General features: G+C 71.7%; 52 protein-coding genes (2 of these 52 cut by a window edge). 25 read left to right on the top strand and 27 right to left on the bottom strand.

All coding sequences use genetic code 11. The features are described from left to right. A protein-coding gene (locus tag ACPXB1_RS11770; RefSeq protein WP_355589054.1) for a LacI family DNA-binding transcriptional regulator crosses the window boundary here: on the bottom strand, positions 1-1,035 show its 5' portion. Its footprint begins 9 nt before the window's first position; only the first 1,035 of its 1,044 coding nucleotides appear in the window; the start codon lies at positions 1,033-1,035; its stop codon lies beyond the left edge, outside the window. Positions 1,036-1,312: 277 nt separating this feature from the next. On the opposite strand from ACPXB1_RS11770, the gene ACPXB1_RS11765 reads away from it, so the two are divergent. The 4 genes from ACPXB1_RS11765 (at position 1,313) to ACPXB1_RS11750 (ending at position 8,104) form a co-directional block, all read left to right on the top strand. Next, a complete protein-coding gene (locus tag ACPXB1_RS11765; RefSeq protein WP_355589432.1) occupies positions 1,313-2,416 on the top strand; it encodes a Gfo/Idh/MocA family protein in 1,104 nt (367 codons plus the stop codon). Next, complete coding sequence (locus ACPXB1_RS11760) at positions 2,413-3,567, top strand: dihydrodipicolinate synthase family protein (RefSeq protein WP_425735208.1); 1,155 nt, start codon at positions 2,413-2,415, stop codon at positions 3,565-3,567. The genes ACPXB1_RS11765 and ACPXB1_RS11760 overlap by 4 nt, the downstream gene beginning before the upstream one ends. A gap of 215 nt (positions 3,568-3,782) precedes the next feature. After that, entirely contained in the window at positions 3,783-4,580 is a 798-nt protein-coding gene (locus ACPXB1_RS11755) for a sugar phosphate isomerase/epimerase family protein (RefSeq protein WP_425735297.1), read from the top strand. 737 nt (positions 4,581-5,317) lie between these two features. Continuing rightward, positions 5,318-8,104 carry a S8 family serine peptidase gene (locus tag ACPXB1_RS11750; RefSeq protein WP_425735207.1) on the top strand — a complete coding sequence of 929 codons (2,787 nt, stop codon included), beginning with the start codon at positions 5,318-5,320 and terminating at the stop codon, positions 8,102-8,104. A 128-nt stretch (positions 8,105-8,232) separates the two neighbouring features. Here the strand turns inward: ACPXB1_RS11750 and ACPXB1_RS11745 are convergent, their stop codons facing one another. The 3 genes from ACPXB1_RS11745 to ACPXB1_RS11735 form a co-directional block, all read right to left on the bottom strand. Beyond that, positions 8,233-9,000 (bottom strand): hypothetical protein, encoded by a 768-nt coding sequence (locus ACPXB1_RS11745; RefSeq protein ID WP_355632267.1) that lies wholly within the window; start codon positions 8,998-9,000, stop codon positions 8,233-8,235. A 105-nt stretch (positions 9,001-9,105) separates the two neighbouring features. Next, positions 9,106-10,662 (bottom strand): NAD(P)/FAD-dependent oxidoreductase, encoded by a 1,557-nt coding sequence (locus tag ACPXB1_RS11740; RefSeq protein WP_355632265.1) that lies wholly within the window; start codon positions 10,660-10,662, stop codon positions 9,106-9,108. Between the two features lie 330 nt (positions 10,663-10,992). Continuing rightward, positions 10,993-11,865 carry an NAD(P)-binding protein gene (locus ACPXB1_RS11735; RefSeq protein ID WP_425735206.1) on the bottom strand — a complete coding sequence of 291 codons (873 nt, stop codon included), beginning with the start codon at positions 11,863-11,865 and terminating at the stop codon, positions 10,993-10,995. A 185-nt stretch (positions 11,866-12,050) separates the two neighbouring features. Here ACPXB1_RS11735 and ACPXB1_RS11730 point away from each other — a divergent pair, with 185 nt between their 5' ends. From ACPXB1_RS11730 to ACPXB1_RS11715, 4 genes are all read left to right on the top strand, one after another. After that, positions 12,051-13,286: a hypothetical protein gene (locus ACPXB1_RS11730; protein ID WP_355632262.1), complete on the top strand. Its 1,236-nt coding sequence runs from the start codon at positions 12,051-12,053 to the stop codon at positions 13,284-13,286. Positions 13,287-13,319: 33 nt separating this feature from the next. Further along, a complete protein-coding gene (locus ACPXB1_RS11725; protein ID WP_355589066.1) occupies positions 13,320-13,760 on the top strand; it encodes a hypothetical protein in 441 nt (146 codons plus the stop codon). An 84-nt stretch (positions 13,761-13,844) separates the two neighbouring features. Then, positions 13,845-14,417, top strand: coding sequence for a GNAT family N-acetyltransferase (locus ACPXB1_RS11720; protein WP_355632260.1), 573 nt, complete (start codon positions 13,845-13,847; stop codon positions 14,415-14,417). 42 nt (positions 14,418-14,459) lie between these two features. After that, positions 14,460-14,873, top strand: a complete 414-nt coding sequence (locus ACPXB1_RS11715) for a hypothetical protein (protein WP_053659728.1) — start codon at positions 14,460-14,462, stop codon at positions 14,871-14,873. 132 nt (positions 14,874-15,005) lie between these two features. Here the strand turns inward: ACPXB1_RS11715 and ACPXB1_RS11710 are convergent, their stop codons facing one another. The 6 genes from ACPXB1_RS11710 to ACPXB1_RS11685 all read right to left on the bottom strand — a co-directional run bounded on the left by ACPXB1_RS11710 (position 15,006) and on the right by ACPXB1_RS11685 (position 21,150). Beyond that, complete coding sequence (locus ACPXB1_RS11710; RefSeq protein ID WP_355632257.1) at positions 15,006-16,073, bottom strand: ABC transporter ATP-binding protein; 1,068 nt, start codon at positions 16,071-16,073, stop codon at positions 15,006-15,008. Then, the gene (locus ACPXB1_RS11705; protein ID WP_355589072.1) at positions 16,070-16,885 is read right to left on the bottom strand and encodes an ABC transporter permease; all 816 of its coding nucleotides are present in this window, start codon (positions 16,883-16,885) and stop codon (positions 16,070-16,072) included. Before ACPXB1_RS11705 ends, ACPXB1_RS11710 begins: the two co-directional genes overlap by 4 nt. Further along, entirely contained in the window at positions 16,882-17,676 is a 795-nt protein-coding gene (gene modA / locus ACPXB1_RS11700; protein WP_425735205.1) for a molybdate ABC transporter substrate-binding protein, read from the bottom strand. Before modA ends, ACPXB1_RS11705 begins: the two co-directional genes overlap by 4 nt. Further along, a complete protein-coding gene (locus ACPXB1_RS11695; RefSeq protein ID WP_355589074.1) occupies positions 17,673-18,095 on the bottom strand; it encodes a TOBE domain-containing protein in 423 nt (140 codons plus the stop codon). Before ACPXB1_RS11695 ends, modA begins: the two co-directional genes overlap by 4 nt. A 288-nt stretch (positions 18,096-18,383) precedes the next feature. Beyond that, positions 18,384-18,875 carry an SsrA-binding protein SmpB gene (smpB, locus tag ACPXB1_RS11690; protein WP_053659737.1) on the bottom strand — a complete coding sequence of 164 codons (492 nt, stop codon included), beginning with the start codon at positions 18,873-18,875 and terminating at the stop codon, positions 18,384-18,386. A gap of 52 nt (positions 18,876-18,927) precedes the next feature. Further along, on the bottom strand, positions 18,928-21,150 hold the full coding sequence (locus ACPXB1_RS11685) for a hypothetical protein (RefSeq protein WP_425735204.1): 2,223 nt from the start codon (positions 21,148-21,150) through the stop codon (positions 18,928-18,930). A 242-nt stretch (positions 21,151-21,392) separates the two neighbouring features. On the opposite strand from ACPXB1_RS11685, the gene ACPXB1_RS11680 reads away from it, so the two are divergent. Then, positions 21,393-23,360 (top strand): ABC transporter ATP-binding protein, encoded by a 1,968-nt coding sequence (locus ACPXB1_RS11680; RefSeq protein ID WP_425735296.1) that lies wholly within the window; start codon positions 21,393-21,395, stop codon positions 23,358-23,360. 117 nt (positions 23,361-23,477) lie between these two features. Here the strand turns inward: ACPXB1_RS11680 and ACPXB1_RS11675 are convergent, their stop codons facing one another. From ACPXB1_RS11675 to ACPXB1_RS11655, 5 genes are all read right to left on the bottom strand, one after another. Beyond that, positions 23,478-23,993 carry an NUDIX domain-containing protein gene (locus tag ACPXB1_RS11675; RefSeq protein WP_355589078.1) on the bottom strand — a complete coding sequence of 172 codons (516 nt, stop codon included), beginning with the start codon at positions 23,991-23,993 and terminating at the stop codon, positions 23,478-23,480. Between the two features lie 212 nt (positions 23,994-24,205). Beyond that, positions 24,206-24,844 carry an SRPBCC family protein gene (locus ACPXB1_RS11670; protein ID WP_355589080.1) on the bottom strand — a complete coding sequence of 213 codons (639 nt, stop codon included), beginning with the start codon at positions 24,842-24,844 and terminating at the stop codon, positions 24,206-24,208. Continuing rightward, positions 24,844-25,209 (bottom strand): ArsR/SmtB family transcription factor, encoded by a 366-nt coding sequence (locus ACPXB1_RS11665; protein ID WP_355589082.1) that lies wholly within the window; start codon positions 25,207-25,209, stop codon positions 24,844-24,846. The genes ACPXB1_RS11670 and ACPXB1_RS11665 overlap by 1 nt, the downstream gene beginning before the upstream one ends. A 24-nt stretch (positions 25,210-25,233) precedes the next feature. After that, the gene (locus ACPXB1_RS11660; protein WP_355631609.1) at positions 25,234-25,914 is read right to left on the bottom strand and encodes a TMEM175 family protein; all 681 of its coding nucleotides are present in this window, start codon (positions 25,912-25,914) and stop codon (positions 25,234-25,236) included. 116 nt (positions 25,915-26,030) lie between these two features. Continuing rightward, positions 26,031-26,615: a family 1 glycosylhydrolase gene (locus ACPXB1_RS11655; RefSeq protein WP_355631612.1), complete on the bottom strand. Its 585-nt coding sequence runs from the start codon at positions 26,613-26,615 to the stop codon at positions 26,031-26,033. Between ACPXB1_RS11655 and fxsT the strand changes: the two genes are divergently transcribed. Next, positions 26,514-28,274, top strand: coding sequence for an FxSxx-COOH system tetratricopeptide repeat protein (fxsT, locus tag ACPXB1_RS11650; protein ID WP_355631615.1), 1,761 nt, complete (start codon positions 26,514-26,516; stop codon positions 28,272-28,274). The genes ACPXB1_RS11655 and fxsT overlap by 102 nt on opposite strands. A gap of 435 nt (positions 28,275-28,709) precedes the next feature. Here fxsT and ACPXB1_RS11645 read toward each other — a convergent pair whose 3' ends face one another. The 3 genes from ACPXB1_RS11645 to fxsA are packed head-to-tail and all read right to left on the bottom strand — an operon-like array spanning position 28,710 to position 31,921. Further along, on the bottom strand, positions 28,710-30,473 hold the full coding sequence (locus tag ACPXB1_RS11645) for an aKG-HExxH-type peptide beta-hydroxylase (protein ID WP_425735203.1): 1,764 nt from the start codon (positions 30,471-30,473) through the stop codon (positions 28,710-28,712). A gap of 6 nt (positions 30,474-30,479) precedes the next feature. Further along, positions 30,480-31,682, bottom strand: a complete 1,203-nt coding sequence (locus ACPXB1_RS11640) for an FxsB family cyclophane-forming radical SAM/SPASM peptide maturase (protein ID WP_425735202.1) — start codon at positions 31,680-31,682, stop codon at positions 30,480-30,482. A 47-nt stretch (positions 31,683-31,729) separates the two neighbouring features. After that, positions 31,730-31,921, bottom strand: a complete 192-nt coding sequence (gene fxsA / locus ACPXB1_RS11635) for an FxSxx-COOH cyclophane-containing RiPP peptide (RefSeq protein ID WP_355589089.1) — start codon at positions 31,919-31,921, stop codon at positions 31,730-31,732. 299 nt (positions 31,922-32,220) lie between these two features. On the opposite strand from fxsA, the gene ACPXB1_RS11630 reads away from it, so the two are divergent. Both ACPXB1_RS11630 and ACPXB1_RS11625 read left to right on the top strand, forming a co-directional pair. Continuing rightward, a complete protein-coding gene (locus tag ACPXB1_RS11630) occupies positions 32,221-32,577 on the top strand; it encodes a YciI family protein (RefSeq protein WP_425735201.1) in 357 nt (118 codons plus the stop codon). A 2-nt stretch (positions 32,578-32,579) separates the two neighbouring features. After that, complete coding sequence (locus tag ACPXB1_RS11625) at positions 32,580-33,788, top strand: RNA polymerase sigma factor (protein WP_355631618.1); 1,209 nt, start codon at positions 32,580-32,582, stop codon at positions 33,786-33,788. A gap of 16 nt (positions 33,789-33,804) precedes the next feature. On the opposite strand, the gene ACPXB1_RS11620 is transcribed toward ACPXB1_RS11625, so the two are convergent. After that, on the bottom strand, positions 33,805-34,530 hold the full coding sequence (locus tag ACPXB1_RS11620) for a hypothetical protein (protein WP_425735200.1): 726 nt from the start codon (positions 34,528-34,530) through the stop codon (positions 33,805-33,807). A 158-nt stretch (positions 34,531-34,688) separates the two neighbouring features. On the opposite strand from ACPXB1_RS11620, the gene ACPXB1_RS11615 reads away from it, so the two are divergent. Next, positions 34,689-35,822 (top strand): carboxylate-amine ligase, encoded by a 1,134-nt coding sequence (locus ACPXB1_RS11615; protein ID WP_425735199.1) that lies wholly within the window; start codon positions 34,689-34,691, stop codon positions 35,820-35,822. A 17-nt stretch (positions 35,823-35,839) separates the two neighbouring features. Here the strand turns inward: ACPXB1_RS11615 and ACPXB1_RS11610 are convergent, their stop codons facing one another. Both ACPXB1_RS11610 and ACPXB1_RS11605 read right to left on the bottom strand, forming a co-directional pair. Further along, on the bottom strand, positions 35,840-37,624 hold the full coding sequence (locus tag ACPXB1_RS11610) for an N-acetylglutaminylglutamine amidotransferase (RefSeq protein WP_355631621.1): 1,785 nt from the start codon (positions 37,622-37,624) through the stop codon (positions 35,840-35,842). A 210-nt stretch (positions 37,625-37,834) separates the two neighbouring features. Further along, positions 37,835-38,266, bottom strand: a complete 432-nt coding sequence (locus tag ACPXB1_RS11605) for a MarR family winged helix-turn-helix transcriptional regulator (protein ID WP_355631623.1) — start codon at positions 38,264-38,266, stop codon at positions 37,835-37,837. 96 nt (positions 38,267-38,362) lie between these two features. On the opposite strand from ACPXB1_RS11605, the gene ACPXB1_RS11600 reads away from it, so the two are divergent. Beyond that, a complete protein-coding gene (locus tag ACPXB1_RS11600) occupies positions 38,363-40,141 on the top strand; it encodes an ABC transporter ATP-binding protein (protein ID WP_355631629.1) in 1,779 nt (592 codons plus the stop codon). A gap of 30 nt (positions 40,142-40,171) precedes the next feature. On the opposite strand, the gene ACPXB1_RS11595 is transcribed toward ACPXB1_RS11600, so the two are convergent. Next, entirely contained in the window at positions 40,172-40,957 is a 786-nt protein-coding gene (locus ACPXB1_RS11595; RefSeq protein ID WP_425735198.1) for a TetR family transcriptional regulator, read from the bottom strand. A 145-nt stretch (positions 40,958-41,102) separates the two neighbouring features. Here ACPXB1_RS11595 and ACPXB1_RS11590 point away from each other — a divergent pair, with 145 nt between their 5' ends. The 3 genes from ACPXB1_RS11590 to ACPXB1_RS11580 all read left to right on the top strand — a co-directional run bounded on the left by ACPXB1_RS11590 (position 41,103) and on the right by ACPXB1_RS11580 (position 45,317). Then, positions 41,103-42,047 (top strand): ATP-binding cassette domain-containing protein, encoded by a 945-nt coding sequence (locus tag ACPXB1_RS11590; RefSeq protein ID WP_425735197.1) that lies wholly within the window; start codon positions 41,103-41,105, stop codon positions 42,045-42,047. Then, positions 42,044-43,669 (top strand): ABC transporter permease, encoded by a 1,626-nt coding sequence (locus tag ACPXB1_RS11585; protein WP_425735196.1) that lies wholly within the window; start codon positions 42,044-42,046, stop codon positions 43,667-43,669. Before ACPXB1_RS11590 ends, ACPXB1_RS11585 begins: the two co-directional genes overlap by 4 nt. 103 nt (positions 43,670-43,772) lie before the next feature. Continuing rightward, positions 43,773-45,317: an NAD(P)-binding domain-containing protein gene (locus ACPXB1_RS11580; RefSeq protein ID WP_425735195.1), complete on the top strand. Its 1,545-nt coding sequence runs from the start codon at positions 43,773-43,775 to the stop codon at positions 45,315-45,317. On the opposite strand, the gene ACPXB1_RS11575 is transcribed toward ACPXB1_RS11580, so the two are convergent. From ACPXB1_RS11575 to ACPXB1_RS11565, 3 genes are all read right to left on the bottom strand, one after another. Then, positions 45,301-45,900, bottom strand: coding sequence for a nitroreductase family protein (locus ACPXB1_RS11575; RefSeq protein WP_157552942.1), 600 nt, complete (start codon positions 45,898-45,900; stop codon positions 45,301-45,303). The genes ACPXB1_RS11580 and ACPXB1_RS11575 overlap by 17 nt on opposite strands. A 161-nt stretch (positions 45,901-46,061) precedes the next feature. Further along, positions 46,062-47,213: a carboxylate-amine ligase gene (locus tag ACPXB1_RS11570; RefSeq protein ID WP_355589110.1), complete on the bottom strand. Its 1,152-nt coding sequence runs from the start codon at positions 47,211-47,213 to the stop codon at positions 46,062-46,064. Positions 47,214-47,260: 47 nt separating this feature from the next. Further along, positions 47,261-48,424: a M20 family metallopeptidase gene (locus tag ACPXB1_RS11565; RefSeq protein ID WP_425735193.1), complete on the bottom strand. Its 1,164-nt coding sequence runs from the start codon at positions 48,422-48,424 to the stop codon at positions 47,261-47,263. Between the two features lie 206 nt (positions 48,425-48,630). Between ACPXB1_RS11565 and ACPXB1_RS11560 the strand changes: the two genes are divergently transcribed. After that, on the top strand, positions 48,631-49,200 hold the full coding sequence (locus tag ACPXB1_RS11560; RefSeq protein WP_355589114.1) for a peroxidase: 570 nt from the start codon (positions 48,631-48,633) through the stop codon (positions 49,198-49,200). 67 nt (positions 49,201-49,267) lie between these two features. Here ACPXB1_RS11560 and ACPXB1_RS11555 read toward each other — a convergent pair whose 3' ends face one another. After that, positions 49,268-50,059 (bottom strand): alpha/beta fold hydrolase, encoded by a 792-nt coding sequence (locus ACPXB1_RS11555; RefSeq protein ID WP_425735192.1) that lies wholly within the window; start codon positions 50,057-50,059, stop codon positions 49,268-49,270. A 40-nt stretch (positions 50,060-50,099) separates the two neighbouring features. Then, entirely contained in the window at positions 50,100-50,873 is a 774-nt protein-coding gene (locus tag ACPXB1_RS11550; protein ID WP_425735191.1) for a hypothetical protein, read from the bottom strand. 197 nt (positions 50,874-51,070) lie between these two features. On the opposite strand from ACPXB1_RS11550, the gene ACPXB1_RS11545 reads away from it, so the two are divergent. The 7 genes from ACPXB1_RS11545 to ACPXB1_RS11515 form a co-directional block, all read left to right on the top strand. After that, the gene (locus ACPXB1_RS11545) at positions 51,071-51,520 is read left to right on the top strand and encodes a ribonuclease domain-containing protein (RefSeq protein WP_355589127.1); all 450 of its coding nucleotides are present in this window, start codon (positions 51,071-51,073) and stop codon (positions 51,518-51,520) included. A gap of 64 nt (positions 51,521-51,584) precedes the next feature. Beyond that, on the top strand, positions 51,585-51,947 hold the full coding sequence (locus ACPXB1_RS11540) for a barstar family protein (protein ID WP_425735190.1): 363 nt from the start codon (positions 51,585-51,587) through the stop codon (positions 51,945-51,947). A gap of 838 nt (positions 51,948-52,785) precedes the next feature. Continuing rightward, positions 52,786-53,727 carry a hypothetical protein gene (locus tag ACPXB1_RS11535; protein ID WP_425735189.1) on the top strand — a complete coding sequence of 314 codons (942 nt, stop codon included), beginning with the start codon at positions 52,786-52,788 and terminating at the stop codon, positions 53,725-53,727. A 127-nt stretch (positions 53,728-53,854) separates the two neighbouring features. Beyond that, the gene (locus tag ACPXB1_RS11530) at positions 53,855-55,024 is read left to right on the top strand and encodes a hypothetical protein (protein ID WP_425735188.1); all 1,170 of its coding nucleotides are present in this window, start codon (positions 53,855-53,857) and stop codon (positions 55,022-55,024) included. 17 nt (positions 55,025-55,041) lie between these two features. Next, positions 55,042-55,470 carry a hypothetical protein gene (locus ACPXB1_RS11525; protein ID WP_334549664.1) on the top strand — a complete coding sequence of 143 codons (429 nt, stop codon included), beginning with the start codon at positions 55,042-55,044 and terminating at the stop codon, positions 55,468-55,470. 56 nt (positions 55,471-55,526) lie between these two features. Continuing rightward, on the top strand, positions 55,527-55,781 hold the full coding sequence (locus ACPXB1_RS11520; RefSeq protein ID WP_355589135.1) for a hypothetical protein: 255 nt from the start codon (positions 55,527-55,529) through the stop codon (positions 55,779-55,781). Between the two features lie 2 nt (positions 55,782-55,783). After that, positions 55,784-56,284, top strand: the start of a protein-coding gene (locus ACPXB1_RS11515; protein WP_425735187.1) for a hypothetical protein. 2,703 nt of this gene lie beyond the right edge of the window; only the first 501 of its 3,204 coding nucleotides appear in the window; it begins with the start codon at positions 55,784-55,786; its stop codon lies beyond the right edge, outside the window.

The following is a 56,284-nucleotide window of genomic DNA, read 5'->3' as shown; positions in this document are numbered from 1 at the left end:
GCCTGCGGTGTCCCGACCGTGCTGCGGGGCGGGGCCGGCGGTGCCCCGGCGAACCAGTTCGGCGGGGAGCACCTCGACCCGGGGCGTCGGCGTCTGCGCGCCGAGCACCATGGACATCGTCCGGACCCCCATGTCGACGAGCGGCAGCCGCACTGTGGTCAGTGCCGGAGTCACATCCCGGGCGATCGGCATGTCGTCGAAGCCGACCACGGAGACCTGCCGGGGCACGTCCAACGAGCGGGACCGAAGGGTGGCGAGCGTGCCGATCGCCATCGAGTCGTTGAGCGCCACGATCGCGGTCAGGTCCGGGTCGGCGTCGAGCAGCCGGGCGGTTGCCTCGGCGCCGCCGTCGCGGTCGAATTCGGCGTACCGGATGCGTCGTTCGGGAAGCTCGCGGCCCTGCTCGTCGAGGGCCTGCCGGAGCCCGGCGAGCCGGTCGGTGGTGGTGGTGAGGATGCGTGGGCCGGCGACCACGCCGATCGCCCGGTGGCCCAGCTCGCACAGCTCCCGGCCGGCGAGGTAGCCGCCCGTCCGGTTGTCGGGCATCACCGCGTCGCCGAAGTGCTCGTGCCGGCCGATCACCGCGACCCGCCCGCCGGTCGCCTCGTACGCGGCGAGTTTCTCGTTGAGCTGTCGGGTGAACGCGTCGTCGTGATAGCCGGAGCCGGCCAGGATCAGTGCCGCCACCTGGTGGCCGCGCAGCAGCTCGACATACTCCAGCTCGCGCTCCGGGTCGCGGTAGCTGTTGCAGATCATCAGCAGCCGGCCCCGGTCGGTGGCGACGCGTTGCAGTCCACGGGTGATCTCGGCGAAGTACGGGTCGGAGACGTCGTGCACGATCACGCCGACCGCGCTGCGGTGTGAGCGGGCCAGCAGTTGGGCGTGGGCGTTCGGCACGTACTGCAACTCGGCGACGGCGGCGAGCACCCGTTCGCGCAGTTCGTCGGTGACCGGCTTGCTGCTGCCGTTGATCACGCGGGAGGCGGTGGCGGGCGAGACGCCTGCTCGTCGTGCCACATCGGACAGCGTCGCCATGGCCGCCCCTTCGTTCTGTTGCCGGCGTTTCGCCGTGCCGGCCGAAACGCCACGGTACCGCAGTGAAAGCCCTTTCCCGCAGCCAGGCCCGAGGGGTGTGACGTGGACCAAGGAAAGGCCTTGCCTGGCGTGTGCGGCCCGCCTACGCTTCCGGGAAAGCGTTTGCCTGACCGCCGCCCGGCAGGCTCCCCTGCTGCTGCGCCGGGCTCAGAGGAGGTTCCGCGTGACCACGACCCGTAGGTCGATCGGCATCATCGTCAACGGTGTGACCGGCAGGATGGGCTACCGGCAGCACCTGGTCCGGTCGCTGCTTGCCATCCGTGAAGCCGGGGGCGTGGCGTTGGCCGACGGCACGACCATCTGGCCGGAACCCGTGCTTGTCGGGCGCAACGAGACCAAGCTGCGGGAACTCGCGCAGCGGCACGGCCTGACCGAGTGGAGCACCGACCTCACCTCAGCGCTGGCCCGCGACGACGTCGAGATCTACTTCGACTCCCAGGTCACCCAACAGCGGGAAAAGGCGATCCGGCAGGCCATCGAGGCCGGCAAGCACATCTACACGGAGAAGCCCCTCGCCGAGGACACCGCCGCCGCACTGGACCTCGCGCGGGCCGCCGACGCGGCCGGCGTACGCACCGGCGTCGTCCAGGACAAACTCTTCCTGCCCGGCCTGCGCAAACTCAAGCGGCTCATCGACGGCGGCTTCTTCGGCCGCATCCTGTCGGTGCGCGGCGAGTTCGGCTACTGGGTCTTCGAGGGCGACTGGCAGCCCGCCCAACGTCCGTCGTGGAACTACCGGGCCGAGGACGGCGGTGGCATCGTCGTCGACATGTTCCCGCACTGGCACTACGTGCTTGAGGAGCTGTTCGGGCGGGTGAACGCCGTCTCCTGCGTCACCGCCACCCACGTGCCGGAGCGCGTCGACGAGGACGGCCGCACCTACGCGGCAACCGCCGACGACTCGGCGTACGGCACCTTCGAACTCGACGGCGGGGTGATCGCGCAGATCAACTCGTCCTGGGCGGTGCGGGTGTTCCGCGACGAACTCGTGGAGTTCCAGGTCGACGGCACCGAGGGCAGCGCTGTGGCAGGGCTGCGCCGTTGCCGGGCACAGCACCGGGCGGTGACGCCGAAGCCGGTGTGGAACCCGGACCTGCCGGTCACCGAGAACTTCCGGGCACAGTGGACCGAGGTGCCCGACAACGAGGAGTTCGACAACGGTTTCAAGGTGCAGTGGGAGGCGTTCCTGCGGCACGTCGTGGCCGGTGAGCCGTTCCGGTGGGACTTCCTGGCCGGGGCGCGCGGCGTCCAGCTCGCCGAACTGGGGCTGCGCTCCGCCCGCGAGGGCGTTCGTGTCGAGGTGCCGGAGCTGCGCTCATGACCGCACCCGAGGTGGTGCTGCCCGGTGGGCGACGGCACCGACTGGCCGCCGGGGCGGGCTTCGACCGTCCGGCCACGCCGGCCGCCAGCCGCATCGCGTACGCCGCGGCCCACGTCGTCGCCGACCCGGGCGCGGAAAACGTGCCGGGCACCCCGGCGGCGGTGGACTGGGACACCACGCTGGCCTTCCGCCGGCACCTGTGGTCGTACGGGCTCGGGGTCGCCGAGGCGATGGACACCGCCCAGCGGGGGATGGGGCTCGACTATCCGGCGACCCGGGAGCTGATTCGACGCAGCGCCGCCGAAGCGCGCGCGGTCGGTGGGCGGATCGTCGCCGGGGTCGGCACGGATCAGCTTCCCGCCGGTCCGGCCACCCTTGCCGCCGTGACCTCCGCGTACATCGAGCAGCTCGGCGACGTCCGCGCGGCCGGCGCCCGGCCGGTGCTGATGTGCAGCCGGCACCTGGCCGCCGCCGCGCGCGGCCCGGAAGATTACCTGCGGGTGTACGACGAGCTGCTCACCGCCGCCGACGAGCCGGTGGTGTTGCACTGGCTGGGCCCGATGTTCGATCCGGCGCTGACCGGCTACTGGGGTGCCGATGATCTGGACCTGGCAGCCGACACGGTGGTCGAGCTGATCAAGGCGCACCAGTCCAGAGTGGACGGCATCAAGGTGTCGCTGCTCGACGCCGGCCGGGAGATCGCACTCCGTCGCCGGCTGCCTGCCGGGGTGCGCCTCTACACCGGCGACGACTTCCACTACCCGGAGCTGATCCGGGGCGACGATGTCGGCCACTCCGACGCGCTGCTCGGGGTGTTCGCGGCCATCGCACCGGCCGCCGCCGCCGCGCTGGCCGCGCTGGATCGCGGCGACCTGGCGGCGTACGACGAGATCTTCGCGCCGACAGTACCGCTGGCGCGGCACCTGTTCGCGGCGCCGACCTGGCACTACAAGACGGGCATCGTGTTCCTGGCCTGGCTGGCCGGGCATCAGGACCATTTCACGATGGTCGGCGGCGCGCAGTCCGGCCGGTCACCCGCGCACCTGGCCACCCTGCTCACCCTGGCCGACGCGGCGGGCCTGCTGCCCGACGCCGACCTGGCCGCAGCGCGGGCCCGAGCGTTCTTCACCGTGGCGGGGGTGGCCCAGTGAGCGCGAGGAGTGAGCCGGTTTTGCGAGCCCCGCAGTCGCGAACGGAGGCTGGCTCGGTGAGCGCGAGGAGTGAGCCGGTTTTGCGAGCCCCGCAGTCGCGAGCGGAGGCTGGCTCGGTGAGCGCGAGGAGTGAGCCGGTTTTGCGAGCCCCGCAGTCGCGAGCGGAGGCTGGCTCGGTGAGCGGGGCGGCGGACTCACCACCGGTCGCCGGCGGGCTGGAGCGCTTTTCGTTCAACCAGGCGACCGCCCAGCGCTGGCCGCTGCCGGACGTGGTGGCCGGCTGCGTGGCGGCCGGTGTGCCCGGCATCGGGTTGTGGCGTGAGCCGGTGGCGGAGTACGGCCTGGCCCGGTCGGCGAAGCTGGTCCGCGACGCCGGCCTCACCGTCACGTCGCTGTGCCGGGGTGGCTTCTTCTCCGCCGACGACTGGCGCTCGGAGAACCTGCGGGCCATCGAGGAGGCCGCCACGCTCGGCGCTCCGGAGCTGGTGCTCGTCTCCGGCGGTCTGCCGCTGGGCAGTCGGGACGTCGACGGGGCACGGCGTCGGGTCGCCGATGCGATCGGCGAGTTGGTTCCGCACGCGGCGGCGGCCGGCGTGCGCCTGGCGATCGAGCCGCTGCACCCGATGTTCGCCGCCGACCGGTGCGTGATCTCGACTCTCGGCCAGGCACTGGACATCGCCGAGCGGTTCGACCCGGCGGTGGTCGGCGTCGTCGTGGACGCGTACCACGTGTGGTGGGACGACACGGTGTACACGCAGATCGCGCGTGCCGGCGCGCGGATCGCCGCGTTCCAGGTCTGCGACTGGGTGACGCCGCTGCCGGAGGGGGTGCTGCTCGGACGGGCGCTGCCCGGTGCGGGCTGCATCGAGCTCCGTCGGCTGCGGGAGGCGGTGGACGGGGCAGGTTATGTCGGTCCGATCGAGGTGGAGGTCTTCTCCGCCGAGGTCTGGGCGCGTCCGGGCGCGGAGGTGTTGGACGCGGCCATCGACGGTTATCTGCGTCACGTCGTCTGAGCCGCACGAACGGCTGTGCCCGGAGAGCGTGCCGAAGACGGAGAGCCATGCCCGAATTGCCGTTTCTGGGCTCGTTGATCGTGCGAGGTGACCCGGTGGCCCACCTGCGAGCTGGTCAGCGGCCGCTCGCAGGAGGTGCGACTGGCGGCGATCCAGGAGCTGGCCCGGTATTGGAGGACCGACTGCGGCGTCGGGGTCGCTTCCTGCTCTGAGGGTGTACCAGGGCAACCGCACCCGTAGGCGTTGATGATCGGCTCCGTTGAGGGCTCGATCGGGGAGGTCCGGAACGGCCTGGTCACACGCATGGTGATCTTTCCGGTACCGGCGTTCCGTAACGCCGCGCAAACCGTCCTTTAACCGGGGCTGCCTTAGGTGAGGGGATCACTTCCAACGCGGAAGTTGTGCAAGATGATCTTCGCTCCACAGGGGAGCACGCGAAAGGAGTCTCGTGGCTAACAGCACGAGCAGAGCCATGCTGCGAAGATTGGCGACATCGACGATGGTCGTCGCCATGATCACCGGCACAACCGGTATCGCGGCATCGGCAGCCCCCGGAGGACAGCCGGCCACCAACGGCCCGGGTTACTTCTCCACCGGGTCGGACCGGAAGGTCACCCTCACCGACGGCGTCGACCGTCGACCCGACGGCAGCCACGCGGCCAGCCCTGGACGCCACCGGAGCAGGCCTGTACGTCGTCGAACTGGCCGAGGAGCCGTTGACCCGGTACGCCGGTGGCGTGTCCGGGCTGACGCGGACCCGTCCGGAGCCGGGCACCCGACTGGACGTGACGTCGACGCCGGCGCAGGCGTATCGCCGACACCTCGACGCGCAGCGGGCCGCCGTCGCCGGCGCGGCCGGCATCGAGGTCAGAACGGCCTACACCGCGGCCTTCAACGGATTCTCGGCGCGGCTGACCGCCCAGCAGGCCACCGCGTTGCGGGCCGACAAGCGCGTCCGTGCCGTCACCGCGGCGCAGGCGCTCGGAACCCGGACGACGTCGCCCGATCCGAGCGCTGCCACCTCGACCGCTGCCACCCCGACCGGGGCCGCAGGGGTCGAGCCGCCTTCGCCGACCACGGGTGCGGACCGCCCCGAGCCGGGTAAGCCTGGCAAGCCGGCCAAGCCGGGGCCCGGGACGGGTGCGGGCATGGTGATCGGTGTCCTGGACACCGGCATCTGGCCGGAGAGCGCGTCGTTCGCCAAGAAGATGCCCGCACCGGCGGGCTGGCACGGTACCTGCCAGACCGGTGTCGCCTTCGTGGCCGAGCACTGCAACGGCAAGATCGTGGGCGCCCGGTACTTCGCCGACTCGTGGCTCGCCTACGGCGGCTCGGTGCCCGCGGGTGAGCTGCTGTCCCCCCGCGACGTGGTCGGGCACGGCACCCATACCGCCTCCACCGCGGCGGGTCTGCCACTGCAGAACGTCACGATCGACGGCCGCCGCTTCGGTCCCGTCTCCGGGGTTGCCCCGGACGCCCAGATCGCCGTCTACAAGGTGCTCTGGGGCGGCACCGGCTACGACGCCGACATCATCGCCGGCATCGACGCCGCGGTCGCCGACGGGGTGAACGTCCTCAACTTCTCGATCGGTAGCGAACTCGGTGACTGGGAGGCCAACACCCCCATCGGCATCGCGTTCCTCAACGCCTCGCTGGCCGGGGTCTTCGTGGCCGCGTCGGCGGGCAACACCGGCATCGTGAGCGGGGCGATCAGCAACGCGGCGCCGTGGGTGACAACTGTCGGCGCTGCGGTGACGAAGCCCGACGAGGCGACGCTCAAGCTGGGCGACGGCACGAAGCTCGTCGGCGGTTCGCTGGACCTTCTGCCCGACGGCGTCTCCCGCCCGCTCGTCTTCGGCGAGCAGGCCGGGTCGTTGGAGCAGTGGGCTGCGTACTGCGAACCGGGGAGCCTCGACCCTGCCAAGATCAAGGGCAAGGTGGTCGCCTGTGCGCTGTCCGATCTGTTCGGATCGGTCGCCGAGATCAAGGCCAAGGGCGGCGTGGGGATGGTGGTGTTCGACCCGGCCGGCAACTACCGGATCAACTCCATCTTCAACTTCCCGGTGGTCTACCTGCCGACCAAGAAGCAGGCCGGCACGTTGTTCACCTACCTGATGCGCCACCCCACCGACGCGACGGTCTCTCTGCGAAGCGGCGGTGACGGCTCCAGCATCCCGGGCATTCCCAGCGTCGCGGACTTCTCCTCGACCGGCCCGGACAAGGTGACGCTCGGCGTCTTCAAGCCGGACCTGGTCGCGCCGGGGTCGAACGTCATCGCCGCAGTCTCCCCGGCGGGCAACTTCGGGCGAAACTACGACGCGTACTCCGGCACCTCGATGGCCTCGCCGTACGTGGCCGGCGCGGCGGCGATCCTGCGCGCCACGCACCCGGACTGGTCACCGGGTGCGGTCGCCTCGGCGTTGCGGACCACCGCCACCGACACCGTCGGCACCAGCAACCCCCTGGACCAGGGCAGTGGGTTCATCAACCTGGCCAAGGCCACCGACCCCGGTCTGGTCATCCAGCCGACGGCCGCGGACCTGGTCAGGTTCAGCGAGACCGCCCAGCCCGACGGCAAGGAACTCAACCTGCCGGCCATCTCGTTGCGCGAGTACGACGGCACCCGCCCGGTGACGATCACCCGCACCCTGACCAACGTGGGCAAGGCGCGGGAAACGTACCGCTCGTCGGTGTCCGGCCTGGACGGCATGAAGGTAAGCGCGACTCCGGCATCGGTGACGCTGGAGCCGGGCAAGTCCGCCACGGTGACCATCGCCGTGCGCCGGGGCAACGCGCCCTGGGACCGGTACGTGACCGGGTCGATCACCTGGCGCGGCAAGGCCCACAGTGCCCGCATCCCGGTCGCCGCCCGACCGTGGGGAATCACCCCCCGGCCCTACGCCGACGACGGTGAGGAGTTCGGCCGGATGGTCAACGGCGCGTTCGGCGCGCTCCAGCCGGGCTTCACGGGGCCACTCGCCGGCCGCAGCACCGGCTACACGCCGATGGTGCGGAAGGCGTACTCGATGCCGGCCGGCGTCGACGGCGGGGTGTTCGACCCGAACGCCACCGGAGTGAAGAAGGTCGACTTCACAGTGCCGGCGAACACCGCCGGCATCGTCGTCGAGGTCCACACCGACAACCCGAACGCGAACCTGGATCTCTACCTGTACAAGGGTGGCACCCTGATCCACCGCAGTGACAGATCCTGGACCAGCGAGGAGCAGGCGTACAAGTTCCTGCCCGAGCCGGGGCGCTACAGCGCGTACGTGTTCGCCCAGGTCCCCGGCGGCCCGGTCGTCAACTTCGAACTGAGCCACGCCATCGTCGGTCGTAACGCCACGTACTCGGCCACCACGCTGACCGTCCCTCGCACGGCGGAGCGCGGCATGACGACCAACTTCACGCTGAAGCCGAACGAGTCGCTGCCCGAGGGCGACGTCTGGGCCTACACCGAGTGGAGCACCAACGGCACGGTCATCCCCGGAAACCTCGTCTACACGCGGCGAGACTCCTGGGAGTAACAGACACCGACCGGTGGGGTGGTGCGTTCCAAACGCGCCACCCCACCGCTGTGTCATCCGCGTCAGACCAGCGGCTGCGCCGAGCGGCCGCCGTCGACGGCCACGCCCGTGGGCGGTAGTGCGAGCGCCTAGCGCTGCCAGTCGTCGAGAGCCTGCACGCCGTTGCGTACGGCCTGGTCCAGGACGGCCGGGTTGCCGCTGGTGCCTTCCCAACCCTGGTCGTTGAACACGGTGACCGCGCTGTCTACGCGCGCCACAGCGATCTGGCTGGTGGCGGTGCCGCCGGTGCGTTCTCCGTTCAGGCTCGTCTCGGCCCACGTCCGGGTCACCAGCAGGGCCTCGTCGCCGGCCCCGGGCAGCGCGCGGCTCTCGACTTTCACCGGGTTGTCGCCCTGCTTGTAGGTGGGGCACGCCTGCACGGCGCTGCGAACGCGCTTCAGGTAGTCAGCGGCGCCGTCGCCGTCGAAGGTGAAGATGGTCTGGTGGATCATGCCCTGCGGAACGTTCGAGGGTGGTTCGTTGGCCTTCTTGTAGGTGGCGGTCATGGCGGCGCTGGCGGTCACCTGCCGGCCGCCGGTGCCGAACTCGTTGGCGCACAACTTCGGTAGGGCGTTGGAGACCGGCGTTGTCTGTCGGGGCGACTTGCGCAGCTCGGGAGGCAGCTCGAAGAAGGCCGACGTGGGAATCGTCGTCGGTCGGGCGCTGGCCGTCGGTGACGGCTGGTCGACCGGGTTCGTCGCGGTCACCACGGCGCTCGGTGCCGGCGTCGCCGACCCCGAAGCGGTCGGCGGCGCGCCGTTGGTGCAGGCCGCGCCCATCGTGGCGGTGCCGAGCAGCGGCAGGATCAGCGCCAGTGCCCTCGTCGTCCGGGTGGTCGGTGGTGCGGACCGGCTCATGGTTACCCCCATCTCCACACCAGCAGTTTCCGCCGACCGGTACGCCGAAACGCGCACTGTCGCATCGACACGCCGCACGACGGAGCGTTCGCGGCCCCGGTTCCCTCAGGCCAGCGGCAGCTCCGGGGTCCGCTCACCGTCACCTGCCGCGCGTACCCCGACCGGCGCCGTGATCGGTGCCGTGGTGATGCGACTCGGCAGCACCGGGGCGTCCCGGCCCGTGCCCCGGCCGCCGCCGTCGGAGGACTGCTCGTGGTAGTCCTGCTCCACGTTCACCGACCAGACGTCGTGCGTACTGCCGGTGGCGATGTTCTCGGCGGCGAGCATGGCGGTCAGCATCGAGTGGTCCTGGTTGTTGTAGCGGTGCATGCCGTTGCGGCCTACCGGGTGCACGTTCGGCACCTCCTCGGCCAGCCACGCCCGGATCACGTCCACGTTGTGCTGGTAGCGCTCGTCGTACACCGGGTAGGCCTTCGGCATCCGCACGACGTAGCCGGCCTCCACCACGCCGGGCCGGACCAACCCCAACCGCTCCAGCTCCGCGGTCGCCAACGCCACGAGGTCGGCGTCCGGGGTACGCCACATCTCGTCGTCCTCGAAGACGAAATACTCCAGGCCCAGGCAGGTGCGGCCGTCCTTGACGAGGTACGGCGACCAGGAGCCGAAGTTCTGGATCCGGCCGACCCGCACCGCCGGGTCGTGCACGTAGATCCAGTTGTCAGGGAACGAGAACTCCGCGGGCACCACCAGTGCGACAGTCAGGAAGTCCCGGTAGCGCAGGTCGGTGGCGCAGGCCAGCACCTCCGGCGGCGCGGCCGGGCGCAGCGCCGCCACCAGCTCCGAGATCGGCATTGACGAGATCACGTCGTCGGCGGGCACTGTGCGCTGCCCGCCCGCGCCGTTCACCGTCACGCTTATCGCCCGCCGCAGCCGCGGGTCGCGGTGCACGGCTGTCACCCAGGTGCCGGTGGACAACTGCCCGCCGCGCTGGCGTACCTGCTCGGCGCAGCGTTCCCACATCATCCCCGGGCCGTACTTCGGGTACTGGAACTCCTCGATCAGGCTTGTCACGTCGGTGCGCCGCCGCCGGGGCAGCAGCGCGTTGCGGATCGCCGTGGCCAGCGACAGGTTCTTGATCCGCTGCGCGGCCCAGTCGGCCTGCAACCGGTCCGCGGGCATACCCCAGACCTTCTCGGTGTACGTCTTGAAGAAGATCGAGTACAGCCGCCAGCCGAACCGGGCCGACACCCAGCCCTCGAAGTGTGACTGGTCGCGAGGCGGGCGCAGCCGAGCGCGGGCGTACGAGCCGAGGCAGCGTACGGCCTCCGGCAGCCCCAGGTTGCGCAGCGCGTTCGTGGCGCTGAGCGGGTAGTTGAACAGGGCGCCCCGGTAGAAGATCCGACTCATCCGGGGCCGGGTCAGGAAGTCCTCGTCCGGCAGGATCTCGTGCCAGAACGCCTCCACCCGGGGGACCTTCGTGAAGAACCGGTGCCCGCCGATGTCGAACCGCCAACCGTCGCGCTCCACGGTCCGGCTGATCCCGCCGACCACCTCGTCGGCCTCGAACACCTGGACCGGCCGACCGTGCCGGAGCAGCTCGTAGGCGGCCGTGAGCCCCGCCGGCCCCGCACCGATGACCACTGTGCCGTGCTGCTCGCTCATGTCGCCGTACTCCCTGCTCACTGCCGTTGTCGAGGCGCGGCGCGTACCCGTTCTGCGGCAGTTGTCACCTTCGCGACTCAGTGGTGCTGAGTTTCCGCTCCGCCCGAGCGTGATGGGGCGTACAACAGAAAAGGGGCGAACCCCCGCGCGGCGGGTGGGCCGGTCGGACCGGGGAAGCGGGGCGGATGCACCGGTGGCGAAGCGGCCGGCGGCCGGCGGCGCTGGCCGCGCGGGTGGCCGGCGCGGCCGACGCCGCCACGCGCCTGGCCCGCCGGGTTCCGGCGCCCTGGCCGTACGTGATCGCGCTGTTCCTCGGCGCGAAGCTGCTGCTCACGCTCGTCGGGCTGCTGACCCTGCACGCCTGGGACGGCATCCCCGCAGCGCCGCCGCCGGACGAGGCGCTGATGTGGGCGCAGCAGCGGGAGATCTCCGGGCACCGCTGGATCTCGTTACGCTTATCGCCCGCCGCAGCCGCGGGTCGCGGTGCACGGCTGTCACCCAGGTGCCGGTGGACAACTGCCCGCCGCGCTGGCGTACCTGCTCGGCGCAGCGTTCCCACATCATCCCCGGGCCGTACTTCGGGTACTGGAACTCCTCGATCAGGCTTGTCACGTCGGTGCGCCGCCGCCGGGGCAGCAGCGCGTTGCGGATCGCCGTGGCCAGCGACAGGTTCTTGATCCGCTGCGCGGCCCAGTCGGCCTGCAACCGGTCCGCGGGCATACCCCAGACCTTCTCGGTGTACGTCTTGAAGAAGATCGAGTACAGCCGCCAGCCGAACCGGGCCGACACCCAGCCCTCGAAGTGTGACTGGTCGCGAGGCGGGCGCAGCCGAGCGCGGGCGTACGAGCCGAGGCAGCGTACGGCCTCCGGCAGCCCCCGGTTGCGCAGCGCGTTCGTGGCGCTGAGCGGGTAGTTGAACAGGGCGCCCCGGTAGAAGATCCGACTCATCCGGGGCCGGGTCAGGAAGTCCTCGTCCGGCAGGATCTCGTGCCAGAACGCCTCCACCCGGGGGACCTTCGTGAAGAACCGGTGCCCGCCGATGTCGAACCGCCAACCGTCGCGCTCCACGGTCCGGCTGATCCCGCCGACCACCTCGTCGGCCTCGAACACCTGGACCGGCCGACCGTGCAGGAGCAGCTCGTAGGCGGCCGTGAGCCCCGCCGGCCCCGCACCGATGACCACTGTGCCGTGCTGCTCGCTCATGTCGCCGTACTCCCTGCTCACTGCCGTTGTCGAGGCGCGGCGCGTACCCGTTCTGCGGCAGTTGTCACCTTCGCGACTCAGTGGTGCTGAGTTTCCGCTCCGCCCGAGCGTGATGGGGCGTACAACAGAAAAGGGGCGAACCCCCGCGCGGCGGGTGGGCCGGTCGGACCGGGGAAGCGGGGCGGATGCACCGGTGGCGAAGCGGCCGGCGGCCGGCGGCGCTGGCCGCGCGGGTGGCCGGCGCGGCCGACGCCGCCACGCGCCTGGCCCGCCGGGTTCCGGCGCCCTGGCCGTACGTGATCGCGCTGTTCCTCGGCGCGAAGCTGCTGCTCACGCTCGTCGGGCTGCTGACCCTGCACGCCTGGGACGGCATCCCCGCAGCGCCGCCGCCGGACGAGGCGCTGATGTGGGCGCAGCAGCGGGAGATCTCCGGGCACCGCTGGATCTCGTTCTGGTTCGCCTGGGACGCGCTGCTCTACCTGCGGCTCAGCGAACTGCCGCTTACCGGAGCGCCGTGGAACGACTTCGGGTTTCCGCTGCTGTATCCGTTCCTGGCCCGGCCGGTCGGCGCGCTGCTCGGCGGCGACAACGCGCTGGCCCTGCTCTTGATCAGCAACGTGGCGTTCCTGCTGGCCCTCTGGTACGGCTACCGGCTTGCCGAGGTGCTGCTCGGCGACGCGGACGCGGCCCGCCGGTTCACCAGGTACCTCGTGCTGCTGCCGACCGCGTTCCTGTTCCAGGCGGCGCTCACCGAGTCGCTCTTCGTCTGCCTCGCGTTGGCAGCGTTCTACCACGCCGAGCGGGGCCAGTGGCTGCTCGTCGGCGTGATCGGCTACTTCCTGGCGATGAGCCGGTCGGTCGGCCTGCTCGTCGCGCTGCCGCTGGCACTGGTGCTGCTGCGCCAGCACGACTGGAGACTCGGCCCTCGCCAACTGCTCGGATACCTGCGGATCGGCTGGCCGCTGTTGCTGCTGCCCGCCGGCTGGTTCACCTTCATGGCGTTCTGCCGGTGGCGTGGCGGGGACTGGTTCGCCTACCAGCACGCCCAGCAGACCGGCTGGGGGATCGAGGTGCAGAACCCGGTGCCGGTGCTGCTCGACGGGTTGACCGGGGAACCGCGCGACGCCGTCCGGGTCGCCTTCGCCGTTGTCGTCCTGGCGATCCTGGCCGCCGGGTTCCGCCGCCGCGACGTGGCCTACGTGGTCTACGGAGTGCTCATGGTGCTGGTGCCGCTGTCGATGGGGCCGCCGGTCTACAAGAGCCTGCTGCGTTACCTGCTCGCGGTGTTCCCGGTCGCACTGGTGCTGGCCCGCTGGGCGCGCCGGGCCACCGTCGACGTGTGGTTGACCGCCGTGCTCGCCGTGGTGCAGGGCGCGCTGTTCGTGCTCTGGCTCAGCTACTGGACCCACATGATCATCTGATTGGACCGCCCTCGGCCGGGGCAGGTTGAGGCGATGACCGAGCCACTGGTGAGCCTCGACGATCTGGGCGCCTGGCTGATCAAGGGCAACGCCGACCGGGTCGACCTGACCAGCCGGTTCGCCAGGGATCCCCGGGTGGCCAACTGGTGCGTACGCCCCGGCTACCGGGCGCGGCTGATGCGCGCCGGGCAGCCTGTGGTGTTCTGGGCCAGCGGCAGCCGCGCCCGCCTGCCGTACGGGGTGTGGGGGATCGGCCGGCTCACCGGGGCAGCCGAGCCGGACCCGCCGGGGCAGACCTGGTCGGTGCCCCTGGACCTTACGATCCTCGACGAGGCGGACCGGGTGCCCCGGCAGCGGCTGCGCGCCGACGACCGGCTCGCCGCGCTGGAGGTCTTCCGCCAGCCGCAGGCCGCCAACCCGTCGTACCTCACCGTCGCCCAGTTCGCAGCCCTGCGGACCCACCTGCCGGCCTGAGCGCGGGGGCCGACGCTGCTGTGGCGTACCGGCCTGTGCGAGTCTGCTACCCGTCGTCCGACGCGTACCTGTGTGGAGGCACCCATGTTCGCCCTGCCGCTTACCGACGAGGTCGAACTGCGCCCGCTGGAACCCTGGCGGGCCGAGGAGTTCCTCGCCAACCTCGACAGGTCGCGGGAGCACATCCTGCCCTGGGTGTCGTCGACATTCGTCGCCACCGACCTGCCGTCGGCCCGCGCGGTCTTGCAGCGCTACGCCGACCGCTGGGCCAGCGACAGCGGCGGCATCTGGGGACTGTGGCGGCAGGGGAGGTTGATCGGCGGGGTCATGTTCGTGTCGTTCGACGTCACGATCGGCGTCTGCGAGGTCGGCTGCTGGCTGGAGCCGGCCGCGCAGGGGCGGGGCTTGATGGCCCCCGCGATCCGCCGGATAATCGACTGGGCGGTACGCGAGCGCGGCATCCACCGGGTCGAGTGGCGGACCAACGCCGACAACGTCCGCAGCATCGCCCTGGCCCGCCGGCTCGGCCTGCGCCACGACGGCACCCTGCGGCAGGTCTATCCGGGCCCTGGCGGCCGCATCGACCTGCAGATCTGGTCGGTGCTGGCGCCCGAGTGGCTGGCCCGGCAGGCGGATCCGGAGTCGACCGTCCACTGACGACTGCTGATTTCTGTCGTACCCGGGCGGCACCATGCATCCATGGCCGTTCCCGCGCTCACCCCTCATTCCGACCCGCCGCGTTCCGTGCCGCTGCGTGAGGCGCGCACCCGGTTCAGTCAGCTCGTCGCATTGGCCGAGCTGACCGACGCGGTCACAGTCGTCACCCGCGACGGCGATCCCCGCCCGGTCGCCGCGATCGTCCCCGCCGCAGCCGCCCGCAGCGGCGCCCAGGCCCGCGCCGACGCCGACCGGCTCGCCGCGGTCACCGCCGGTTGGGCCCGCCGCCTCGACGAGCAGCATCGCCGCAGCAGCCAACGGCACGCCGCCGAGCTGGGCGCGGTCCGTGCGGCGCTGGCCGAGGTGTGGGCCGAGTTGGATCGTCGAGTCGTCCCGGGCAGCGATCCGTCGTTGGCCCGGCTGCGCGCAGCCCACGCCGACCTGCTTGCCGGCTGATTCGCGTCCGAAGCCCGAATGGGCCGCGCTCGCGCGCAGCTGAGCAGGTCCGCGCGTGCCGGGCGTGTGGGTATGCGCGCGTGCCGGGCGTGCGCGCGTGCCGGGCGTGCGCGCGTGCCGGGCGTTCGGGTGTCAGCCGGTGGCCGGGTAGGCGTTCGTTTCGGCAGCCTTGACCGCCACCCAGACCGGCTGGCCTGGAAGCAGCCGCAGGTGGGCGGCGGCGGCCGGCGTGACGTCGGCGGCCACCCCGATCGGCCCGTCGACCTGCACCCGCACGTTGTCGCCGTGGCGCTGGACGCCGGCCACGGTACCGGCCCAGATGTTGCGCGGGCTACCTTCCGGGCGGGTCGGGTGCAGGGCCACCGCGGCCGGCCGGAACGCGACGAACGCCTCGCCGTCCAGCCGGTCGGCGACGGTGAGGGTCAGCTCCGGTGCAACCCGCACGCCGTGCCCGTCGGCCCGACCCCGATAGAGGTTCAGCCCGACCAGCCGGGCCACGTAGTCGGTGCGCGGGCGGGCCGTGACGCTCGGCCCGTCCCCTTCCTGCACCACCCGGCCACCCTCCACGATGACCAGACGGTCGGCAAGCGCCAACGCGTCCAGCGGATCGTGGGTGACAAGCACCGTCGCGCCCGGGTGCGCGGCCAGGTGCCGATGCAACTCCGCGCGGGTGTCCAGTCGGGTACGAGCGTCCAGCGCGGCGAGCGGTTCGTCAAGCAGCAGCAGTGAAGGTTCCACTGCCAGCGCGCGGGCCAGCGCGACCCGCTGTGCCTGACCGCCGGAGAGCTGCCGGGGCCTGCGGTGCTCCTGCCCGGTCAGACCCACCCGGTCGAGCCAGCCCTTGGCCCTGGCACGCGCGGCCCGCCGGTCGACGCCGTGCCGGCGCGGCCCGAACGCCACATTGTCCAGCGCGCTGAGGTGGGGAAAGAGCAGGTAGTCCTGGAAGACCACGCCGACTGACCGGCGTTCGGTGGGCACCCAGCCGCGCGTCGCCGGGCGGTCCAGGTCGACGCCGTCGAGGGTGACGTGCCCGTCGGTGAGCGGATGCAGCCCGGCCAGCGCGCGCAGCGCAGTGGTTTTGCCTGCGCCGTTCGGGCCGAGCAGCGCGACCACCTCGCCGGGCGCGACCCGCAGCGGCACGTTGAGACGGAAGGTGGCCCGGTCGACGACGAGCCGGGCATCGAGCAGCGGCCCGCTCATGCGCTTGTCAACCAGCGGTCCCGCAGCGCCGCCAGGATTCCCACCGAGACGACGAGCAGCACCAGACTGAGCACGATGGCGGCCTCCAGGTCGGTCTCCAACGCCAGGTAAACGGCGAGCGGCATGGTCTGCGTGCGGCCCGGATAGTTGCCGGCGAAGGTGATGGTGGCCCCGAACTCGCCGAGCGCCCGCGCCCAGCACAACACCGCACCGGCGGCCAGCCCGGGTGCCACAAGCGGCAGCGTGACGTGGGTGAATGTCGTCCAACGGCTGGCGCCCAGCGTCGCGGCGGCCTCCTCGTAGCGGTGGTCGGCGGCGCGCAGCGCACCCTCCACGGCGATGACCAGGAACGGCATGGCCACGAACGACTCGGCCAACACGACACCGGCGGTGGTGAACGGCAGGGTGATGCCGAACGTGGCGTCGAGCCAGCCGCCGAGCAGCCCACGCCTGCCGAAGACCAGCAGCAGCGCCACGCCACCCACCACCGGCGGCAGCACCAGCGGTACGGTGACCAGCGCACGGACCAGCCTGCGGCCGGGAAACTCGACCCGGGCGAGCAGCCAGGCCAGCGGCACCCCGAGCAGCAGGCAGAGCAGTGTGGCGAGGGTGGCGGTCTGCACCGACAGCCGTAGCGCGGTCAGCGCACCCGGCTCGGTGAGCCGCTGCGGCAGGGTCGTCCACGGTGCCCGGATCACCAGCCCGGCCAGCGGCAGGACGAGAAAGAGCAGACCCAGCCCGGCCGGGATCAGCAGCGCCGCCGGCACCCGACCGCGTCGGTGCGGCCCGGCGACCGTGTGGACCCGGCTCACGGCGACTGGAAACCGGCCTCGGCGAGGATCGCCTGGGCCGGCGCCGAGCGGACGTACGCGACGAAGGCCCGCCCGCCGGCCGGATTCGGCGCGTCAGTCAGCGCGACGATCGGGTATTCGTTGACCGCCCGCGCCGACTCGGGAAACTCGACGCCTGTCACGTCCGCGCTCGCCGCCCGCGCATCCGTGCGGTAGACCAGGGCGGCGTCGACCTCGCCCAGCTTCACCTTGGCCAACGCGCCCCTGACGTCCTGCTCAAGGGTCACCGGGGTCAACGCGACGCCGGCCGCGTCGAGGGCCGACCGGGCCGCCGCGCCGCACGGCACCTGGTCGGCGCAGAGCGCCACCTTCACGCCCCGGCGAGTCAGGTCGGCAAGCCCGGTCACCGCCTTCGGATTGCCGGCGGGTACCGCGATCACCAGTTGGTTGCGGGCGAAGGTGACGGGTGTGCCGTCGGCGTTGCCGGCCTCGGTCACCGTCGTCATGTTCCGTGGCGCGGCCGAGGCGAAGACGTCCGCCGGCGCGCCCTGGTTGACCTGATTGGCCAGTGCGGAGCTGCCGGCGAAGTTGAAGGTCACGGTGCTGCCCGGGTTGGCGGCCTCGAAATCCGCACCGAGCCTGGTGAACGACTCGGTGAGCGAGGCCGCCGCGAACACCGTCACCGTTCCGGTGACCCGGCCATCCGCGTTGCCGCCCGGCGCGGGGTCGCCGCTGTCGCCGCATCCGGTCATCGCCAGCCCGGCCACCGTCACCAGGACTGCCACCACGCCGCGTGTCGCCCGCGTTCTCATCCGCCTGACCTTCCCCTGGTCGGTGTGGGCGCGGCCCGCTCCACCACCACAGTCGTCGACTTGATCACCGCGACGGCCACCGACCCGACCCGCAGGTCAAGCTCATCGACGGCTTCTCGGCTCAGGAGCGACACGATCCGGAACGGCCCGGCCTGGATGTCGACCTGGGCCATCACCGTGTCCTTGCGGACGTCGACGACGATGCCGCGCAACCGGTTACGGGCAGAGGAGAACTCGGCGCCCGCCTCCGGGTCCGCGGCCTGGGCGCGGGCGAAGGCGGCAAGGTCGACGCCGTCGATGACCCGGTGGCCGTGCTCGTCGCGCCCGGCGGGCAGCCGTCCGGCGTCCACCCAGCGCCGGATGGTGTCGGCGCTGACGCCGAGCAGGTCGGCCGCCTCACCGATCCGGAACATCGTCACCGGCTCACCCTAGCGCCCGCACCTGCAAGCACGTAAGGCCGAAATTGGCCGCACCCGCGTGGGCAATCGGGCCCGAGAGGCGGCACTTGCGCGGCCGTGCCTCGCCGCCGCATTCCTCGTGATGCCGTCCCGTCCCGACCCCTTCGCGCCTGCATGTTCCGGCAACATCGTGGATGTAGTGGCATCCCGCGAGGTCGAGGCCACTACAACCAGGATCGAGCACCATCTTCGGCGTGCGGGCGTGCGGGCGTGCGGGCGTGCGGGCGTGCGGGCGTGCGGGCGTGCGGGTCAGGGGCGGCGCGGGTGGCCCTTGAGGTGCCGGCCCAGCTCGCGGGCGATCTCCCGGTTGGCGTCCCGTTCGGCAAGCGTCTGCCGCTTGTCGTACGAGCGCTTGCCCTTGGCCAGCGCCAGCTCGACCTTGGCGTAGCCGTTCTCGAAGTACATCGACAGCGGCACCAGGGTCACCCCGCCCTCGCGGACCTTGTCCAGGATCCGGTCGATCTCGGCCCGGTGCAGCAGCAGCTTGCGGTTGCGGCGGGGGGCGTGGTTGGTCCACGTGCCGTAGGCGTACTCGGCGATGTGCAGGCCGTACAGCACGATTTCGCCGTCGCGTTCGTGGGCGAACGCGTCCACCAGTGAGGCCCGGCCCTCGCGCAGCGACTTCACCTCGGTGCCGACGAGCACGATTCCCGCCTCGTACGTGCGCAGCACCGTGTATTCGTGCCGGGCCTTCTTGTTGGAGGCGATCAGTCGGCGTTGCGGCTGTTGGGACCTGCTCACCCGGTGACGATATCCGGCCGCCGGGCCAACCGGCGCGCAGGCGGGCAGCGGATCAGCCGGCGCGCAGCCGGCCGGCCAGGTCCCGTACGGCCACCGCGAACTCCTCCTGCGACTCGCAGGGCAGGTGCGCGAGGATCGGCGGGGGCACACTGTCGCTCGGCGGCGGCACGACGTCCTGCGGATCCTTCAACCGGCGATCCACTGTCGCTGGCGGGCCGGTAAGCGTCTCGGTGGTGCCCGGCCGGTGCGCGGCGAAGATCCAGCCGCCGATCGGGTCGGTGTCGCGCCACAGGTTGAGCCAGCGCCAGCCGACCCGCTGACCGATCTCCTGCAGCACCTCCTCGTCGACGTACGCGGGAAACAGCCGCGAGTACAGCCGTTGCAGCGGGGACCCGTACGTCAACAGGGCGACCCGGTCACTGACCCGAGGGGGTAGTTGCAGCACCGTGGCGGCGAGCAGCACCGAGCCGTGGCTGTGCCCGGCCAGCAACACACCGTTGCCCTGGTCCACGAGGTAGGTGATCCGTTTGGTCAGCTCCGGCACGGCCCGCTCGGCGTAGCAGGGTGGGGCGAACGGATGCGCTGCCCGGGGCCAGAAGGTCCCCAGGTCCCACAGCACGCCCACGTACCGGCGGAACGGCGCCGTGCGGTAGGCGAAGATGCCGCCGATGACCAACCCGGCGATGATGAAGGCGATCGCGTAGCTGCCCAGCCCGATCATGAAGTTGACCAGGCCGAGGGGCACCCCGATGAAGCGTTGCAGTAGGTCGCCGGGTTTCAACTGCATCATGCCCAGCGCGCTTGTCGCCAGGCCCAGCGCGATCAGGCAGGCGTACACCACAGTCAGTGGCTCCAGCCGCTCGGTGAACCGGGCCCGGGCCACCGCCTGCTCGACCTGCCGCAGTCGCCGGGCCGCCTCCGGCGACGCGTCCGGGAAGTCGGCGGCCACGATCGTGGCCGCCGCCCGCATCCGTTGGCGTCGGGTCAGCATGGTGACGACCCCGGCGACCAGCAACGCTGTCGTCACCGCAAGGAAAAACCCGAAGATCGCCCATTTGTACGCCAGCGGTGGGCTGGTCACCAGGGCGTCGGCGGTGTCCCCGTCGCGGTCCAGCAGGTCCGACACCCGGTAGACCATCTCGGCGGAGAACGCCACGCCGAGCCCGGCGGCGATCGTGAGGAAGACGGGCGTACCCAGTGCGCGCAACGCCCCACCCCGTTGCCCGGCGCCGCGACCCCAGAGGACGACAGCGGCGAGGATGAGCACCAGCACGGTCTGGCTGACGAACAGCCATGCCATGATCGCGCTGTATCCGGGGAGCGGGCCCTCCTGCGGCCAGGGTGCCGGACTTCTGATGATGTGCACGATCACCAGGATCGTCAGACCGCAGGTGACAGTGCGCAGTGCGCGGATGAGTCCGTCCACCCGGCGTTCCCGGCCGAGCCGGTCGATGACCTGCACGGAGCTGAGCAGCCCCAGACAGGTGAGCAGCACCGCCCCGCAGGCCACCAGCAGCACCACCATCACCGCCGAGGAGGGCTGGCTCGCCCGGGCGACCAGCAGGCTGCCGTCCAGGGTGGCGAACGCGGCCGCCACGTGCACCGAACGCAGCCGCCCGACCAGCGGCGCGGCGTCCCACTGGCCGATGCCGCTCAGCCGGTGCGCCGATGTCTGCTGCACCGGGGTCCGGAAGGCGTCGAACGACTGGCCCTGGCGCGAGCTCAGCCGCCAGACGAGTCCGATGGCGGCGATCGGAATCACCGACAGCACCCCCAGGCGCACCCCCGGCGACCGCCCGGAGAGCCACGACAGCCAGCTCCGCCCGTTCGTGCACGACGGGGTGCCCATGCAGCGCCAGGCGACGAGGTCCAGCGCGCCTCCGACGATGGCCAGGACGTAGAGCATCGTGAGGGTCAACGCGAGCACCCGGCACAGCGCGAGGACGGCATGCTTCGAGGCGGGGTTCCCCGGGCGCATCCACAACGCCACGTTGCAGAGCATGAAGGGCAGCAGGAACACCAGCGACAGGGTCCGCATGGCCGTGCCGGACGGTAGGTCACTCCACCGGTACGCCTCCAGCCACACCCCGCCCGGCCCTGTGGCGCCCGGATGGCCGGCGCGCGGGCGGTAGAAGCCGCCGTTGCGGTCCCCGGCGACCTGCTCGAGGTGCGGATGGTTGAGCACCTGGTCGGCGTCCGCTCTGGAGACACCGTGTACACGCAGCTCCACGACCTGGCCCGACGTCGTCGGTTCGGTCGGCGACGCGTCCGCCATGGGCCCCCCGAGGTGTGCGCGGCAGTCGGGCGGGTCGGCGGTGTACGCCCGCCCGCGCGGCCCACCGTCTTACCCGTCCAGGGCCCGGTCAACCGTGCCCGCATCGGGCGACGGTGTGGCTCGATGCCGTGTTCCTGACACGCTCGTACGACGCGCCGGTTACGTGCTGACATCGAATGGTTGCCGGCAGTAGTCTCGGCCGGCGTCCGTGCCCCCGCCCCCGAGGAGCGCCCGTGGAGTCGATGGCCCGCCAGCGCACCGCTGGCCCGGACGACGATCCGCCGGGCGCTTCGTCGGGCGACCCGCAGTCCGGCGGCACCATGCTCCCGGAGCTGGAGGACCGCGACTGGTTGCACCACGCGCAGGAGTTCGCCCACACCAGCTTCTGGGCCGTGGCCCGTCGACTGCCCCGGCTCGTACGGGAGGCGGTCGGGCTGGCCTGGTCCACCAACCGTGGCGACACCGTAGCCTCCATCGGCCTCAACATCGCCGCCGGCGTGATGACCACGTTCGGCCTGCTCGCCACCACCAGCGTGTTGCGTGAACTGTTCGCCGCCGGCCCCACGCCCGACCGGGTCCGCTCCGCCCTGCCGGCGCTGATCGTGGCCGCTGCGGCGGTGTCGGCCCGTGGCGGCCTGACGATAGCGGCCGGCTGGGCCCAGGCCCGACTGATCCCGCAGATCAACTACCAGGTGGAGCTGCGGCTGTTCGAGGCCACCACGGCGGTGGACCTGGCGGCGTTCGACGACGCCGGCTTCGCCGAGGAGATGGACCGTGCGCGCGACCGGGGGATGGCCGAGGCGGCGTTCATCGTCGACCACACCGTCAACCTGGTGACCGGTGTGGTCGGGATGCTCGCCACCGCCGTCGCGGTGACAGTCATCCAGCCACTGCTGCTGCCCTGTCTGCTGCTGGCGGCTGTGCCCCAGGCGATCACGGCGGTGCGGATGGCCCGCCGGGAGTACCTGGCGATGCTGGCCCGGATCACCCGTCGGCGGCGGATGTGGATGCTGGCCCACCTGATGGCCAACCGGCGCACCGCCGCCGAGGTGCGCGCGTACCAGATGCGTGACTTCCTGCTCGCCGAATACCGCAGTGTGATGACCGTGGAGACCCGTGCCCACCTGCGGTTGGTTCGCGCGCAGACCGGCACGCGGGTCGTCGGCGCCGCCGTGGCGGGGCTTGCCACCTTCGGGGTGTACGCGGTCCTGGGCGGCCTGCTGCTCAACGGGATGGTCGCCCTCGCCGCCGCGGCCACAGCCCTGTTGGCCCTGCAGTCCGCACGGACCAGCCTCGGCGTCGCGGTCGTCGCCACCAACTCGCTCTACGAGGACGCCCTCTACTACCAGGACTATCGCGATTTCCTGGCCCGCGCCCACGCCCGGGTGCCGATCGGCGGCGACCGACTGACCGACGGGGTCGACGTCATCGAGTTGGACGAGGTGAGCCTGACCTACCCGGACACCGACGCCTCAGCGGTCGACCGGGTCAGTCTGACCGTCCGCCGAGGTGAGGTGATCGCGCTGGTCGGTGAGAACGGCTCCGGCAAGACCACACTGGCCAAGCTGATCGCGGGGCTCTATCGACCGACCGGCGGGGTGATCCGCTGGGACGGCGTCGACGCTGCCGAACTGGACCCGCGCACCCTCGGCGCGCAGGTGGCCGTGATGACCCAGGAATGGTGGAAGTTCCCGTTCACCGCTGGGCAGAACATCCGTGTCGGTCGGCACGACCGCCCGCCGGACCGACCCGGCCCGAGCGTGCAGGAGGCGGCCGCCTCGGCCGCGGCCCACGACATGATCGTCGGCCTGCCGCACGGCTACGACACCCTGCTGGACCGGGAGTTCAAGGACGGCCAGGAGCTGTCCGGCGGGCAGTGGCAGCGGCTGGTCGCCGCCCGTGGCCTCTACCGCGACGCAGCCCTACTCATCTGTGACGAGCCGTCCGCTGCCCTGGACGCCCGCGCCGAACACGCCCTGTTCCAGCACCTGCGCCGTCGACCCGACCGGGCGGTCGTGCTGATCACCCATCGGCTGGCAAACGTCCGACACGCCGATCGGATCTTCGTGATGGAGCGGGGCCGCCTCGTGCAGCACGGTAACCACGACGAGCTGATAGCGGCCGACGGCCTCTACCGTGAGCTGTTCGACCTACAGGCCGCCGGCTACCTGGCCGACGCCGACCCGAACCACCCCGCCGACACCCGATAGCCCGCCGTCCCCGAGGCCCGACCCTCAGCATCGGACGCAGTTTCCTGGATGTAGTGGCATCCGTGATGCGAAAGGCCACCACATCCAGGGTCGAGCACGATCATGGGCGCGGGGCGGTCAGGCGGTGCGGTTGGGCGTGAGGAAGTCGGCGAGTACCCGGGTGTGGGTGGAGAACGCCAGCTCAACCGGGTCGGTGAGCACCAACCATCCGGTAGCCTCCTCGGTCGGCGCCGACGGCGGTAGTTCCTCGGCCGCCCGCTCGGGCAGCACGCCGAAGATCATCATCGTGCCGCCCGCGGGGGCGCTGTGCACAGCGAAGAGCCGCGCGTCCTGGGCGGCCGCGATCAGCCCGGTCTCTTCCCCCAACTCCCGGACCAGCGCTTCGGACCACTCCTCGCCGTACTCGATGAAGCCGCCGGGCAGCGCGAGCAGCCCGCGGGCCGGCTCGATGTCCCGGCGGACCACCACCACGCCCAGGCCGTCGGCGGTGCGGACCGGCAACACCGCGACCGCGACGGGCAGCGGATTGCGCCAGACCGTCTCGCCGCAGACGGTGCAGATCCTCGGCCACCCGGCGTCCGGCCGGTAGGCGGCGCCGCAGTAGGAGCAGTGCGAGTACGGCGTACCGGTCATGCCGCAGCACGTTACCCGGGCGGCCGCCCGCGCACCCGGTCGTGCGAACGGCGGAAGCCCGCCACCCGCACGACCGGAAGCTGATAGCCCGCACGTCCGGAAGCTGATCGCCCGCACGCCCGGAACCCTGCCGCCCGCATGACCGGATGCGCCGTTCACGGGAACGGCTGGGTCGGAAACCGCGATGTCGGCGGACCGTCGGGTCGGGCGGCTCAGCTCGCCGGGGCGCCGGTGTAGAAGGAGGTGGTGCGCTCGGCGGCGGCCTTCGCCTCGTCGGCGTCGGTGCCGGCGGCGATGCTTGCCTCGCCCCACAGTTGGCTGCTCAGCTCCATGAACCGGCGTCCCTCGGCGGAGGCGGTCCACTCGGCGCTGTCCTCCGGGCGGACGCCGCTGCCGTCGCCGGCCAGGTACGAGGCGAGACCGAGCAGGCCCAGGTCCCAGCCAACGCCGACGGCACCCGGCCCGAACTGGGCCCACCGGTCCTGGTCGACGTGCGCGATGTGGTCGAGTTCGAAGCGGGTGCGCTCGGTGTCGACGGGGGTGAGGCGTACCTCGATCCAGCTGACCTCGCCGCCGTACTCCCAGGTTGCGGTGAAGCGGTGCGGCGGGTCGCAGCTCTCGATGGTGCCGCCGGCGTTGTCCTTGAGCTGGTACGTGCCGTGCAACCGCAGGTCACCGGTGATCGGCAGGAACCAGCGGGGGATGCGTTCGGCGTTGGTGCAGGCGTCCCAGAGGTCCTCGACGGTTGTCTGGTACGTCTGGCTGACGGTGCTGACCCGGGCCTCGCCGGCCTGCAGGGTGCGGCTGCCGACAGTGCGCTGAACGGCGTTGATCTGCTCGATGGCGTCCATCATTCGTTCCTCTCGTCGGGTGGGTCGGAGGCTTCGCGTAGCCGGCGTTCGCGTCGGCCCCGGGCCAGTTCGGTGGCGAGCGCGGCCAGAGGTGGGGCCCAGAACCGGCGGAAGTGCTCCAGCCAGCCGTCCACCTCGCGCAGTGGGCGCGGGTCGACGGCATAGAGCCGCCGGGTGCCGTCCGGCCGTACGGTGGCGAAGCCGTTGTCCCGCAGCACCTTGAGGTGCTGGGACACGGCGGGTTGGGAGATGCCGAACTCGTCGCGGATGACCGCGCTGACCGCGCCGGCGGTCTGCTCGCCCTCGGCGAGCAGCTCCAGGATGCGGCGCCGGACCGGATCGCCCAGCACGTCGAAGGCGTGCACGGCGACAGTTATATCAGGCCTGGCTTATTTAAGCGAGGGCTGATGATTGGCGTGTCGGTGGACTCCCTGGCTGGTCACGGCGTGATACACGATCATCACGATGAGGCCGATCAGGCCCAGCAGCGGGTTGGCGAACCAGCCGAGCAGACCGCTGAGCCCGTACAGGACCAGGCCGGTGACAGGTCGCAGCCGCTGCATCCGGACGTGCTCCGCGCTCACCCTGCGCCCCAGAAGCTCCGGATGACGGCGAAGGTAGGCGAAGAACACCAGCCACGGCGCCGACATCAGCGCGGCGGACGCCGCGTACAGGGCTACGGCCGCGCGCTGGTCGTCGACGTCGCCGTGCGTGAACGCCGCCGCCAGCACCGCCGTGGGAAACGGGATGATCACTGCCCCGAAGAGGATGCCGAGGTTGATCCAGCTCAGGGCGAGGGTGGTCCCACGGATCAGTTTGAGCAGCGCGTGGTGGTTGAGCCAGAGCACCCCGATGTAGACGAACGACACGATGAAGGCCAGGTAGGAGGCACCCTCGCCGAGCAGCCCGGTGAGCAACTCACCCTCGTGGTATTCCGGCACCCGCAACTCGATCACCAGCAGGGTGATGACGATGGCGAAGACACCGTCGCTGAAGGCCGTCATCCGGTCGGTGCCGGACACTCGCGGCATGCCGCCGGTGTGCTCGACCTCGTCGGGTGCTGTGGCCATGGCCGCAGGCTAGCCAGCCGGGGCGGCCGTCGGTGACGGTTTCGCCGGACCGTGACCGGAACGGCCGCCCGGGGCGCCCATGAGGCACCCCGGGCGGCCGGTCTCGCCGACCCCGTTCAGGCCACCGGCGTCACGGCGCCGGCCGCCCCGGCGAGACGCCGGTGGGCGCGGATCAGCTCCGCGTAGCGCCTGCCGCTCGCCTTGACCGTCCGACGCTGGGTCGTGTAGTCCACGTGCACGAGCCCGAAGCGCTTGTCGTAGCCGTACGCCCACTCGAAGTTGTCAAGCAGGGACCAGACGAAGTAGCCGTCCAGCGGCACGCCCCGGGCCACCGCCGCCGCACACGCCGCCAGGTGCTGCTCCAGGTGGTCGGTGCGCTCCTTGTCCTCGACCGTGCCGTCCGCGGTGACCTCGTCCGGCCACGCCGAGCCACTCTCGGTAACGATGATCTTCCCCGGTCGGTACTCCTCGTGGACCTCGACAAGCAGTCGCTCCAGCCCTGCCGGGTACGTCTCCCAACCCATCGCGGTCTCCACCGCGCCGGGCACCGGCACCTGCCGGGCGTACGGCGGCGGTCCGGCCGGGTCGTCGACAACCAGTTGCCGGAAGTAGTAGTTCACCCCGAGGAAGTCGGTGGGCGTGGCGATGACCGCCAGGTCGTCGCCACGTACCGGGGGCTCGACACCGTAGGTGGCGATCATGTCGGCGGGGTAGCCGCGCCCGACCGCTTCGCCAGTTTCATGGCCCCGATCGACCCCACGCTTACCGACCCGATCCTGCAGGGCCTGGTGACCGCCGAGCTGGGCCGCTACGGGCTGGCCCAGGTCGACGCGGAGAACAACTCGGTGCGGATCCACCGGCTGGTCCAGCTGGTCATCCAGGACCAGCTCGGCGATCCGGAGGAGGCCCGCCGCCAGGCGCAGCTGCTGCTGGCCGCCGCGAGCCCCCGCGACCCCGACAAGCCTGTCAACTGGCCCCGGTACGCCGAGCTGTGGCCACACGTACGCCCCAGTGAGCTGCACCTGTCCACGATGGACGAGGCGCGGCAGTTGGTGGTGGACATCGTGCGCTACCTCTACCGGCGCGGTGACTACGACACCAGCCGGGCCCTCGCCGAGGAGTCGCTGGCCGGATGGCGGGACACCGACGAGGACGACCCGACCAAACTGCGGATGCGCTTCCACCTCGCCAACGTGCTGCGCGCGCAGAGCCACTTCGACCGGGCGTACGACATCGACCGGGACGTCTACGATCGCCAGCGGCGGATCTTCGGCGAGGAGCACCTCTACACGCTGATGACCGCCCGCAGCCTCGGCGCGGACCTGCGCGCCCAGGGGCTGTACCACGAGGCCGAGGCGCAGGACCGCCGCACCCTGGAGCTGAGCGTGCGCAGCTTCGGCGACGACAGCGGCCGGACGCTCACCGCTGAGAACAACCTCGCCGTGTCGTTGCGGCTGGTCGGCGACTTCCGTGGCGCCGCCGCACTGGACCAGCACATCCACGAGCGACGGCGGGACCGCTTCGGCGAGGAGGATCCGTCCACCCTCGCCTCGGCCAGCAACTACGGGCGCGGGCTGCGCGACGTCGGCGAGCTGTGGCGGTCGCACAGCGTGCTGCAACGCACGTACGGCATCCAGCAGAAGGTCATCGGCGCGGACCACCCGGAGACCCTGCGGACGGCCAAGGAGTTGGCGCTCACACTGCGCCAACTGGGCCGGTTCGCCGACGCGCACCGGCTGATCGAGCGGACGGTCGTCAGGTATCAGCGCACCCTCGGCGGCGACCACGCCGACACCCTGTCCGCCGAGATGGCCCTGGCGACGACCTGGTCCGCGGTGGGCGACAACCAGACGGCGCTTCGGGTGGCCCGCCGGCTGCGCGACGGCTACAACGAGGTGCTCGGCGAGACGCACGCCATCACCCTTGCCTGCCTCAACAACCTCGGTGTGCTGCTGCGCAAGCAGGGCGACCACACGCAGGCTCGGGAGCTGTCCCAGCGGGTCCGCGACCAGTTGCTCGCCAACCTCGGCGAGCGGCACCCGCACACCCTGCTGGCCACCCTCAACCTGGCCAACGACCTGTTCGCCCTCGGCGACCGGGACACCGCGCTGCTGCTGGACACCACCGCCTACGTGGAGTTGACCCGGGCGCTTGGCGCCGACCACCCGGACACCCTCTCGGCCTCGGTCAACCTGGCGTTGAGCCGCCTGGGCACCGAGAGCGAGGCGGATGCCGGCCAGGCCCTCTACGACGAGGCGTTCGGGCAGTTGGTGCAGCTCTTCGGCGGTGACAATCCGCGGGTCGTACAGGCCCGCCAGCAGGAACGCGCCAACGCCTACATCGAACCAGCCCTCCTCTGACCCGCGCCCCTCTTCACCGCTCGCCGTCTGGACGCCGCTCGCCGTCTGGACGCCGCTCGCCGTCTGGACGCCGCTCGCCGTCTGGATGCCGCTGGTCGCCCCTCGCCCGTCGGCAGGCCCTCGGAGATCAGCCGTTCAGGACGAACCACCTTTGCCTCCCCGCCATCTCCCCTGCACGTCCTTTGCTCTGCTTCAACCCACGCAACGCTTTTGGTCGAAAAGTGTTGCGCCTGTTGAAGCAGAGCAAAGGACGCAACCCGACCCCTCCGGGCGTCGGCAGTTGTTCGCACCTCGGTGGTCGCGCCCGCAGGTCTGCCGCTTCCGATCAAGCTGATCACCGTGGCGCCCCGCTGCTGACGTGCTGATCGCCGTGGCACCCAGGTTCTGGCGTGCTGTCTCGCCAGGACGCGGGGGTGCCGGGCGTCGGGTCGGGGCCTATCGTCCTGGTTCGGGGTGGCGTTCGGCGGCGGGAACGGCCTGCCCCAGCCACTCTGCGAGGGCGAGCGGGTCGGCGTCAGGCAGTGTCTGGTCGAGCGCCCGCACCAGCTCGGGCCGGCCGGCCAGCGCCCCGGCCGCGGCTGGCTGGCCGGTGTGGCGGGCGGTGAGCGCCAGCCCTACCCAGGCGTCGACGTCGCCGGGGTCGGCGGTCAGACGGCGGCGGTACCCGGCCAGCGCGTCCTCCAGCTTGCCCGCCGCGTAGGCCTGGTCGCTCGGGTTCGACACGGGTGGTCCGCTGGCGTCCAGGAGTTGCCGTCGCACCGCGGCCTCCGGGCCGGAGTCGGCGCGTAGGGCCGGGCTGGCCGGGGCCGGCGCGACAGTCGGCGTCGGCATGCCGGCGTCGGGTGCCACGCCCTGCCGCCAGGCCCGCGCCAGCCGGTCCACGCCCTCCGGGTCGGGCGTCAGGTTGGCCAGGCCCCACCGCACCGCGCCGGCGTCAGCCACATCGCGGACCACCGCCTCGACCCGGCCGTCGACCGGGTCCCGCCAGTCGCGCAGAGCCCGGGTCATGCCCGCCACGAAGGACCGGCCGGCAGCTGTCAACTCGGCCGCCCCGGCGAGCTGCCGGGCCGCGCGGCTGGTCTGCTCCCGCCAGTACGCGTACTCGAAAGCGGCAGTGATCCCCTCGTGCTGCCGGCAGCGCCACACCTCGGCCACCCCCAGGTGCGCGTACGCGCCCTGCAACAGGGCGCCAACCGGGCGGGGGTCGAGCCGCCACGGCGCCCGGTACCGGGCCGCCCCTCCCGGCCGGTACAGCGGCACCAGGTCCAGCAGCGCGCCGAGTTTGGTGTGTTGCAGCTCGTGCACGAGCAGCAGCGCGAGGGTCTGGGCGTCGGCCGGCACCGACAGCGCGATGGCACCCAGGGCATCCCGGCTGGTGGCGCTCACCGCGTTGCCGGACGGCGGGGGGAGCAGCGGCACCAGCGAGCGCAGCAGAACGGTCAACGCGTCGGCGTGCGCCGGCAGGTGCGCCAGCAGCCACTGCCACCCGTCGGCCGTGAGCCGGCTGAGCCGGGCCGCCGCCGCGTCGTCCAGCCGGTCTGCCGAGGGCCGGTGGTAGCAGCGCCGCCACGGGTCCTGGTCGTCCACAGTCACCACGAAACCCTCGACGAGGCTGATCCGGCGCAGCGGCCACCAGCTCACCCCGCCGCCGTCGGTGCCAACCCGGCCGCCGCCCGCCGCGCCGCCGATCCGCACCCCGCCGCCCGCCACGCTGCCGATCCGTAGCCCGGCGCCCGCCGCGCCCTCAGCGTCGATCCGCAGCGTGTCGGCCTCGCCGCACAGCAGCACCGGGCCGGCGGGCAGTCCCGTCGCGGTGCCGACGGTCGGCAACGGCAGCACGCCGTCGGCGGGGCCGGGCAACGTCAGCGTGTACGTCAGCCCGGCGCGGGTCGCGGCCACCGCCGCGAGCGCCGCCAGGTAGGCGGGACCTGTGGTGCCGTCCAGCATGGCGCGGGCCCAACCGGTGACCGGGGGATGGGCCAGCACATCGGCCACGGCGGCCGGGTCAGCCCGCTCGGCCCGGGTCAGCAGGGCCAGGCTCTGCCCCACGAGTGGCTGGTCGGCGGCGGCACGCGCGGCGGCGACGGTCAGCAGCCGGCGGCGACCGAGTTGCCCGCCGCGAAGCACCGCGAACGTGTCGGCGTCGCCGCGCCCGCCAGCCAGCCCGGCGAGCTGTGGTGCGGACAACGGCTCCGACACCACAGCTCACCGCCCGACCGGTGTGCTGAGGTCGGGCCGGGAGGTGATGCGGTGGCGCAGCGCGTCCAGGTCGGCGGCCACTGTGGACCGCACGTGCCCGATCAGCCGGAACAGGTCGCCGCAGTAGACCGACGGGTTGGCGAAGCCGGCGCCGTCGCGGAAACGGTGTGCGTACAGGCCACCGCCGCAGACGCCCACGACCGGGCAGGCCCGGCAGGCCGCCGCCAGGGAGTCGAAACCTGTCGGGCGTCCCGCCAACGAGGGGTGCCGCAGCGCCTCGTCGAGGCTGTGCCGGAACACGTCGAATCCGGTACGCATGGCCGAGGTAGTTGTCGTCTTGAGGGTGTCGGTGCCTTCGATGGTGCCGTCGGTCTCGATCGTCATCACGTCCGGTTCGGCGGTCCCGAGCGCCCGGGTGCCACTGCGACCGCCCAGCAGCAACGCGATGAGCGACTCGAACAGCCGGATGCCGGTACGCCGTGGCGTCTCGGCGTACCAGCGGTCGAAGACGGCGATGAGCCAGTCCGCGTACGGGGTGGCCGGGTCGTCGGGCTGCCGGCCAGGTGGCGGGCTGCTCCAGTTGCCGTGCGGCAGCAGCAGATCCAGCCGGGGCGGGTCGAACTCGCGCAGACCCTCGTAGACGGCGATCGGATCGTTCGCCAGGTCCACAGTGCAGAGCAGGCCGGCGTAGCGCTCCCGATGCTCGGGCCGGGCCAGCAGGCGCAGCGCGGCGGCCACCTCGGCGAAACTGCCCCGCCCGTCGGCGTGCCGGCGGTTACGGTCGTTGGACACCCGGTCACCGTCGAGGCTCACGCCGACGTCGATGCCGTGGGTGTGGCACAGGCCGAGCGCCGCCTCGTCGAGGAGCAACCCGTTCGTCTGCATCGCCACGTCGAGGGTGGTGCCCGTGGGCATGGCGGCGCGCAGGGTGCGTACCGTCCGGTCGAGTGCGGGCAGGCCGGCGAGCAGCGGCTCCCCGCCGTGCAGCACCACCCGCACCCGGTCGGTGCCGTGCCGGGCCACGTGCGCGGCCAGCCGGTCGGCGACCCGGGCCACGGTGCCCGGCGCCATGACTCGGGGGCGGTCGCGCCAACCCTGGTCGGCGTTGCGGTAGACGTAGCAGTAGTCGCATGCCAGGTTGCACCGCGAGTGGACCTTCAACACCAGTTGGCGGACGCGGGGCACCGACGCGACGCCCGTCGTGTCCACGGCAGGGCGGTGTCGGGTGGCCGACGGCGAGGCGTCGGCCGGCACTGTCAGAAGCTCGATTCGAAAGCCGACACGTCGCCGGGCCGACCCGGCTCACCCTCGGCGGCCAGCGTGCCCAACACGTGGGCAAGGACGCCGTCACCGGCACCGGCCAGCAGATCCGCCAACGGTACGTCGCCGAGCTGCACCAGAGCGGTGCCTGCGGTGCGGGAAAGGGGCGACTGGTCGTGGTCAGCCACCGTGGACCGTCCCGCCGTCGAAGACCCGCACCTGCGTCACCGCTGCGCTCACTCCGCCTTTCTACACCATCGCACCCGGCCCACGACGGCGCGACACCGCAGCCGTACACGCTGGTCATCGGGCCGTCACCGGGCGTACCACCGAAGCCGTCCGGCGGCCCCGGCCGGCGCCCTCGGCCCGGACCGGCGCGGACCGGCGCGAAAAGTTCCTGCCGGCGGCCTGTCGTGGTGGGCGGCGGCCGTTCGTGTAGAGGATGGGACATCGGCATCGGGCCGGGTCGCCGCCGCGAGGAGGAACGATGACGCTGTACCTGCTCAGCATCCAGCAGCCGCAGGGTGAACGGCCGCCGGAGCCGGAGTTCCTGGCCGCTGTGATGCGGCAGGTCGGCGAGCTGCACGACGAGTTGTCCGCCGCCGGTTCGTGGGTCTTCGGGCAGGGCCTGCACGGCCCGGAGACCGCAACAGTGCTGCGCGCCCGCGACGGCGACGTGCTGATCACCGACGGGCCGTTCGTCGAGGGCAAGGAGTACCTCGGTGGCATCGTCGTCATCGACGTGCCGGACCTGGACGTCGCCCTGGAGTGGGGTCGCCGCTACGCGCTTGCCACCACCCTGCCGATCGAGGTCCGTCCGTTCCAGGGTGGATCCGGGGTCTGAGCGTGCCCGACATCGAGGCGGTGTTCCGGGCCGAGTACGGCCGCGCGGTCGCCGTGCTGGTCCGGCTGCTGGGCGACATCGACCTCGCCGAGGAGGCCGTCCAGGAGGCGTTCACCGTAGCGGTACGGCGTTGGCCGAGCAGCGGCGTACCGCCCAGCCCGGCCGGCTGGATCATCACCACCGCCCGTAACCGGGCCATCGACCGGCTGCGCCGGGAGGCGACCCGGGCCGACCGGCACGCCGAGGCGGCCCTGCTGCACGCCGCCGATCCACCCGTCGAGGAGGGCCCGGTGCGCGACGACCGGCTACGCCTGATCTTCACCTGCTGTCATCCGGCGCTGGCCCCGGCTACCCGCGTCGCGCTCACCCTGCGCCTGCTCGGTGGCCTGAGCACCGCCGAGATCGCCCGCGCTTTCCTGGTCCCCGAGCCGACGATGGCGCAGCGGCTGGTCCGCGCCAAGTCGAAGATCCGCAACGCCCGCATCCCGTACCGGGTGCCCCGCGAGGCCGACCTGCCCGACCGGCTGCACGCCGTCCTCGCGGTGCTTTACCTGATCTTCAACGAGGGGTACACGGCCAGCGCCGGCCCGAGCCTGGTCCGCGCCGAGCTGTGCGCGGAGGCGACGCGCCTGGCCCGGCTGCTCGTGGAGTTGATGCCCGACGAACCGGAGGCGCTCGGCCTGCTCGCGTTGATGCTGCTCACCGAGTCACGCCGGCCGGCACGGACCACGGCCGACGGTGAGCTGGTGCCGCTGCCCCGCCAGGATCGCAGCCTGTGGGACGCCGCGCTGATCGCCGAAGGGCAGGCGCTGGTCCGCCGCTGTCTGCGCCGTGACCGGCCGGGGCCGTACCAGATCCAGGCCGCGATCGCCGCCGTGCACAGCGCCGCGCCGCGCGTCGCCGACACCGACTGGGGGCAGATCCTTCAGCTGTACGACCAGCTGACGGTCCTCGCTCCCGGCCCGGTGGTGGCGCTGAACCGGGCGGTGGCACTGGCCGAGGTGGCCGGGCCGGCGGCGGCGCTGGCCGAGGTGGACCGCCTCGACCTGCCCGGCTACCACGTGCGGGACGTCGTCCGCGCCGACCTGCTGGCCCGCCTCGGCCGACGCGGGGAGGCGGTTGAGGCGTACCGGATGGCCGCCGCCGGCACTGACAACGCGGCTGAACGGGCCTTCCTCACCGCCCGCGCCGCGACGCTGGCGTCGGGTTGACAGTCGGCGGCCGTGCCTACTTGTCGGCCACCGAGTCGCGGGTCGGCTGGCCGGGAACTGATGCCGGCTCGGCGAGGATGCCGTGCATGACGTCCTCGACGTTCGGCACCTGGGCGAGTTCGCCAAGCCCTTCGACGTAGCGCAGCAGCCGGCGCTGCATGGCCGCAAGCTCCGCGCGGCACCGCTCGTCGTCCGGCCAGGCGGACTCCGGCCCGTCCGGGTTGGCCTGCTCCCACGCCCGCAGGCGCGGATGCCACGCCGAGAGGAAGGGCCGAAGCTCGTTGTTGAGCATGGCGATTGCGAGGTGTTCGACTGTCGGGCGGCCGGTGGTACGGATGGAGGGCGTCACCTGACCCAGGATCTCCCTGCTGATCGCGAACAGCTGGTACAGCGACGTCAACGCCTCCCGGATGTGCCCCGTGCCGGTCGCCAGCGGTTGACCGGACACCCGCGTGACAGCCTCGACGAACAGCCGCCACGCGGTTTGCTTGTTGTCCCGGGTGACGGCGAACTTCAGCTCACTGAACTGCGGGACAGAGACCGTGACCTCCGTCAACTGGAACTTCCGGGAGTAGGCGGACGCGACCACCGCCGCGACGCCACCGGCAGTCGTTCCGCAGAGCGCGAAGAGGGCGGGCCCTGTCAGTCGACTGGCCAGATACACCGCCAGGCCCACAGCGGCACCGACGACAAGACCCAGGGCGATGTTGAACCACCGAGAACCGCGCCAACGCATCAGCATCCGTGCATCGTCCCAGACCGCCGCACACCGGCGCGCCCTGCGACACGACGGACCCGGGCGTGGCGTCCGCACGCGCGTTTGCCGCCTGCCTTACGCGGGAAACCGAGGCGCCCCGGCCACGGGTCCACCCGTGGCCGCGAAACCGTATGGAGGCGGCCATGGCGTACCGTCCAACGACCGTCGACACCGTGCCCGACCTGGGCATCCTCACGCTCGGCGTGGAGGAGGAATACCTGATGCTGGACCCGGAGAGCGGGCGGAACCTGCCGGTGGCCGACAAGGTGCTCACCGCGCTGCGCGGACCCGCCCGGGACCAGAGCCGCCAGGAGTTCCGGCACAGCATGGTGGAGATGGTCACCCCGGTCTGCGCCGACCTCTCCGAGCTGCGCGGCCACCTGGTGGCGCTGCGCCGATCCGCCGGGGAGGCCGCCGCCGCGGCAGGGGCACGGCTGGTGGCGGTCGGTGCCACGCCGGTGGCCGAGCCGCACCGGACGGTGCCGGACAAGCCGCGCTACCACGCGATGTCGCGCCGGTACGGGCCTGTGGCGCACGATCCGGCGGTCTGCGGCTGCCACGTGCACGTCGGGCTGCCGGACCGGGAGTTGGCCGTGCAGGTCTGCAACCACCTGCGGGGATGGTTGCCTGTGGTGCAGGCCATCACCACCAACTCGCCGCTGCACGACGGGCAGGACACCGGCCACGCGAGCTGGCGGTCGATGCAGCTGGAACGGTGGCCGAGCATCGGACCGACGCCGTACTTCGAGTCCGCCGCCGACTACGACCGCACCGTCGACGAGCTGATCGCCGCCGGCGTCATGCTGGACGCGGCGATGGTCTACTGGTACGCCCGGCCGTCGTCGGCGTACCCGACAGTGGAGGTGCGCGTCGGTGACGTCTGCTCCGACGTGGATGACGCGGTGCTCGTCGCCGCGCTGGTACGCGCACTTGTCGCCTCCCTCGCCGACGACGTACGCGCCGGTGTGACCGCCCCGCGTACCCGCGACTGTCTGGTGGCGGCGGCGCACTGGCGTGCCGCCCACGACGGCCTGGACGGCGAGCTCATCGACCTGCGGGCCGGCGGCACCCGACCGGCGTGGACGATTGTCGACGACCTGATGGCCAAGGTGGCCCCGGCGCTGCTGCGCCACGGCGACCTCGGGTACGTGCTGGCGCAACTGGCCCGGCTACGCCGTGACGGCACCGGCGCGACCCGCCAGCGTGAGGTGTTGGCGCGTACCGGTGACCTGCGTGCCGTCATCGACGACCTGGCGGCCCGCACGGCCGCCGACTGACCCGACCTGGCGCCGTCTCAGCGGATGTCGTGGGTCTGCAACCAGAGTTCCAGCAGGCCGAGCTGCCACAGCTTGTTGCTGCCGGCCGCCGCCTCGGCGCGGTCCGGCTCGGCGAGCAACCGCGCCACGTACTCCGCGCGGAACAGCCCCCGCTCGCGCGCGACAGGCGCCTGCAACGCCTCGGCGACCAGCTCGCGGACCGGCCCGTCCACATTGCGCAGCGCCGGCACCGGGAAGTAGCCCTTCGGGCGGTCGATCACCTCGGCCGGAACCACCTCCCGGGCGACCTCCTTGAGCACACCCTTGCCGCCCTGGGCCACCTTGTGCTCCGGCGGGCAGTGCGCGGCAAGGGTGACCAGGTCCTGGTCGAGGAACGGGGTACGCACCTCCAGACCCCATGCCATGCTCATGTTGTCCACCCGCTTGACCGGGTCGTCGGGGAGCATCAGGTGGGTGTCCAGGCGCAGCACCGCGTCCAGCGCCGACTGCGCGCCGGGTGCGGCGAGATGCCCGGCGAGCAGGTCCCGGCTGGCGTCGTGGTCCAGCGCGTACTCCGGACCGACGACCTGGCGCAGCTCGTCGTGGTCGCGGTCGAAGAACGCGGCGGCGAACGTCTCCTCGGCGCCGTGCCGGTGCGCCTCGACAAGCGGCTGGTGGTAGCCGTACCCGGCGAACACCTCGTCGGCGCCCTGCCCGGACTGCGCCACCTTCACGTGCCGCGCGACCTGCTCGGACAGCAGATGGAAGGCGACCACGTCGTGGCTGCCCATCGGCTCGCTCATTGCCAGCACGGCCCGGCGTACGGCAGGAACCAGATCGTCGTTGGCCAGTCGGATCCGGTGGTGGTCGGTGTCGTAGGCGCGGGCCACCAGGTCGGAGTAGTGGAACTCGTCGCCGGACTCGTCGCCACGGCTGTCGAAGCCGATGCTGAACGTCCGCAGGTGCTGCTGGCCCGCCTCGGCGAGCAGCGCCACGATGAGGCTTGAGTCCAGACCGCCGGAGAGCAGCACACCCACCGGGACGTCGGCGACAAGCCGTCGACGTACGGCGGTGCGCAGCGCGTCACCGATGGCGGCCCGCCAGTCGGCGGCGTCCATCCCGGCGTCGGCGGGTTCGCGTACGTAGTCGGGCTGCCAGTACACCTCCTCCCGGCTGCGCCCGTCTGCCTCGATCACCCGCAGGGTGGCCGGCGGCAGCTTGCGCACACCGCGCAGCACGGTTCGGGGCGCGGGCACGATGGAGTGCCACGACAGGTAGTGGTGCAACGCCACCGGATCGATGCTGGTGTCCACGTCACCGGCGCTCAGCAGCGCGGGCAGGGTGGAGGCGAACCGGAGCCGCCCAGGGGTCTCGGCGAGGTAGAGCGGTTTGATGCCGAGCCGGTCCCGGGCCAGGATCAGCCGCCGTCGGGGCCTGTCGACAAGCCCGATCGCGAACATGCCCACGAGGTGGTCGACGAAGCGCTCACCCCAGTGCGCGTACGCCACGAGGATGACCTCGGTGTCGCTTGTCGAGTGGAACGCGTACCCGGCGTTGCGCAGCTCCTCGCGCAGCTCCGGGTAGTTGTAGATGCAGCCGTTGAAGACCAGCGCGAGGCCCAGGTCGTCGCGCACCATCGGCTGGCCGCCGGCCTCGGACAGGTCGATGATCGTCAGCCGGCGGTGCCCGAGGGTGACCCAGTCGGCGTCGTACAGTCCCTCGTCGTCCGGGCCGCGGGAGCGCATGGCCTCGGTCATCCGGGTGACCGCCTTCGCGTCGGGCGTCCGGCCGTCGAAGCGGGCCTCCCCGCTGATCCCGCACATCAGGCGGCGCGGTGGTGGTTCGGGCGGGACAGCAGCGGCACGAGAGTCCTCCTGTCACGTCGTCCCGGCAGGCGGTAGCCGGTCCCGTCGACCGGACGGGGGCGGCTGGCTACCCGGATACCGGGTGGCCAAACCGTGCGGCAGTGCCCCCCAGCGTTAGGAAGGGCCCCTTCCTATACACCAGGCGTTAACAAGGTGCCCTTCCTTGCATCAGGCGCGCAGGGTGCGCAGGATGCGGGCCAGTTCGGCGCGGTCGGCGTCGTCGAGGTGGCCGAAGAAGCGGTCCGCCTCGGCGCGGCGGGCGGCCCGGATGGCGGTGCTGACCCGCTCGCCCTCCGCGGTGAGGACGACGAGCGTCGCCCTCCGGTCGGCAGGGTCACGGCGGCGTTCGACGAGTCCTCTGGCCTGTAGGTCGTCGATGACCTCGGTCGCCGAGCGGGGAGCGATGCGCAGGTGCTCGGCGAGGGTGCCGGGGCGTACCTCGCCCTGCCGGGCGAGCACACCCAGCGCCCGGGACTGGCTGGGGGTGATGTCCCAGGGCGCCAGTGCTTCACGGGTCTGCCGGCGCAGACGGGACGCGACGCCCCAGAACGCCTCCGCGAGGCTCTCGTCCTCGCCGCTGTCGGCGGTGTCCGCGATCACCGGAATACCGTAGCAGGCAATGCTGTTGTTCCCTCATGTTGAGGTAACCTCAGCATATCCCGACCGAGAGGTGATACCCCCTTGGAACCCACCCCCATGGGCCGCGACCGCGGCCACCGCACCGTCAGCGCCGAGGAGAAGTCGCAGGCCCGTCAGGTGTCCCTGCGCCGCATCGGCCGCCTGTTCACCCCACACCGGCCCGCGCTTGCCATCGTCACCGCGATCATCGTGCTCTCCTCGATCATCGCGATGGCCACCCCGTTCCTCCTGCGCGCCGTGATCGACAGGGCCCTTCCGCAGGGCGACCTGACCCTGCTCGTCTGGCTGGTCCTCGGCATGGTCGCCGTCGCCGCTGTGACCGCCGTCCTCGGCGTCGTGCAGACCTGGATCTCCACCCAGGTCGGGCAGCGGGTCATGCACCGGCTGCGCACCGACGTCTTCAGCCACCTCCAGCGCCAGTCGCTGGGCTTCTTCACCCGCACCCGCACCGGCGAGGTGCAGTCCCGCATCACAAACGACATCGGCGGCATGCAGTCGGTGGTCACCTCGACCGCCACCGCCGTCGCCTCCAACCTCACCACAGTGGTGGCCACCGCCGTCGCCATGATCGCGCTCTCCTGGCAGCTCTCCCTCGTCTCCCTCGTCGTGCTGCCGCCGGCCATCTGGCTGACCCGCCGCGTCGCCCGCATGCGCCGCGAGATCACCGCCCAGCGGCAGCGTGAACTGGCCGACCTCAACGTCACTGTCGAGGAAGGGCTCTCGATCAGCGGCGTGCAGCTCGCCAAGACCCTCGGCACCGGCCCGGCGCTCATCGACCGGTTCACCGCCTCCTCGGCCCGACTCGTCGACCTTGAGCTGCGCAGCGAGCTTGCCGGTCGCTGGCGGATGGCTTCGATGAGCATCATCTTCGCCGCCGTACCTGCTGTCATCTACCTCGCCGCCGGCCTGCCCGGCACCGCCGGCACCCTGAGCATCGGCACCCTGGTCGCCTTCACCGCGCTGCAGGGCGGCCTGTTCCGGCCACTGATGGGGCTGCTCAACGTGGGCGTGTCGCTGACCGCCTCGCTGGCGCTGTTCGCCCGCATCTTCGAATACCTGGACCTCCCCGTCGACGTGGCCGACCCCACCGAGCCGGTCGCTGTCGACCCCGACCGGGTACGCGGACACCTGCGCCTGGACGACGTCACCTTCGGCTACCCCGGCAGCGACACCGCAGCCCTCGCCGGGATCACCCTCGACGTGCCCGCCGGCACCAGCCTCGCCCTCGTCGGCGAGACCGGCTCCGGCAAGAGCACGCTCGCCGGGCTGATCAGCCGCCTGCACGACCCCACCGCCGGCCGGATCACCATCGACGGCGTCGATCTGCGCGACATGCGTCTTGCCGACCTGGCCGCCATCGTCGGCGTGGTAAGCCAGGAGACGTACCTGCTGCACACCACGGTCCGGGAGAACCTGCGCTACGCCCGGCCGGACGCCACCGACGCCGAGATCGAGGACGCGGCCCGCGCCGCCCAGATCCACGACCTGATCGCCGACCTTCCCGACGGGTACGACACAATGGTCGGCTCGCGCGGGCACCGGTTCTCCGGCGGCGAGAAGCAGCGGTTGGCCATCGCCCGTACGCTGCTGCGCGACCCACGCATCCTGGTCCTCGACGAGGCCACCAGCGCGCTGGACACCGAGACCGAGCGGGCCGTGCAGCGGGCCTTCGACGTGCTCGCCGAGGGCCGCACCACGATCACCATCGCGCACCGGCTCTCCACAGTCCGCGACGCCGACCAGATCGCGGTGCTCGACCACGGTCGGATCGTCGAGTCCGGCGACCACGACAGCCTGCTGCACCGCAACGGCCGCTACGCCACGCTTGCGGCCTGACCTCTGCTCACAACGATCTCGAAACCGTCGCTAAACCGTCTCATTATTGTCGGTCAGGTGCCGGTAGACGGTGGCCCGCGAGACCCCCAGCGTCGCGGCGATCGCGTCCACCGAGTGGGTGCCCGCCGCGTGCATCCGCCGCGCCGCCTCGACCTGCTCCTGGGCCAGCGCCGGGGGCCGCCCCGGCCGGCGCCGACCAGCGCCCGACTGCGGGGCCGGCGACCCCACGGCAGCGCCCGCCGTGGCCAGGTCCCGTCGAGGTGGGGGTGCGGCGTCCGGGGTCAGCAGTCGGCGTACGCCGTCGAGCATGTCGGCCCGCAGCACCTCGTCGGGCACGTCGGTGAAGAAGACGACCGGATCGCTGCACGTGGCCACCGCCTGGACCGCCCGGACCCGGTCCCGGCGACCGCCGTCCGGCCCCGCGATGACGTCGTTGGCACGCATCGCGATCGTCATGAGTCGGTGGTACGTGTCGCCCCGGCCGACGAGCGCGATGTCGTGGAAGAGCATGCCGAGCGGCCGGCGGTGGGCGAGCATGATGTCGACCCAGCCCTCCAGCACCGTCCACCGTGCCTGCTCGGTCGGCTGCCCCTGCGCGGAGTCGAGCAGTGCCTCCAGATCGGCCACCAACGGTTCGACAAGGGCGCCGAGCAGGTGCTCCTTGGCCGGGAAGTGGTATAGGACGGCGGCCTTTGTCAGCCGCAGCCGTTCGCCGATCTGGCGCAGGGAGGTGCGCTGGTAGCCGTGTTCGGCGAAGAGGTCGAGCGCGGCACGCAGGATCCGGGTACGGGTGTCGTCCGCGGGATCGGCGGTCATTGCGCCAGCCTAGATGAGCGCCTCCGGGTCGCTCGCCGACACCGAGTGGCGGTCGCGCTCGTTCGTGTCCGTGGTCACCGTTGATTCGTCTGACCGTCGGTCAGTACAGTGAGGGTGATCGACGCAGCCAACGGCAGGAGGGGCGATGCCCGTCATCTCGATCGGCAACCTGGTCAAGACGTTCGGTGCCATCCGGGCACTCGACGGGCTCGACCTTCAGGTCGAGCGGGGGGAGGTGCACGGCTTCCTCGGCCCCAACGGCGCCGGCAAGTCGACAGCCATCCGGATCCTGCTCGGCCTGCTGCGTCGCGACTCCGGCGAGGCGCTGGTGCTCGACGCCGACCCGTGGCGCGATGCCGTCCGCCTGCACCGCAGGCTGGCGTACGTGCCCGGCGACGTCAACCTCTGGCCCAACCTCACCGGGGGAGAGGCGATCGACCTGCTCGGTGAGCTGCGCGGCGGCCTCGACAAGCACCGCCGCGACGAGCTGCTGCAGCGCTTCGACCTGGACCCCACCCGCAGGTGCCGCACCTACTCCAAGGGCAACCGGCAGAAGGTCGCCATCGTCGCCGCGTTCGCGTCGAACGTGGAGCTGTACGTGCTCGACGAGCCGACCTCCGGCCTCGACCCCCTCATGGAGGCGGTGTTCCAGGACGAGGTCCGGCGGATCAAGCGGGCCGGCGCGACAGTGCTGCTCTCCAGCCACGTGCTCGCCGAGGTCGAGGCCCTCTGCGACCGGGTCAGCATTATCCGCGAGGGGCGGACCGTCGAGTCCGGCACCCTCACCGAGCTGCGCCACCTCACCCGTACGGCAGTGACTGTCGAGACGGCCCGCCCGGCGGCCGGCCTGGCCGAGCTGCCCGGCGTGCACGACGTGCACGAGGTCGACGGTCGTACCCACCTGGAGGTCGAGCCGGCGCACCTGGACGAGCTGCTCGGCCGGCTCGTCCACTTCGGTGTCCGGGCGCTGACAAGCACACCGCCCACACTGGAACAACTCTTCCTGCGTCACTACGGCGACGACCCCGCCGCTAACGGCCACGCCGCCGACGTCCCCGCCGCCGACGCCCCAGGGGCCGGTGCGCGGTGAGCGCCCTCACCGGTACGCCCCGGCTGGCCCGGCTGGTGTTGCGCCGCGACCGGATCCGCCTCGCCATCTGGGTCCTCGGCACGCCGCTGCTCGGCTACGCGCTCGCCGGCAGCGTCGCCGACATCTACCCCGACGAGGCAGCCCGCCAGGGCTACGCCACCACATCGGCGTCCAGCCTCGTCGCCCGCGCCTTCAACGGGCCGATCGCCGGCACCGACCTCGGCGCCGTGGTGGTCGCCGAGACGTACGTGACGCTGGCCCTGATCGTCGCGCTGCTGAGCACCTTCGCCGTGGTCCGGCACACGCGCCAGGACGAGGAGACCGGCCGGGCCGAGCTGCTCGGCGCGTCAGTCGTCGGCAGGTACGCGCCGCTCACCGCCGCGCTGGCGGTCGTCGTCACGGCGAACGTGCTGGCCGCTGCGCTGCTCCTGCTCGCGCTGGCCGGCGCCGGCCTGCCACTTGCCGGTTCGGTGGCCGCGGCCGGCGCGATCGGTGGCGTCGGCGTCGCCTTCACTGCCGTCGCCGCTGTCACCGCGCAGCTCTCGGTGACCGCCCGAGGCGCCAACGCGCTCGCCGCCGCAGTCGTCGGGCTCTCCTTCGTGCTGCGCGCCGCCGGTGACGTCCTCGGCGAGCAGAGCGCCGACGGCACCCGGGTACGCAGCGCCTGGCCGTCCTGGCTCTCCCCGCTCGGTTGGGGCAACCAGGTGCGCGCCTTCGGCGACGAGCGCTGGTGGGTGCTCGCCCTGCCCGTTCTGCTGCTGGTCGCCGGGGTGGCGCTCGCGTACGCCCTCGCGGAGCGACGTGACCTGGGCGCCGGCCTCGTCGCACCCCGGCGCGGCCCGGCCACCGGCGCGGCCGGGCTGCTCAGCCCCGCCGGTCTGGCCTGGCGTACGCAACGCGGGACCCTGCTGGGCTGGGCGGTCGGAGTGGCGGTCCTCGGCCTGTCGATGGGCGTCGCCGCCGACGAGTTCAACGCGATGATCGACGCGAACCCGGCCGCCGCCGAGGCGATAAACGCGATGGGCGGCGGCGACAACCTCCTCGACGCGTACCTGGCCGCGATGCTGGGGCTGTTCGCGCTGACCATCGGCGCGTACGTCGTGCAGGCCCTGCTGCGGGTACGCGGCGACGAGACCGACGGGACACTGGAGGCCGCCCTGGCCACCGCCGTCGGTCGTACCCGCTGGCTCGGCACCCAGGTGCTCGCCGCAGTGCTCGGCGCTGTCGCGTTGCTGCTGCTCGCCGGCCTGACCACAGGCCTCGGCTACGGCCTGGTCACCGGCGATCCGCTCGGCTCGGCCGTCGAGCTGGCTGGCGCCGCGCTGCTGCGGCTGCCCGCCCTCCTGGTGGTCGCCGGGGTGGTGACAGCGCTGTTCGGTCTGCTGCCCCGCCGGTCGGTGGCGCTGTCCTGGGCGGTGCTGCTGGTCTTCCTGCTGCTCGGTCAGCTCGGCGCGGTCCTGGAGTTGCCGCAGGCGGCGCTCGACGTGTCGCCGTACACCCATGTGCCTTCCGTGCCCGCTGTCGACCCGGTGGCGCTGCCGCTCGTGGTGCTGACAGCGGTGGCCGCGTTGCTGCTCACGGCGGGCATGGCCGGCTTCCGCCGGCGGGACGTCCCGAGCTGACCGGCGTTGCCGCGGCCCACCGATCTCCACGCAGTGGTATTGACACGTAACGCTTTGCATCCCATGGTCGATGGACCCGTTTTCTCCGTCGAAGGGTCGCAGGATGGTCAGCAGCGAACACAGGTACGTCATCGTCGGGGCCGGGCCTGCCGGCCTCCAACTGAGCTACTACCTCCAGCAGCAGGGCGCCGACTACCTGACGTTCGAAAGCGGCGACGCGCCGGGCGGGTTCTTCAGGCGGTTTCCGCGCCACCGCCGGCTCATCTCGCTCAACAAGGTGCACACCGACAGCACCGATCCCGAGATCCGCCTCCGCTGGGACTGGAACTCACTGCTCAACGACGACCCGGACCTGTTGTTCCCGAAGTTCAGCGAGGAGTACCTGCCGGCGGCCGACGACCTGGTGCGCTACCTCGCCGAGTTCCAACGTGTCCACAAGCTCAACGTCCGCTACGGCACGACTGTCGAGCGGATCACCCGTACCGACGACGGCTTCACGGTGCGCACCGACCAGGGTGAGGTGCGGGCTCGCTGCCTGGTCGTGGCCACCGGCTGGGGCCAGCCGTTCGTGCCCGCGATCAAGGGCATCGAACACGCCATCGGGTACGAGGACATGGTCGTCGACCCCACGGCGTACGACGGTCAACGGGTCCTGATCATCGGCAAGGGCAATTCCGCGTTCGAGACGGCGTCGGCGATCCTCGGGCGGGCGTCGATGGTGCACCTGGCCAGCCGGCAACCGTTGCGACTGGCATGGAACACCAAACACCCCGGCGACGTCCGAGGCCAGTACGGCGCGATCCTGGACAGCTACCAGTTCAAGACGCTGCACTCGGTGCTGGACTGCACGATCGACGAGATCCGTCCCGTCGACGGGCGGTACCAGGTGTCCATCACGTACACCCACGCCCAGGGGGAGACCGCCGTCCTCGACTACCACACGGTGCTGCGGTGCACGGGCTTCCGGATGAACACCGCCATGTTCGACGAGACGGTCCGCCCCGACATGGTGCGCGACGGCCGCATGCCCGGCCTGCGCCCCGACTGGCAGTCGAGCAACGTCGACGACCTGTACTTCGCCGGCACCATCGCCCAGGACCGGGACGTCAAACACGCCTCGTCGCCCTTCATCGACGGCTTCCGGTACAACCTGCGCACGTTCACGCGGATGCTGCGGGAGCGCTACGACGGCGTGCCGCTGCCGTACGCGACGACACCGGCCGACCCCGCGTCGCTCACCAAACTCATGCTCGACCGGGTCAACTGGTCCTCGGCGTTGTGGACCCAGTTCGAATACCTCTGCGACGTCCTCGTCCGCGACGACGCCACAGGCGACTTCCACCACTACGAGGACCTGCCGGAGGACTACGCGGTGGAGCGCTTCGGGGCCGCCACGCAGTGGTACACGCTCGCGCTGCGGTGGGGCCGCGACGACTACGGCGACGTCTTCGCCATCGACAGGCACCCGACCCCCGACCGGGCGAGGGAGAGCGCCTTCATCCACCCGGTGATCCGCCGTTACCGCGGCGCGGAACTGGTCGCCGAGCAGCACCTGCTTGAGGACCTGCTGGCCGAGTGGCGACGCCCGGACCGCCACGTCGACCCCCTTGTCGAATTCCTGACCACTGACCTCACCAGCGGATCATGACCTCGTCGAGGGGTTTGCGGGTGAGGTCGGGCACCTGGGCGTCCGGGGCGGGATACCCGACGGGCATCACCACGTACGGGCGCTCCTCCGGTGGGCGCTCGCACACCTCGTTGAGGAACCGCATCGGACTGGGCGTGTGGGTCAGGGTGACCAGGCCGGCGTGGTGCAGCGCGGTGATCAGCAGGCCGACGGCGATGCCCACGGACTCCTTGACGTAGTAGGGCTTCGGGCTGTTCGGCCCCTGGTGCACCTCGAAGACGACGATGACGGCGGGTGCGGTCTCCAGGAACGGCTTCCGCCAGTCGGTGCCGAGCCTGGCGATCGCACCCAGCCACTCCGCCGAGGCGCGGCGGTCGTAGAAGGCGCGTTCCTCGGCCTCCGCCGCCTCGCGCAGCCGGCGTTTGCGTGCCGGGTCGGTAAGCACCACGAACCGCCACGGCTGCACGTTCGCACCACTGGGCGCTGTCGACGCGGCCCGGATGGCGGCCTCGATCACCCCGTCGGGAATCGGGTCGCCGGCGAAGTCACGCACGGAACGGCGTAACGCCATCCGTTCGGCGAACGCCTCGGCGTCGCGCACCATGTCCGCCGGGGGCCTCCGGTCGTGCTGGATGGCGACAGTGGACAGAAGATCTGCGTCATTCACCTGGGACCTCCCTGATCCGGTGCACCGGTCTCCACGGGAGGGAACGCCTGCCGCGACATCCGGTTCCTCAAGCATTTCCGGGGTCGGGCGGCTTGTCGTTACGCCGTTGTGCTTTCTTCGTATCTGGGCCGGTCGGACGCCGTCCGGGCGGTGATCTCGTCGACCACATCGGTCAGACGCCCACGTCGCGCCGCGGCGGCCCGCTGCCGGGTGGCCCCGTCGCCGTTCGCGGCGAGCCACCCCAGCCAGGACTCCACAGGATCCCGGTCGCCCGCGGCGTCAAGCGCCGGCCGGGCCAGCGCCACAAGCCGCTTGGCGAGAGCCGCCGCGGGCAGCAGCCGGCCCGTGATCACGTCGACGCCGTGCCCGCCCATCCCGTCGCGGGCCGCCCGCCAGTACGCGAGCCGCATCAGCTCAGCGGTCGGCTGCGGCCCCTCGTCACCGGCGTCGACGGCCTCCCCGGCGACGACCGCCAGAGCCCGCACCAGGGCCGCCAGCGCCGCCGACTCCACGGCGGTCAGGGGTACGTCGGCCACCCGTACCTCGAGGGTCGGGTGGTTGATCGACAGGCGGAGGTCCCAGAAGATCGTGCCGTGGTCGACAAGGGCGCCCGCATCCAGGAGCATCGCCACGTGGTCGTCGTACTGCCGCGCCGACCGCAGGAACGGCGGCGGACCGGCCACCGGCCAGCGCCCCCACGTGACGGTGCGCCAACTCGCGTACCCGGTGTCGCGCTCGGCCCAGTAGGGCGAGTTGGCGGTGAGGGCGACGAACACCGGCAGGTGCTGGCGCAGATGGTTGCCGATCAGCACGGCGCGGTCCCGGTCGGGCTCCTCCACGTGGACGTGGACGGCGCAGATTGCCAGCTCGTCGTGCAGCCCACGGAAGGTTGCGGTGCCCCGGTCCTGGCGGGGCCCCTCGGTGATGGGCGGCGGTACGGCACACCCGAGCACCGGTGAGCCGCTGGCGATCACCCGCAGACCCGCCGACCGGGCCGCCGCCTGGACGGCGGCGCGACCCTCGACCAACTGCGCGCGGAGATCGTCCACGCTGCGGCACGGGTCGGTGCGGGTCTCCACCTGGAACTTGGTGATCTCACCACCGACCCGGGCACCGAGCGCCGGGCGCGCCCTGTCGACCACAGTCGCCGCCTCCGGCACTACCGCACCCCGCGCGGCGTCGACGACGAGGAACTCCTCCTCGACGCCGAGCAGGGGAACCGACGATGCAGAGCGCTGTTGCGTAGTCATACCGACGCCGACCCCTCGCTGCCGGACGTTCGCCGGCGTTGAGGAGGTTACTGGATGTCATCGATGGGTTGCGATCCGAAGCGCTCCATCGTGGACAGCGCGTCGACGAGCCCGGCCAGGAGCGCCGTCCGCTCGGGCATCCGGTCGAGGCAGACGTACTCGTCGGCGGCGTGCGCACCGCCTCCCACCGCGCCCAGGCCGTCCAGTGTCGGCACGCCCAGCGCGGCGGTGAAGTTGCCGTCGGACGCGCCGGCGGCGGACGCGCCAACCAGCCGCGGAATGCCGAGCTGACCCGCGATCGACTGAGCCAGCTCCAGAAGCGGCCGCGCGAGCTCGGGCGACATGGGGTACCTGTTGATCCCGCCCTGCACCGCAAGCGTCGCCTCGGGCAGGAACGGCACCAACCCACGGATCGCATGATCGACGCGCTCGAGTTCGTCAGCGGTCCAGGCTCGCACGTCGACGGCCAGGCTGGCACGCTCGGGCACCGTGTTGGTCGTCGTGCCCGCCGACAGCAGCGTCGGCGTGACCGAGGTGCCGCCGCTGTCCGCCGCGCCGAGCGACCTCAACGTGAGAACCTGATGGGCGACCTCGACAGTTGCGTTGACCCCGCGCTGCGGCTCGACGCCGGCGTGCGCGGCGCGACCCGAGACGGTGAGCCGGTACACCGACCCGCCCTTGCGAGCCACCTTCACGTGCCCCTCCGGGGTGGCCGCCTCGCAGACGAGGACGGCACCCGAGCGCCGAGCCTCACGCTCGATCAACGGTCTCGATGTGACGGAGCCGCTCTCCTCGTCACAGGTGAGCAGCACACCGACAGCCGAGGTGTCCTCAAGCAGGTGCAGCGCCGTGAACATCTGCACGATCCCGGCCTTCATGTCACACACACCAGGTCCCGTCGCGACGTCCCCGCGTACGGTGAACGGCCTCGACCGGACCGTGCCGGCCGGAAAGACCGTGTCGAAATGACCCAGGAGCAGCACACGCTGGTCGGCGGCCGGCCACAGCAGGTGCGGCAGGCCATCGACGACGACCCGGCGGGCGGGTCGGCCGAGCACCTCCTCGCCCCAGCGGGCGAGCAGGTCGGCGCAGGATCCCAGTTGGGGCAACGAGCCTGGCGGCGACTCGCACGAGACGAGCGCGTCCAGTCTGTCGACCATGTCGGTTCGGAGCTTCTCGGCGGTGTCAAGCAGACGGAGTGGGTGCTCCATCGTTCCCTCCAACCGCACGACCGGCGGCCTGGCCGGGCGTGCCCATCGACAATCGCAGGAGGCCCGGGGTGCGGTCACCCTTGTCTTTGCTCAGCTGAACGGCGTCTGGCGACCACGTCTGTCGGACACCGCGTCCGCCACTTTCCCGACAGCGTCCGGGGCCGCAGGGGCGTACCGTTCGCGGTCGAGCGTAGGGAGGGGCAGGAATGAGCCACCTGCAACAGGCCGAGCAGTCGCCGGACACCGAGCGGATCTTCGATGCCGACACGAGGGCGATGGGCTACCTGCCCAACTACACGAGGTTGTTCGCCCACAGCCCGGCCGTGTACCTGGCCTGGCAGCAGCTCAACGGTGCGGTGAAGGCCGAGATGGAGCTGCGCCGCTACGAGTTGGCGACCCTCGCCGCGGCACGGGCCCTGAAGTCCTCCTACTGCGGACTGGCGCACGGGAAGCTCATGCGGGACAAGCTCTTCGACGCATCGACTGTCGCCGCCATCGCGACGGAGCACGGCAGCGCCGACCTCTCCGCGCAGGAGGTCGCAGTCGTCACGTTCGCCGGGAAGGTCGCGACCGATGCGAACTCCGTCGGCGCGGCAGACATCGCTGTCCTACGCGATCACGGCCTCGATGACACGGAGATCTTCCGCGTGATCCTCGCCGTTGGTGCCAGATGCTTCTTCAGCACCGTCCTCAGCGCCGCCGGGGCAGAACCCGACCCGCAGTACAACGACAGCCTCGACGAAGACCTACGGCGGGCGTTGAGCTTCGGCGGCTAGAGCCAGGCCGACGAGTGGCCCGGATCAACGATGCTGTGTAGCGCTTCGCGGCAGGGTCGGAGGATGCTCAGCGTTCGAAGAACTCGGTCAACGCCGGCGCGAGGACGTCGTCGGGGACCCCGTGCCATTCACCGGGCAGGCTTCGGTGAAAACTGTTGGGCATCGCCTTCGCGATGGTGGCGGTCATGCCGGTGAGGTCGTCGCCGCTCGCTTCGCTGCCCAGGACGAGAGTCGGCACGCTCACCGACGCCAGGAGTTGGAGCGACGTGGCCTCGCTGACCATGCAGTCGTAGACGAGGGTGTGCGCGACCGCCTCCATCGCGGACCAGGACTGACTCCCGCGCATCCCGGCGATGACCTCGTCGGGCACGCCGACGCCGGTCAGGAAGTGCTCCACCGCAGCCGCACGCTGCTCTGCCGCTATCAGTCCAGCGAGTGCGGCGGTGAAGGCTGCCTGCGCCGATCTGTCCTCGGTGGCCTCGATCGGCGGCTCGAGAAGCGCCAGCTTGGGAATCGCGAGTCCGCTCGCGGCGGCGTGCAGGGCGACCAGGCCGCCAGACGAGAAACCATAGAGGAATGCCTCGCCGCCGGCGTCGTCGATGAGCGCGGCGAGGTCGTCGACCTCGCGCTCGACGGCGTACGGCTGGGTGTCTGTGCTGTCTCCCCGGCCGCGGCGGTCGTAGTGGTAGACGGTGAAGTTGGTAGCGAGCAGGTCGATCAGCCCGCCGAACGAGCTGAGCCCGCGGTAGTGCCCGGCGGCGTCCACAAGAATGAGGGCGGGCCCGCTGCCGGTCTGCTCGTAGGCGATCGAGGTGCCGTCCCTGGACGTCGCAGTCCTGCTGGTCGTTGGCTTCGTCATCGCCACTGACGTTACCCCTCAACGATGGGTGTCCGGCTGATCAGCCCTTGGTGTCTCGTCGGTAAACGAGTTCGTTGATCCAGCGGGCGGCCTCCTCTTGCGCGGCGAGCATGCTCTGGCGGGCCTCGGCCATCTCGTCGTCGGTGTCCCTGTCGGGGTTCTCGCTCAGGATCGTCACCCACCTGCGACTCAACTCCTCGGCGTACGTCGCTTTGCGGAGCTGCTCGTCGAACTGGTACTCCAGCTTCACCATCCGGTCGACGTGCGGTTGGAGTGCCGGCATGATCCGCTCGTCGAGGCGTACTGCGGCGTCGGGTCGGCAGGTGATGAGGACGTCGCCACGCCGGTAGGACCACTCCGGATCTTCGGCGAGCGCCCGCTGCAACGCCACCTCCAGGTCCGCTGCCCGGTGCGGTGGTAGGTCTCGGGCGGCGTCGGAGGCGAGCCGGGTCAACCGCTGGACGGCGTTGGGCTGGAAATACTGCACGTACCAACTCAGCACCTCGGCCCGCAGACTCGCCGGCGAAGACCAGGCGAACGTGGCGCGGATGTAGAACGAGTACACGTAGCCGCGCGCGGGAACCGGAATCAGCCGGGGCGCGTCGCGCTGTTCGACGAGCGGGCCGGACGGCGACGGTCCGGCTCCGGCACCGACGGGTGCCTCGTCCTGGAGCGCGGCGACCAGCCGGTCCCAGCTCCGCGCCCACCAGCGCCACGCGCCGACGCTCACGTTCCGCGTGATGGTCAGCCCACGGATGCCGCGCTGCCGCCACTGGTCCGCAGGCCGCGGCCTCCCGTCGGGAGCGTCCGTCATGGCACCCCTTATGGTCACGGATCCGCATTTCACGCTAACAACCCGTGACCGATATGCCCGTAGCCACGCCCGGAGTTCACCGAGCATTGTGGAGGCGTTGAGGCACGAAGGGGTATCGCCGCGAGCTGTCAGCGGTGAGACTGATTCCGATCCGACAGTGACGCGGATCGATGCATCGGATGGTCTGGAGGCAGCCTGTGTCCACCCTCGTGTCCCCGCCGGCCACGCTCGGCGCGATCCGCCGGCGTACCACCACCCTCGCCCTTCTCCTCGCCATGGTCGCCGCCGCGCTTGTCGGCCCGTCCGTGGTGGCCCCCCGGATGGTCGACTCCGCCTCGGCAGCGGTCTACAGCTCCTGCACCATGAGCCGCTGCGCGGATGCCCGCGCCGCCCGTTCGGGCTGGTCGGCCAAGGGTTTCCCGACCAGTCGCGGCTGGTATTCCTGGAGCGGCGGCAAATCGAACTTCGCCGGCGGCCAGTTCTACAACTACGAGGGTCAACTGCCCAAGAACGCCACCTACCACGAGTACGACGTCTACCCGCGCACCCAGGGCGCCGCCCGCGACGCGTACCGGATCGTCGTGAACCGCAGCACCGGCGTCACCTGGTTCTCGCCGAACCACTACACCGACTTCTACCGGCTCTGACCAACGCCGGTGCCGGCCGCCCACCGGCCGGCACCGGTGGTCGAGCCAGATCAGGGGGTACGCGATGGTCGACCAGAACGGTGGCCCGCCCGAGTGGCTGACCGTGTGCCGGACGGGGACGCCGACCGTGCCCGGAGCTTCGGTGCTGGCCGGCGCGGCGAGCCGGACCCGACCGGCGCTCTTCGCCGCCCTGGCCGCGGCGCTGGCCCTGCCGGCGCACCTGGGAAGCACCTGGGACGCCCTCGCCGACGTGCTGCGGGACCGGCTGGACGCCGGCCCGCTCACACTGATCGTCGATGACGCCGGCCAACTGCTCGCCGACGAGCCCGCCGGTCAGTACGCCCTCCTGCTCTCCGTGCTGGGCAACCTGGCCGCCACCGCCGCGCACCCGCTACGCGTCTTCCTGCGCCACGCCTCGCCCTCCTGAACGCTGCCGCTGTCAGCGCGGACCACGAGTCGACCCAGGATCCCGTGCCGCCGCGAACGGAGAGGTCCCGCGCACGCGCCCCGCGGCTACGTGCAGGTTGTCGCACCGATGACCGCAGTGTCGCCTCGACCCACTGCCATGTCGACCCACTGCCATGTCGACCCACTGCGATGTCGCCCGATGCCGATCGGCTGACCAGATTCGCGTCATCGCCGCCTGGCGTGCGCCACCGGGGATTCCGCGACCAGCGGTCCTCCCGGGTTCGGACGGGGGGCGTGCGTCGCCCCACGGAGCGTGAGGGTGCTAGGTGCACATGCTCCGGTGAGCTTGATGACTCTGGGGCATCAAGATGACTGTGTGGTATCAAGCTCAACAGCGACCTCGGCCCCAGCGCGTTGACCAGCACGCCGCGTCGGTCCGTTGGCACGCCGCGTGGTTGGGCACGCCGTGTCGGTCGGTTCGGCACGTCGCGTGGTTCGGCACGCCGCGGTGACCGGCGTCGCGTTTGGTAGTGCGCTACGACGACCGGCACTGCGTTGGTAGTGCGGTGCGACGACCGGCACTGCGTTGGTAGTGCGGTGCGACGACCGGTGCTGCGTTCTTGTGCGACGTGTCGACCGGTGCTGCGCTGCTGACGTGCGGCGCTGCGGTGGCCGGTGGCCGGTGGCCGGTGGCCGGGGCGAGCCGGCAGTCGCTGTGCGGATGCTCAGTTCCCGACACTCGGGGCCGCCCGCGTGTGCGGTGACGGTGGCGGTGACGGTCGGGTGACGGCCGCTTCGCGATTGTCGTGCCCAGCCGGGCGGTGCGCCCTGGCACGGGCAGTGGGGAGAACGGTGCGGTGGACTTCGTCGACGGGGTGCTTGTGCGGTTGGCCGATCCGGGCACCCGCGCCGCCGTCTTCGACGACGAGTCGCTTGCCCACCTGGTCGAGGCCGGGTACGACACGGAGGCGATGCCTGTCGCGCCTCCGTACTCGGCGGTGTTCGACGAGTTGACGCTCGGTTTCGCCGCCGCTCCGGTGACCCTGGCCGAGGGGGAGTGGCTGGGCTCCGGCGGCACCGCGCGTACCGAGCTGCGGGTCCGGCTGCACGGCCTCGGCGGGTCGGCGCTGCGCATCGACGCGCTGTGGCGGGGCAGCCTGGTGGTACGTACCAGTGTGGCCCGGGACCGGGTCGAGGACCTCGACGTGGCGGTGCCCGCCTTCGACGTCGACCCGCAGATCGTCGCCGACCTGGGCGCGCTGCCAACCGACCCGGCGGTGCTGGAGACCGAGCGTCGTACCCGGCTGGTGGCCCGGCTGCGGGACGGCCTGCACCAGCCGGCCGCGTTCACCGACGCGCACCTCGACCGACTGCTCGCCGGTGTGGGGGCCGCGACGGCCGGCGACCTGGTGACACGGATGCGCGGGCAGGTCGCCGGTGCCACGGTGAAGCTGCGGTACGCGGCCCCGCCGGCCGCTCCGCCCACCCCGCGGCACCTGCCGTTCGCCGCCGCCGTACTGATCCGCGACAGGGGTTTCTCCCTTGCCGACCTGCTCGTCGAAACCCGGCTCGTGCGGGCCCGCGCCGAGGAGTTGGGGCTGGACGTGCCGGCACCGGATGACGTCCGACGCCGGCACCGGGTGGTCGCCGTCTGGGTGGTGCCCATCGAGACGTTCGACGACGACGGCTGGCCCGGCGGCGACACCGGCACCGACGCGCAGAAGCGCGCCGCCCGGTTCGCCCGCGCCGGCCAGTGGCTGGCCCGCAGCGGCATCGGGCTCGCCGCCGTGACGACCTGAGACGCCCGCGCACCGACCACGGCGGCCCGGAAGCCGCGCACCGACCACGGCGGCCAGGAGCCGCCCATCGACCACAGCGGCCGAGGCCGCCTACCGACCACAGCAGCAACTCCGTCCGGGAGGACCCGTGGCACCGACAGCAGCATTCCCGTTCATCGAGGTCCGGATCGTGCCGCCACCGGCGCCACTGGCCCAGCGCTCACCGGGTGTCATCGCCGTGGTCGGCAAGGCGCCGTCCACCGCCGACGGTGGCTCGGCGCCGGCGAACACGCCGGTCCGGATCGAGACCCTCGACGACGCGGTCACCAACTTCGCCCGCCGGCAGGCCGGCAACGTCGTCCGCAACGCCCTCTACAACTCGCTGGAGTTGGCGTTCCTCCAGGATCCGCGCCCGGCCAAGGTGTACGGGGTCAAGGTGTCCGGCGACGACTACGCCGCAGCCCTCGGCGCGCTGGAGGCCGCCGACGACGTGACGATGGTGTCGCTGGCCAACGAGACGAGTGTCGGCAACCCGGCCGGTGCAGGGGCGCCCACCGGCCTGCACGCCCTCAAGGCGCACGTGGAGACGATGTCCGCGGCCGGCCAGCGGCGGATCGGTTTCGCCATGGTCAACCCGGCGACCGAGAAGGTGCCCACCTACGTCGCCGACATCACCACGGCCGCGAACCCGCTCAAGAGCAGCACCAGCCGGATGGTGATGATCGCGGCCCGGGGCGCGGACGGGGACGCGGCCACCGCCGCGATGGCGGCAGTGGCCGGGCTGCCGGTGCACCACAGCATCGTGCTGAAGAAGATCCGTGGCGTGGCCATCCCGGTGGCCAAGCAGTACAGCCCAGCCGAGATCAAGGGCCTGTCCGAGGCGAACCTCACGCCCATCATCGATCCGACCCTGATCAGCGGGGAGAGCCTGCACTTCGCCGACGGGCGGCTGTTCACCACCGACGCGAGCCTGCTGCACGTCGACCTGGTCCGCACCCTCGACCAGATCGAGTTCATGCTCCGCGCGGGCCTGATCGGCCTGGTGGGCGACGCGCGGATCACCAAGCCGGGGATGACGCTGCTGAAGACCCAGGTCGACGGCATCCTCGGACCCCTCAAGCGGCAGGCGGTGATCGACGACTACCGCATTGAGATTCCGGTGCTGGACATCCTCAGCATCCCGGAGGTCGCCCGTACCGCCACCGACACCTCGATCGTCACCGCCGCCCGGGCCGACCGCACTGTCGACCTGGTCGTCACCGTCACGTACGGCCCGGCCGTGAGCCGCCTGCTGGTCACGCTCGTGGCCAAGTTCTGACCCGGAGGAACCAGACCATGGAGTGGAAGACCCGCCTCGCGGTGCAGTACACAAAGGGCACCGAGACGGTGCTGATCAGCCCGATCGACTCGTTCAGCCCGTCGTTCTCGCTCAACGTCGAGGCGTTGCACTCGTGCGAGGTGACCCACCTGGGCGTCATCCACGCGCCGGTGTCGATGAACTTCACGATGACCGTCAAGGCGATCGGGGACGTCGCCGGTCGGCTCACCAAACTGGCCCTCGACGGCGACCTGTTCGACATCGCGCTGCTGGAGCACACCGGCGACGACTGGGCGTTCTCATCCTTCGTGTTGCAGGACTGCCTGATCACCAGTGCGACGCCGACCACCGCCACGATCTCCGGCGCACCGGCGGCGACGTTCAGCGGCTTCAGCCTGGCCGCCACCGTCGACCCGAAGACCGGCGACCAGTCCGTGCTGCCCTGACGCGTGACCGACCGACAGTCGACGACAGCCCGCCCACGATCAACCGGAGGTAGCAGATGGCGACCGGTGCTGGCCGTGCCGCCCGGGTCACCCGTACCGGGCTGGCCCTGGTGCACGCGGGTGAGCTGGTGTTGCCGGCGGCCGGTAGCGAGGCCGAGGCCGAGCAGGTCGCCGAGGACGATCGCGCTGTCATCGCGTACCACTTCCCGGTGGAGATCGAGGTGGTAGCGGCCGGCGGCGCGGTCGACGTCGACGCCCTCGCCGACCTCGCGCTGGCCCGGCTCGCCGAGCACCTGGACGGGCGGTCCTGACGGTGGCCATCTCGGTGCACGTGCCGGTGCGGATCCGGCTGGACGCCGGCTCGGTGACCGGGCGGCCGGAGGCGGTGACCGATGCGCTCGGCGCAGCCCTGGCGCGGGCTCTGGAACGCTCCCGCCGTGAGGTGGTCGCGCCCCGCGGCGGCTACCTGGAGGTACGCGCCTCAGCGCCGGAGTTCCGCTGGACCGGCGCGGGCTGCGAAGGGGTGGCCTCGGAGGACCGGCGTGCCTTCGAAGCCCGGCTCCGTCGGCGCATGGACGAGGTGGTGGCTGCCGCTCGTCTGGACCCGGGGCTGCCGGCCGGTGTGGCGGCGCCGCTGAGCCGGCCGGCGGTCGAGCTGTTCGATCCGCAGCGGTTGCGCAGCATGCTGGCCGTCTACCGGGTGCCCTCCTACGACGACGGTGGTGACGCGGCCGAGGTGCCGGTGGACGGCGATGCGCCACCGCCGGTGCGCTACGAGTGGAACCTGCGACCTGTCACCCACCTGGCCGGTCAT

Origin of the sequence: Micromonospora sp. DT68 (genome assembly GCF_049847245.1) — a bacterium.
GTDB classification, from domain to species: Bacteria; Actinomycetota; Actinomycetes; order Mycobacteriales; family Micromonosporaceae; genus Micromonospora; species Micromonospora profundi.
The sequence above is the reverse complement of the archived record's forward strand: the minus strand, read 5'-3'. Positions and strand labels throughout refer to the sequence as shown.

Excerpts from the sequence above, each read along its gene's own strand:
- ACPXB1_RS11685 (WP_425735204.1), bottom strand. The coding sequence starts at position 21,150 with ATGGCGGACGCGTCGCCGACCGAACCGACGACGTCGGGCCAGGTCGTG.
- ACPXB1_RS11610 (WP_355631621.1), bottom strand. The coding sequence starts at position 37,624 with ATGTGCGGGATCAGCGGGGAGGCCCGCTTCGACGGCCGGACGCCCGAC.
- ACPXB1_RS11580 (WP_425735195.1), top strand. The coding sequence starts at position 43,773 with ATGGTCAGCAGCGAACACAGGTACGTCATCGTCGGGGCCGGGCCTGCC.
- ACPXB1_RS11655 (WP_355631612.1), bottom strand. The coding sequence starts at position 26,615 with ATGATCGCCACCTACGGTGTCGAGCCCCCGGTACGTGGCGACGACCTG.
- ACPXB1_RS11730 (WP_355632262.1), top strand. The coding sequence starts at position 12,051 with ATGCACCGGTGGCGAAGCGGCCGGCGGCCGGCGGCGCTGGCCGCGCGG.
- ACPXB1_RS11670 (WP_355589080.1), bottom strand. The coding sequence starts at position 24,844 with ATGGACGCCATCGAGCAGATCAACGCCGTTCAGCGCACTGTCGGCAGC.
- ACPXB1_RS11595 (WP_425735198.1), bottom strand. The coding sequence starts at position 40,957 with ATGACCGCCGATCCCGCGGACGACACCCGTACCCGGATCCTGCGTGCC.
- ACPXB1_RS11745 (WP_355632267.1), bottom strand. The coding sequence starts at position 9,000 with ATGAGCCGGTCCGCACCACCGACCACCCGGACGACGAGGGCACTGGCG.
- ACPXB1_RS11760 (WP_425735208.1), top strand. The coding sequence starts at position 2,413 with ATGACCGCACCCGAGGTGGTGCTGCCCGGTGGGCGACGGCACCGACTG.
- ACPXB1_RS11735 (WP_425735206.1), bottom strand. The coding sequence starts at position 11,865 with ATGAGCGAGCAGCACGGCACAGTGGTCATCGGTGCGGGGCCGGCGGGG.
- ACPXB1_RS11720 (WP_355632260.1), top strand. The coding sequence starts at position 13,845 with ATGTTCGCCCTGCCGCTTACCGACGAGGTCGAACTGCGCCCGCTGGAA.
- ACPXB1_RS11715 (WP_053659728.1), top strand. The coding sequence starts at position 14,460 with ATGGCCGTTCCCGCGCTCACCCCTCATTCCGACCCGCCGCGTTCCGTG.
- ACPXB1_RS11590 (WP_425735197.1), top strand. The coding sequence starts at position 41,103 with ATGCCCGTCATCTCGATCGGCAACCTGGTCAAGACGTTCGGTGCCATC.
- ACPXB1_RS11675 (WP_355589078.1), bottom strand. The coding sequence starts at position 23,993 with ATGACCGGTACGCCGTACTCGCACTGCTCCTACTGCGGCGCCGCCTAC.
- ACPXB1_RS11620 (WP_425735200.1), bottom strand. The coding sequence starts at position 34,530 with ATGCTGATGCGTTGGCGCGGTTCTCGGTGGTTCAACATCGCCCTGGGT.
- ACPXB1_RS11550 (WP_425735191.1), bottom strand. The coding sequence starts at position 50,873 with ATGACGGACGCTCCCGACGGGAGGCCGCGGCCTGCGGACCAGTGGCGG.
- ACPXB1_RS11555 (WP_425735192.1), bottom strand. The coding sequence starts at position 50,059 with ATGACGAAGCCAACGACCAGCAGGACTGCGACGTCCAGGGACGGCACC.
- ACPXB1_RS11575 (WP_157552942.1), bottom strand. The coding sequence starts at position 45,900 with ATGGTGCGCGACGCCGAGGCGTTCGCCGAACGGATGGCGTTACGCCGT.
- modA (WP_425735205.1), bottom strand. The coding sequence starts at position 17,676 with ATGAGAACGCGGGCGACACGCGGCGTGGTGGCAGTCCTGGTGACGGTG.
- ACPXB1_RS11565 (WP_425735193.1), bottom strand. The coding sequence starts at position 48,424 with ATGGAGCACCCACTCCGTCTGCTTGACACCGCCGAGAAGCTCCGAACC.
- ACPXB1_RS11630 (WP_425735201.1), top strand. The coding sequence starts at position 32,221 with ATGACGCTGTACCTGCTCAGCATCCAGCAGCCGCAGGGTGAACGGCCG.
- ACPXB1_RS11525 (WP_334549664.1), top strand. The coding sequence starts at position 55,042 with ATGGAGTGGAAGACCCGCCTCGCGGTGCAGTACACAAAGGGCACCGAG.
- ACPXB1_RS11520 (WP_355589135.1), top strand. The coding sequence starts at position 55,527 with ATGGCGACCGGTGCTGGCCGTGCCGCCCGGGTCACCCGTACCGGGCTG.
- ACPXB1_RS11660 (WP_355631609.1), bottom strand. The coding sequence starts at position 25,914 with ATGGCCACAGCACCCGACGAGGTCGAGCACACCGGCGGCATGCCGCGA.
- ACPXB1_RS11725 (WP_355589066.1), top strand. The coding sequence starts at position 13,320 with ATGACCGAGCCACTGGTGAGCCTCGACGATCTGGGCGCCTGGCTGATC.
- ACPXB1_RS11570 (WP_355589110.1), bottom strand. The coding sequence starts at position 47,213 with ATGACTACGCAACAGCGCTCTGCATCGTCGGTTCCCCTGCTCGGCGTC.
- ACPXB1_RS11680 (WP_425735296.1), top strand. The coding sequence starts at position 21,393 with ATGGCCCGCCAGCGCACCGCTGGCCCGGACGACGATCCGCCGGGCGCT.
- ACPXB1_RS11540 (WP_425735190.1), top strand. The coding sequence starts at position 51,585 with ATGGTCGACCAGAACGGTGGCCCGCCCGAGTGGCTGACCGTGTGCCGG.
- ACPXB1_RS11740 (WP_355632265.1), bottom strand. The coding sequence starts at position 10,662 with ATGAGCGAGCAGCACGGCACAGTGGTCATCGGTGCGGGGCCGGCGGGG.
- ACPXB1_RS11560 (WP_355589114.1), top strand. The coding sequence starts at position 48,631 with ATGAGCCACCTGCAACAGGCCGAGCAGTCGCCGGACACCGAGCGGATC.
- ACPXB1_RS11765 (WP_355589432.1), top strand. The coding sequence starts at position 1,313 with ATGGGCTACCGGCAGCACCTGGTCCGGTCGCTGCTTGCCATCCGTGAA.
- ACPXB1_RS11600 (WP_355631629.1), top strand. The coding sequence starts at position 38,363 with ATGGGCCGCGACCGCGGCCACCGCACCGTCAGCGCCGAGGAGAAGTCG.
- ACPXB1_RS11615 (WP_425735199.1), top strand. The coding sequence starts at position 34,689 with ATGGCGTACCGTCCAACGACCGTCGACACCGTGCCCGACCTGGGCATC.
- ACPXB1_RS11710 (WP_355632257.1), bottom strand. The coding sequence starts at position 16,073 with ATGAGCGGGCCGCTGCTCGATGCCCGGCTCGTCGTCGACCGGGCCACC.